Consider the following 57,671-nt stretch of genomic DNA (forward strand, 5'->3'; position numbering starts at 1 on the left):
GTCGAGTGTTGGGGATTTGTGAATACTTCAAAGACAGAACCATTCTCGATTACTTCACCATTTTCCATCACAGCCACTCGGTCACATATTTCTTGAATAACATGCATCTCATGTGTAATTAATAAAATCGTAATGCCTAAATCCTTATTTACTTTTTTTAATAGACGTAGTATTTCACCTGTTGTATCTGGGTCAAGGGCCGAAGTTGCTTCATCACAAATCAATATATCTGGAGAAGTAGCAAGAGCACGTGCAATCCCAACCCGCTGCTTCTGTCCTCCTGACAACTGTTCAGGATAGTCGTCTGCTTTATCGGATAAACCGACAAATTGCAAGAGCTCTGCCACCCTTTCTTTTATTTCCTTTTTCGATACACCAGCTAGCTTTAATGGGTAGGCTATATTGCCAGCTACCGTTCTAGATGTAAAGAGATTAAAGTTTTGAAAAATCATGCCGATTCTTCGGCGAAGCTTGCGAATCTCTTTTGGTGATAGGGAGGCTACATCTACTCCTTGCACTTGGATATTTCCGTTTGTTGGTGTTTCTAATAAATTCACAAGTCGTAATAAAGTACTTTTTCCAGCACCACTAAAACCAATAATCCCAAAAATTTCTCCTTGTGCAATCGAGATAGAAACATCCTTTACTGCGTTTACTTCGCGACTGCCAAGCTTAAAGGTCTTGGCTACCTTTTGAAATTCAATCATTTGCCCTTCAACTCCTATACTAGGTTAAAAACATACGTATCTTGTCAAGAAGAAACAGGCTTTTAGTGAATGCAAAAAGGCCCTGCTTCTTCTTTCCAGAAAGAAAAAGCAGGGCCTTTATAAGACAAAGAAACTACTTTTTCTCATCTTTCAAATGCACAATTAGCATTTGCAGGAATTGGCACGGTGTTTAATATAAATCCGCTGCCGAGACTTCTTCGGGCCTGTCCCTCCGTCTCTCTGGATAAGAAAAATGTTTTATGTAATTTTGTAAGATTTGATAACAACTATAAAACTAGATAAATAAATTGTCAACTATGTTTTTGTATTTTTTTATTTGCATATATGCTTCGTTATAAAAATAAATTATTCTTATAAAACATTCACTTGATATAAATCCCTATTAATCTTTCCGATTAGTTTTTTCCATATTGCTCGTTACTTCCCCAAGGTATAATAGAGTTTAATTGCTTTTACATGCGGAATAATAAATTATTCTTATTACACTAAAGCTCCTTTACCATCGACTTCAATCCACTCAGAATATTCTCTTAACCTATTTCTATAATCATCGACATATATATATCAATATAATAAAAATCTTAAATGCAATTAAATTTATCGGAATAATTTTTATAAAAAAGAAAGTGTAATTTCTCTCGATTTATTCTTATATTGGATTACTTTTGCCTTTTTGATTAAACAAAATAAGACTTCCCGTTTTCTCTGGAAAGTCTTATTTATTTGTTTTAGCGCCGCTATTTAGGCTGCTGTCTTTTCTTCCATTTGTACTGTTTTGGCACGAGACCCGGGAATTATGTTAAATAATATATTTAAGATAATCGCAGTTAGCCCACCTGCCACAATACCGCTTTGGAAGAGGATGCGGATGCTTTCTGGAAATTTCATAAAGATTTCTGGAACAACAGTTACACCAAGTCCCATTCCAATCGAGCAAGCAAGAATGAGCAAGTTTCCTTGCTGATTAAAATCGACCTGTCCTAGCATTTTAATACCATAGGACACAACCATCCCAAACATTGCAAGTGAAGCTCCTCCAAGGACAGCTGTTGGAATCAATGTTGTAATAGCTGCAATCTTAGGAATAAAGCCTAAAATAACTAAAATGGTTCCTGCTGCATAAATGACATTCTTTGTTTTTACACCTGTTAATTGAACTAAACCTACATTTTGGGAATAAGCCGTGTATGGGAAGGAGTTGAAAATCCCGCCAATTACAGAAGCAATTCCTTCCGCTCGATATCCTTGTGCTAAATCTTTTTCCGAAACCTTTTTATTAGTAATATCTCCTAATGCTAAATAAACACCTGTTGATTCAATTAAACTCACAATAGCAACAAGAGTCATCGTGATAATGGAAGTGAGATCAAAGGTTGGAGTCCCAAAATAAAACGGAGTAATACCATGAATCCATTTTGCCTCCCCCACTTCTGAAAAATGAACCATTCCCATAAAAGCTGCAATAACAGTTCCAATGATAATTCCTAGTAAAATAGAAATGGTTTTGATAAATCCAGTTGTAAATCTATTAAGTAAAATGATGATAGCTAATACACCAAAAGCAAGTACCAGGTTCTTTATGTTTCCAAAATCTGCGCTTCCTTCTCCTCCTGCCATATCATTAAATGCTACAGGAATTAAAGTAAGACCAATAATTGTAACGACAGAACCAGTTACGACCGGAGGAAAAAATTTCACAAGCTTGCTAAAGATGGAAGAGATAAGAACAACAATAATACCAGAAACAATAATTGCACCATAAATGGCCGTTATTCCATGCTTACTTCCAATCGCAATCATTGGACCAACTGCAGTAAATGTACAGCCAAGCATAACAGGAAGACCAATTCCAAAAAATTTATTTTTCCAAACCTGGAGCAATGTTGCAACACCACATGTTAATAAATCAATCGATATAAGATAGGTTAACTGTTCAGGTGTTAATTTTAATGCTCCACCAACTATTAAAGGTACTAGCACAGCACCAGCGTACATTGCTAGTACATGCTGCAGACCTACAGACCATGTTTTTACTGACATTTTTTCCATTTTAATATCCTCCTGCATAAATGCCATCATGTATTCGCTGTTCAGCAAATGTTACTTTTCCACCCTTTAAAGAGGCAATTCTTGCTAGAGATTCTACTCGATAGCCTTTTGCGATTAAATCATCTGCTCCTTGCTGGAATGACTTTTCGATTAATATGCCAATTCCACTAACAGTTGCACCAGCCTGCTCGACAATATTCGCTAAGCCTAAAGCAGCCTGTCCATTTGCTAAAAAGTCATCAATTACAAGAACATGGTCATCTGAATGCATATACTTTTTAGAAACTGTAATTTCATTTGACTCTTGTTTTGTAAATGAATAAACTGTTGCTGTATATAAATCGCTTGTTAAAGTAAGGGATTTTCTTTTTCTTGCAAAAATAACCGGAACATCTAATGCTAGACCTGCCATTATAGCTGGTGCGATACCCGATGACTCTATTGTTAAGATTCTAGTAATCCCAGCATCTTTAAACAATCTAGCAAACTCCAAGCCAATTTCCTTCATCAGCTGAGGGTCCATTTGGTGATTAATGAATGAATCTACTTTCAAAACATGATCACTTAACACAATACCTTCTTTTTCAATTTTCTTCTTCAATAACTCCATTAACTAGACTCTCTCCTTTTTTGGAGGATAGCTAATAGCAATAAATGCTCTAACTAATCCTTAAATAATACAAAAAAGCACAGCCGCTTACTCATAGAGTAAGCGGCTGTGCTTTTAAAAGCAAAAATAGACTGCCCTATTTATGCATAGATCAGTATATCTCCATTTTATACGCTTACCCGTAGTCAGATGATTAACGGTCATCTGGTAGAAACTTGCAGGCCATATTCCTGCTATTATACGAGTGTATTTATCGATTGATTATTTGACAACATAATGGATTATAACGGATTTTTTCGAAAATGAAAACTAAATTTTTTTAATGGATAAAGTTTCCAGCTTAGTGATTGAATAATTAATTGCTAAAAGCCGCTTAAAAAAGACTAATTCTATAGCTTATTAGAATAGTCATTTAACTTTTTTGCCATCTCTAAAATTTCTTCCATAAAGACGGATGTATGTTCAATGGAATCTGCTTGTTTTTCCCCGATAGCTGCAATTTTTCCAATCGATTCATTGATGGACTGAGTTGTCTGTTTTATTTGTTCCATTGTTTGTGAAATTGTCTGTGTAAAGCTGACAGTTTCTTTAGAGAATTTTCGAATTTCATTCGCTACTACTTCAAAGCCTCTTCCTTTCTCGCCTGCTCTCGCTGCTTCAATGGCAGCATTCAATCCTAATAGATTCGTTTGATCTGCAACTTTTTTTATGATAGATACTACTTCATTCGTTTTCCTAATATTTTCTTCGGCAACACTTGATTGTTCTAAAAGAATCTTTGAGAAATCTACTAAAGAATGAGACCCATCTGCAATATGATCAATATGCTTTTGCGATTGTGTTAACGATTTTGTTATTTGATCGACAATATTCCGTATCTCTGTTTGTCTTTTTAATTGAACAGCTATTCCACCAATTACTTCTCCCTTTTTATTTAATATTGGGGAAGCAGTGCCAATAAATTCAAAACCATAAAAATCTGCCGGCACTTCCTGCTTTAAGGTTTTCTTAAGCTGAATTGCCTCTCTCAGCGGTTCATCAGACTGTAAGGGCTGATTTGTTTTGATATGTAAATTAATTATCTCTCCAGGAAAATAAGCGATAAATTTTTCTTTATCACAAATGGCTATCGAAAGATCTGCTGGTATTGCTGCTTTAATAATTGGTACAATGGGAATAATATCTTCTAAAGATTCTACTTGTTTAATCACTGATGCTGCACTCCAATCTGTCAAAATCACTTTACTATAATAGCATACCTCTTCCATATATTAGCGATTTTTTAATTTTCGCTTCCACATCCCTCCTTTGTTAGGAATTAAGATGTTATAATGACCGTAGTTCTCTTCTTATTATTCACAAATAGAAGCGAATAAAAACCTATTCATATGTGGTGATTTCCATGTTTAAAATACTTTTAATCGAAGATGATCAAACGTTATTTCAGGCAATAAAGGAACGTTTAGAGCAATGGTCCTACGAAGCGATTGGGATTCATGATTTTAATAATGTAATGCAAGAATTTACGGAAAAGAAACCTGATTTAGTCATTATCGATATCCAACTTCCTAAATATGATGGGTTTCATTGGTGCCGATTGATTAGAAGCCACTCCAATGTCCCAATTATTTTCCTATCTTCTCGAGATCATCCAACTGACATGGTGATGTCGATGCAGCTGGGAGCCGATGACTTTGTCCAAAAGCCATTTCACTTTGACGTCTTAATTGCAAAGATTCAGGCTACCTTACGAAGAGTTTATAATTACAACATCGAGCAGTCCTCTCTGAAAACTTGGTGTGGTGCCACCATTGATTTTGAGAAAAATACAGTTACCTCCGTCAATGGGGAAATCGAGTTAACGAAAAATGAAATGTTCATTTTAAAAATATTATTAGACAAAAAAAATAAAATCGTATCGAGAGATGATCTTATCAATGAACTATGGAACGATAAACGCTTCGTTAGTGACAATACACTAACCGTAAACGTAAATCGTTTGCGAAAAAAACTTGATGAACTTTCTCTCGGAAGCAATATAGAAACTAAAGTTGGACAAGGCTACATGGCTATTGAAGAGGACACGTTATGATCAGAAAATTTCTAGTAGAAAAAAGAAGCTGGATTCTCTTTATTCTTTTTTTACAGCTGTTTCAATTATTTATGTCCATTATTGATGAGACAATTTCCTTTTATTCAATGATATATATTTGCTTTATTAGCATCCTCTTGTTTGTGATTTTCTGCTTTATCCGCTATCAGAAAGAGACTACGTTTTATAAAAGCCTTTCTGCTCGAGAAGATGATTTAGATCTTACAACCTTAGCGTCAGCAAAAACACCTTTTGAAAAAATAATTGCGGATAGCTTTACAACCCAAACTAGCATGTTAAAGATAGAAAGATATCAAAATCTTCAGCAGCTTGAACTAGAAAAGGATGAATTGCTTTCTTGGATTCATGAAGTAAAAACACCATTAACAGCATTACGTTTACTAATAGATGCTATTGAAAATCAGGAAATGAAGACATCCTTGACATTCGAATGGTTAAGAATTCACCATCTCTTAGATCAACAACTGTACCAAAAACGTTTTTCATTTATTCAAAATGATCTCTACATAGAGAATGTTGATATCGAAATGATTCTTTTCGAAGAAATAAAAACATTACAGTCATGGTGCATGCAAAAAGGAATCGGTTTTGATATTGAACTACAGAAAAAGATGATATTAACCGATGGAAAATGGCTTTCGTTTATTATTAGGCAGCTATTGAGTAATGCCGTTAAATATAGTAATGAATCAGATATTATCATAAGAAGCTATGAGAATGACGGATATAACTGTTTAGAAATAACCGATAATGGAATAGGAATAAGCCCGCAAGACTTGCCAAGAATCTTTGCAAAAGGCTTTACTTCCACCTCCAAGCACCAAAATAATTATGCTACTGGAATGGGATTATATTTATCTAAAAAAATCGCAGATGTACTCAAAATCAATATTGCTGTCCATTCTAAATTAAATAGAGGTACCACCTTCACCCTTACTTTTCCGAAGAACAATGAATTTAATCAAATTCATAACTAAACATAGTGACTGCGAGGCATCGTGACAAAAATGTCACATGCTTCTTTTAATTGTTCGTCAAATCGAGGGAATGGATAAAATACTTTTTGTATACTTAATCTATCATGTAAAGGAGTGTGGAGTATGGATATCTTAGTTGCTTCAAAGGTCCATAAAAGTTATGGCAATAAAGCAAATCGTCAAGAAGTGCTGAAGGGCGTAAATTTGAACGTCCAAAAAGGCGAATTTGTCAGTATTATGGGTGCCTCTGGCTCAGGGAAAACAACCTTGTTGAACGTTCTTTCTTCTATCGATCAAGCCAGCGGAGGAACTATTCGAATCGTAGAGAAGGAAATTACCCGTCTCAAAGAAAAGCAGTTAGCAGAGTTCCGAAAAAATCACTTAGGATTTATCTTTCAAGATTATAATTTACTCGATACTTTAACCGTTAAAGAAAATATTCTTTTACCATTATCGATTACAAAAACGCCCAAAAAAGAGGCTCATCAACGTTTTGATACTTTAGCGAAAGAATTAGGTATTTACGAAATAAAAGATAAGTATCCAAATGAAATTTCAGGTGGTCAAAAGCAAAGAACTTCTGCAGCCAGAGCTTTCATCCATGAACCAAGTATTATATTCGCAGATGAACCAACCGGGGCTCTTGATTCTAAGTCTGCCTCAGATTTATTAAATAAATTGAGTCATTTAAACCAAACAAGAAGTGCAACCATCCTTATGGTAACCCATGACCCAGTCGCTGCAAGCTATTGTAATCGAGTTGTTTTTATTAAAGATGGCCAAATTTATACACAGCTTTATAAAGGAGACCAGGATAGACAGCGCTTTTTCCAAGATATTATCAAAACACAGGGAATTTTGGGTGGTGTGCAAAATGACCGTAAGTAATCTTGTTATTCGAAATCTCAAAAAAAATATAAAATACTATTATCTTTATATTTTTGCCTTAGTATTCAGCGTGTCCCTCTATTTTTCCTTTGTAACCTTACAATATGACCCATCGATGGACGTGGTAGAAAATTCAGTCAAAGGTGGCGCTGCGATTAAAGCGGCCTCTATTCTTTTAATAGCAATTGTTGCGATTTTTCTACTCTATGCCAATACGATTTTTATTAAGCGGCGCGGAAAAGAAATTGGACTTTTCCAATTAATTGGAATGACTAAAAGCAGAATTTTCCGTTTATTAACACTGGAAAATTTCATTTTATATTTTCTATCTATTGTTATCGGTATTTTTATTGGCGTTTCTTTTTCTAAAATAACCATCATGATTCTATTCAAAGTAACCGGAGTCCAAGGCATTGCGAAACTTCACTTTTCGCCAGAAGCTCTCGTCCAAACAGTCATTGTCTTTTGCGCCATATATGTTCTCATTATGTTAATGAACTATATTTTCATTAAAGGCCAAACGATTCTTTCCTTATTCCGGGTTACATCTTCAACAGAAGCACGAGTAAAGAAAATGTCTGTATGGGAAATGATTATCGGTGCTACAGGAATTATTTTTATCATAAGCGGCTACTACATCTCGTCCCAGCTTTTTAATGGCAACTTTCAATCCATGAATGAATTGTTTTTCGCTATGATTTCTATTCTCGCTCTAGTTATAATCGGAACATATCTATTTTATAAAGGATCTGTCAGCTTTTTGTTTAACCTTATTCGTAAAAGTAAGAATGGCTACATTAATATTAATCAAGTACTTTCCCTGTCTAGTATTATGTTTCGGATGAAATCAAATGCTATTTTATTAACAATTATAACAACCGTTTCTGCGCTGGCACTAGGCTTTCTTTGTTTAAGCTATATATCTTACTATTCTGCTGAAAAAAATGCAGAACAAAATGTTCCAGCCGATTTCACCTTTGACAATGTCCAAGATGCAGAAGCTTTTACAAGCCGACTGAAAGAGCAAAAAATTGCTTATAAGGAAAACAGAATTCCTGTTATTCAGACTATCTTTGATATTAAGGGAGTCTTGGCTAATATTCCCGAGGGATTCGCACAAGATACCAGCGAGATGCAATTGCCGGTTATTAGTGAAGACTATGTAGATGATGTTCATCTATCTAAAGAAGAAGTACTTTTTGATGGATATAGTTCTACCTTAGAAAAATTTATCCAATTAAAATCTACAGGCTCGATTACCATGGAGTTAAAAGGCCAATCCATCCCATTAAGTTATTTAGGAATGAAGGAAATGAACATTCTTCCTTTTAACTTTTCTAGCGGCGGACTAATGACCGTAATTGTCGACTCTTCTGTCTTTGATTTAGTAGAAAAGAATAGGGATAAAAGTCTTCAATCTCCTTCTACTCTTTATATTGCGATTAATATTAATAAGGATCAAGATATTATAGACGCTGATAAAATTTATCAAAAACTAACTTTTGAAAGTCAGAAAACTTTATCACGTTATGAGACAAGCCAGTCTCAAAAGGAATTTATGGGATTAGCGATGTTTATTGTCGGTTTTCTTGGGCTAACTTTCCTTATCACATCAGGGTGTATCCTTTACTTTAAACAGATGGACGAAGGAGAAGAAGAAAAGTATAACTATACCATCCTCCGTAAGCTAGGCTATACACAGAATGATTTAGTAAACGGGATTAAATCAAAACAACTATTTAACTTTGGAATTCCATTACTTATCGGCCTGCTTCATAGTTATTTTGCTGTCAAATCTGGCTGGTTCTTCTTTGGATCGGAATTATGGGCACCAATGTTCATTGTAATGGGGCTATATGCAGTACTGTATTCCATCTTTGGAATTCTCTCCGTTATTTATTATAAAAAGATCATTAGCGAGGCGTTGTAAAGGCATCACCGCTTATCATTCAAATAAAAAAGGGAATCAGATAGTCTGATTCCCTTTTTATTAGTTTGCTTCTTGGTTCCAGCCAAAAAGTTCATTATCTCGTTGTTCGGATTCTAAAATAGCATGGTGAAAGGCTTTAAAATCAATAGGCTGATCTTTTTTCTCCGTAATCGCCTTAATATATTCACCAAGTTTCACCTTATTCTCCGGTGAAACTTGCCCAAATGGAATTTCTGCCGATCTGCCATAGTAAACATCAGCTGTTTTAGCCGCTAATTTTACTTTCTTACTATTAATTAAATAACGGGAATTAGGAACCGTATAAACAGTCTCCCAATCACTTTCTGTTTCCAACTGAATTTTTGATAGATGTTCTCCTGCAACTGAAATAAGGATTACATCAGGCTGTAAGTATTCAATAAGCTCATGCCATAATTTCACGCCTTCTGCTTGAAGATCTTTCTTTGCTTCTTTGCTTAAACTATCCCAAGTAGGATTAGTAGCAAGCGGTGAGCAAATATCTGTATGCAATGCCGTATTTTCTTTGTTACCATAAAAGCTTGCATTCATTCCATTCAATAACGGTTCAAAAGAAGGCTCATACCATGCTTTATATGGGTCTTTTTCAAAATACTGGTCAAGTGCAGTAATATACTGTTGATTGAATTGATAGTGATGGTCTCGTTTCATCGATTGAAACCTTTGGAAAGGGTCAGGGTCAGGGAAATCACGTCTAGACGGATTTAGACCTACAGTAATGATGCGGATAGGGGATTCAAAATATTTCTTACTATTACCAAAATACATAATTGGCATCGAGGGCTTTACGATATACGTCCTCTCTTTCTTACTTTCATACATTTCCCAATACTTTTTAATTAATTCGGTTTGTACTGCCTGTTGAATAACAATAAAAATCATCCTTTCAATTTAGTAAAAAATAATAGCAAGTCCACCAAAAAGGGACTTCCTTCCTCTCTATTATATATTATCCTTAGGCTATTGGTAAAGAATACGTCATCTTTTATAAAAAATCTTTTTATGGTAAAAAAACATAATCTTTCTCTATAAATTCCGGCTGATGCCCTGTTTATACACTAGGATAGTTAACTATTCTTTTAATCAAAGCACACAAAAAGAAAAGGAGCTGATCATTAAAGATACTTTTTCTAAACAAGTATATTTGTTTCCAGTTCATTCCTGTTAAAAGTATCAGTATAATCAGACCCTCGAAAAAAAGCTACGCTCTTTATTTTAAATCTGCGAACTCTCTTGCAATTCTTTCTATGGCTTCTTTTATAATCGGTCTTGGGGAAGGAATACAAATTCGTTGATGATTAATTCCTTCTTCTCCGAACATACTGCCATCTTCTAGTAAAACATTGGCTTTATGATAAATACGCTCATGCACTTCTTCTGGCGTTATTCCATATCCGCTGAAATCCATCCACATAATATAGGTTCCTTCTGGGATTGTTACTTTCACTTTTGGCATATTTTCATCAATGTAAGCCTTTACCCATTCCATGGTTCCGTCAATATATTCCTTTAATTCCTCAAGCCATTCTTCTCCTTCCTTATAAACCGCAATAAGCGCAGATATTGTAAAAGGAGATGCCAATTGGTGCCCCATTTCTTTATTAAATGCATTGCGCAGCTTCACATTTGGAATGATTAAATTCGTGCAGTGAAGTCCTGCCACGTTAAATGTTTTATTAATTGCCGTACATGTAATCAAATGATCCTGATTATCTGCTACCATCGCAATTGGAGTGAATTTCTGTGTACGTCTAATTAAATCCCCATGAATTTCATCTGCAATAATTAACACATTATGTTTTACACAAATCTCATTTAAACGAGTTAGTTCTTCTACTGTAAAAATGCGACCAGTTGGATTATGGGGATTACAAAGAATAAACAGCTTCGTTGATTCTTCCTTTGCCTTCTCTTCAAAATCAGCAAAATCGATGGTATAATACCCTGCTTCGTCTTGAAGTAATGCATTATTCCGAACCACTCTGCCATTTCCTTCAATTGCCGAAGTAAATGGCGGATAAACTGGACGTTGAATGATTACACCATCTCCAACCTCTGTAAAAGCACGCACAGCCATATTAATTGCATGAACTGTTCCCGGACTGTAGACAATAGATTCTCTGTCTATCTCCCAATTATGTCTTTTTTTAAACCAAAGCTGAATTGCTTCATAGTACTCATCTGGAAAAATAGAATAGCCGTATATGCGATTATCTACCGTTTTATGTAATGCATCTACTAATGCTTGTGGTACGGGCAAATCCATATCTGCTGTAAATAAGGGGATTGTCTCTTCATCATACCGCTCTGTAAGTCCCATCTCCTTAATAATTTTTCCACCATCCCATTTAATCGAATAGGTATTTCGCCGATTTACTACTTCATCAAAGTTATTAATCACTACATCCACCATCCTTTTGCTAGTTTGAAGTCATTATAACATGGAGTGTTTGGAAAAAACTCGACTGGAATCTTTACCATCTAAAGTTTATTACCTTTTACGCCAAACTTATTTCCTTTATTCAAATAAACCTCCGCTATTTTAGTGGAGGTTTACATCTGCTTCTATTATGCTTTGGAAACTGTACCAAGTAATGTATCTTGTGTAGCGGCTGGAAAGATTATGGTTGCCTTTGTTCCTTTGTTTAACTCGCTTTGGAAGCTCAAATTGCCATTATGACTTTCAATGATTTTGAAACAGGTCATTAAACCAAGACCTGTCCCTTTTTCCTTCGTTGTAAAAAATGGTTCACCAAGTGTTCCTAATCTCTCGTCCGGAATGCCTACTCCCTGATCCATAATTTCTATCGATATATTGCCATCCTGGAGAGACGTACCCTTAATAGAAATATATCCACCCTTTGGCATAGCTTCTATAGCATTTTGTAGTAAGTTTATAAATACTTGTTTTAGGCGTTTTTCCTCACATAAAATCATTGGAATGTCCCATTCGTATACTTCTTTGATCTGAATATTATGTAAGCTTAATTGAGTATGTATTAATGTAACAACGTCTTTAATAATATTACGAATATCTTTAACTAAAAAAACATCCGCCGTAGGTTTAGCGAGAAAAAGCAACTCGCCGACAATCCCATTAATTCTTTCTATCTCTGTCAATACGATTTCAAAATATTTATTTTGGGGATTTTCTGCCTTCGCTAGCTGAATAAAGCCTTTAATCGAGGTTAATGGATTTCTAATTTCATGGGCAATTCCTGCAGACATCTCTCCCAAAATCGCTAATTTTTCTGACTTCTGGAGCAAATGCATCGTTTGCTCTTTACTAGCTGTTATATCTTTTCCAATCGATAATATCACATCTTCACCATTTAACTTTATCGCTAAACAGGAGGCCTCATAGAAAAAATCATTTCCAGCAACACGTTTCATTTTATATTCAATAGGAGAGAGCGGTTTCTTTTTCTCTAAGGCAATATTCAGCCGCATTTTCCACCGTTCCATATAGTCTGCTGCGACAAACTCTCCAAATGATCGATTAATTAACTCTTGGCCGCTAGATGCTCCCATCATTCTAACAGCAGCATGATTGACATAGACTAACTTGTTTTCTCTTAAGGAGTGAATAAATATGGATTCAGGTAATGAATCCATTAGAAGTCGATAGCTTTCTTCACTATCCTTAGCCTTCTTCTCATAGTATTTGGACAGATCATACCTCCAGCCAACAATCCACGCTAAGATCGTAAACAGAAAAAAGTCAATATTGAAAAATGGTTCGTGCTTTATAACAAATTGATAAGTAGTAAATAATATAGAGATTGTTACTAACGTAATTTGTCCCCATGTTTTTATTTGCCTATTACGATTCCAAAGCAGCATAGACATTGCCCCTTCAAAGTATAATTTCTATATACGTTCGTCTTAATGAACATCACATCTTTTCTCCTATCTTATCATTTTTTAACTAGAAGCGCATTTGCTAATATTAGAATAATTAATTGCTGTTTTATTATTTTCCATCCTCCAGTATAATCTAATGAAAGGAAACATTAAAAGGGAGGGACACAATGGTAGATTTTTTTAAAATTATCGCGGAAATTGTTAATATTCTTCATGATATTATTATGGATGCTGCTGCTATTCTTGGTTGGCAAGCCACAGACAAAGATTTGCATTTATGGATTATCGGCCTTATCGGAATTATTTCATTCTTTATTGTTCAATTTATTTTTAAACGGTTAGCCGCTTGGAGTATCAAGAGTATTTCTTTTATTTATACATTTACACTTATTCTTGTATTAGTATTTGCCATTGAAATTCAGCAAGGAATTACAGGACGGGGAAATATGGAGTTCGCAGATGCTGTGGCCGGGATTAACGGGTTTCTTCTTTTCTTTGGGATCTATCTAGTTATTACTCTATTGTTTAAAGGGATTAAAAAAATCCTTCGCAAAAAAAGTAATCATGTGGACACCAATAATCATTCAAACGAAGATAGCAATCTTCCATCTCGCCAATCACGCTATCATAAATAATAGTCTTCATAACTCATTAGTTACATTTTTGAAGATAAAGGAATGATACCTATGAATCGCTTGAACGCTTTTAGTAAGAAACATTCTAAAATTAATTATTCTGTTTTACTTGCTATTATTTTTGGCGGGTTCCTCATTTTCGGATTATCAGAGAACGTTAAAGGACCTGCTATCCCTATCATTCAAGCAGATTTTCTTTTAAGTGAGTCACAAATAGGATTTTTGCTTGCTATCAATTCACTTGGCTATTTAATTGCTTGTACCTTTACTGCCGCTTTAGCCAATAAAATTGGCATCAAATGGACTGGAGTTGTTGCTTTCGCCGCAATGGCTCTTTCAGGTATTTGTCTTTATTTCTCCGAAAAATATTTCACCCTTTCTTCCTCCTATTTCCTTTTATATATTGGAAATGGGATGCTTGAAATCGGACTGGGGATAATGGCAGCACGAATTTTCACAAAGAATACGGGATTAATGATGAATCTCGCTCATTTTTTCTATGGACTAAGCTCAATGGTTGCACCTATTATTGCCTCTTGGATGATGAAATGGACAATCGCAGGCGAAGAATTAAGCTGGCGAGGAATGTATTTTATTGTGCTGCTTTTAGCCATTCTCCCTATCATCCCTTCTATCTTCGGCAAATTTCCAGAAGAGGAAACTAGTGATGACGAATCAGTGTCATATCGATTTTTACTTCGCGATCCAGTTGCATGGCTTATTGTCATGATACTTTCCTTTGGGGTGGTATCTGAATTGGCTGTCGGAGGCTGGTTAGTAAACTTTTTAATTAAAGCGTATTCATGGAATGTGGAAACAGCTTCTGGTATGTTATCTATGTTTTTTCTCTTCTTTATGCTTTCACGGCTAGTTCTTGGCCCACTAACAGATAAAATCGGCTATACACTCTCCATCATGATCTTTGCTGCCTTTTCCGGCATTTGCAGTTTTGCTGCCATTATCATCGGCGAAAAAGGTGCGATTCTTTTCGCTATCGCCGGAATAGGAATTGCCCCCATTTACCCGACTGTAATGGCATTGCTTGCCAAAAGGTATCCGAAAGGAACGGGTACAGCCATAACCTTTACTGTTACTCTAATGGGAATTGCCAGTGTGTTCGGGAACCTGCTAATTGGAGTCATAATTGATGGGATAAATCGTTTGTTTTATACAAGCAATGGTGTCATTGGACAACAGGCAGGCTATGGATTTATCGCATTATTATCGTTGCTTTGCTCCATTTGCTGTATCATTTTATATTATTATTTACGTAAAAGGCAGGAAGTTATTTAATTGCTACTGCCTCCTATTTAATCTTTAGATAGATAGATTTTATCGATATGGTTGTCAAGATAAGCAGCAAGAAGAGGATGCAGCATCCAATATAAAAGAGTACATCAGGATAATACTTCCATTGATAAAAGTAATAAATAGATACTCCTATTAACACTATAAGAAATAATTCAAAAAGAAATGCAGTAATCATAAAAGCAAAATAAGGATATATAATTCCTTTATGATTGACATTGGTCAAAGTTATGCCATCCCAAAAGCGATCAGCTAGTCTAGCAAAACGCATATAGTCCTCTCCTTCAAAAAAGATATATATTAATCTATGAATTTCCTTTGAAAGTCATGCCACACTTTTTGAAGAGAGGGTTTTAAAAGGCGCTTTCCCAAAAGAAACACGCCTTTTTATTTAGTCAAACTGATAATAAAAAAACTGCTGAAACCTATTATCCCTGCTCTTTTCGATAGGTATCTCTGCTTTTATAACCAGATTGAAGGATCATCTTCATTTCTGCTTTTCTTTTTTCTCTCGTTGCTTCTTGTTTTGCACTATAGACATATCTTGCCCACTCCTTTTGATAACCTAGTGTAAGAGATTGGTAAAAGGCTAATAGCTCGGGTGTATTTATTAAATCATCTTCGACAGCTTGAATTTTTTCTATATAATCATTGACACGCTGACTCGCTTTGGAGGAAGCATCCTTTGCTGTCCTTTTTTCCTCTTCTTTTAAACCTATCACGGTAAATACTTCATCCAATCCAACCATTCGTGCAAATTTTATTGTACTCGTTCCCACATATCCATCTGAATCCGTATCTAGCCCCTTAAACAATTCATCCCGATGAATATAAGTGGGATAGACTTTATTTCCTTTCTTTGGATATGCTAAAAAGATGTATCCCTTCTTGTTCAGCGAATCTGTTCGTATAATCTTATCAATCGTTTCTCGCATTGCAGCCATGTCTAGTACAAAGGCGAATATAGCATCATATTTATCTTGATGCTCTGTATCATATGCTTCCAATTCTCCAAAGTAATTCGATTCATTTGGTTGATTTAGAATCGCCATTTTTTTGTATTTTTTTAAATTTAATTTATCGACAATTGTTTTTACCATTTATGTTCACCTCTTTAATCATTGCTTTCATTTTTTCGCACTGAATAGTCTAAATAACCTCTATAAACCGAATCAATAACAGTAAATAACCCCAACAGGGATCGATGTTCAATCTCATAATGTTTCCCTAGCATAAAGGATTCATAATAAATATTATATGTAGATAAAGTTGCTAAATGGTTATTGTTGAAAGAAGTAATAGATAGGGTAGGAATTGATTTAACAGCCAATTGTCTTAGTTGACCTACTATATTTTTAACATCTCCACTTAAAGATATAACAATAACTAGATCTGTTGGCTTCATTTTGGCTAAAAGAAAATCAAATTCTGTTTCTGCGGGTATGATGTAGATTTTCTTATTATTAGAAATAAATTGCCGAGCCATTTCTTCCAAAGCATTTCTTTGACCCCATCCACTTGCAAAGCCGTATATCGTATCTGCATTTCTAATCTGATTATATATTGCTTCTGTATCAATATTTTTATATAGTTTTCTTGTCATTTCTATTTCTTTCATTTGCATAGTAAAAAAATCTAAATTTGGCTCAAAGGATTTGGGCTCATTCTTCAAAAAATATTTAAACTCACTATAACCACTAAAACCTATTTTTTGAGTCATCCTTAGAATGGAAGACTTGGAAATAGTGCATGCCTCAGACAATTCTAAAATACTCATTTTTTTACATTCTTCTATATGATTAAGAACATAATTTATCACATACAAATCATTTTCTGAGAGTTGATCATAATATTTATTCATTAAGTCTTTAAGCATATACAACTTCCTCCCTTGCCTTTATTATAAGGGATAATAGTATATTCAGAAAAACATTAATAAATAGAAAAGCAGAGTGCCCTTTTTCAAGCACCCTGTTTCTCTCTACTAATTAAGTTCTGGCCAATATTCTTTATTTGCTTCCATTAAATCATCTAAAATTTGTTTTGCTACTCTAGCATTTGGAACCGTTCTTGATAAGGTAATGGCTTGCCAAAGCTTTTGATAAGAATGTTCTTCCCAAGCTTCTACTACCAATTTTTCTACAGCTACTTGCTGCTCCATTAATCCCTTTTGGAATCGAGGAATAGTTCCTTGTACTAACGGTTCAGGCCCATTAACTCCGACAATACATGGAACTTCTACCATTGCAGTTGGATCAAAGTTTTGAATCGCTCCGTTATTTTCAACAATTAAAAGCATTCTTTCCTGTGTATCATATGCTATCGCACGAGCTAAGTCTACGATATAAGAAGCATGTTCGTCTATTTCTAACTCTGAACCTTCTGTAGAACCTAACTCTGCTATTCTATTACATTGAGAAAATATAAATTTCTCTCTTCCATCCATAACCTGATTTGCTCTTGTATAGTTAGGATCTGTATGCTCTACTTCATCTTGAGGATAGAAGTAATATTTTAAGTACGTATTAGGTAAGGTGTCAGGATCAACTGCATACACATCTTTCGCCTTTCTAAAAGTAGATTGCCAGCTTTCATCTGCATGTTGTCCTTCATTTTTTGCTAAATCATAGCCATAATCCTTTACATGCTCTTTCAATTTGGGCATTAAATCATTTCCTTCTTTATCACGAATATCTGTCCACCAGCCAAAATGATTTAGACCATAATAGCGGATAGTCATATCTTTCCGTGAAGGGAGACCTAGTATCTTTGCCATCAGATTTTCAATTCCAATCGGCATATCACAAATATTAAGGATCTTTGAATTTGGTCGTAATTTTCTAGTTGCTTCTGCAACAATCGCAGCTGGATTTGAATAATTCAACATCCATGCATTAGGCGAATATTTTTCCATATAATCTAATATTTCTAATACGCCTCCGATGGATCTCATTCCGTAGGCAATTCCACCAGGACCACATGTTTCTTGACCAACTACCCCATATTTTAAAGGTATCTTTTCATCCTTTTCTCTCATTGCGTACTTTCCTACACGAATATGTGCCATCACAAAATCAATATCCACAAAGGCTTCCTCTGGTTCCGTTGTAGCTAAAAAAGTAATTTCAGGATCTTTTTCTTTAATAATTATTTCACACGCATCAGCTATTTGCTGTTGGCGTTCTTTATCATTATCATAAAAATTAATTTGTCTAATCGGAAATTTATCTAGGTTTTCTAAAAGCATTAATATAATTCCCGGCGTAAAAGTACTTCCTCCACCTGCTACTGTGATTGAAAATTTTTTCATAAATAATCTCTCCTATTCTTCATTTTTTAACTTTTCAAACTCTTCTCTCACTTGAGGAACTGATAAGCCTACAATAATTTGTATGCCTTTATTATTTCTAACAACTCCATGAGCACCACCCTCTCTAAAGGCAATATCAGGCATCACTAGATTGGGATCCTTTACACTAATTCTTAGTCTTGTTGCACAATTATTTATTGTTTCAATATTCTCTGTACCACCTAAAGCATGAAGAAATATCGCAGCTTTTTCTCTATAACTGTTTTCCACAACTGTTACTGCAACCTCATCTTTTTTATCTCTGCCTTTTTGTTTTTCTTGATAATCTTTCTTTCTATATAGTTTAACCTCTTTATCATCCGTCTCTCTTCCAGGTGTAGCAAAGTTAAACTTCAAGATAAGAAAACGGAAAACCAAAAAGTAAATACCGGAAAAAATTAACCCAATTACGATTTGGGCTACATAAACATCCCAATGATTACCGAATAATGGAATCCAGTTTTTAGACATTATTTCAATCAGACCGCCACCCATATCTCCCACTACTCCGAATGTATATAGCGTTGCTGACAATGTAGCTGCGAGTACAGCGTGAACAGCAAATAATACAGGTGCAACAAATAAGAAAGTAAATTCTAGTGGCTCCGTAATCCCTGCCAATACCGCTGTTAAGGTAGCTGGAATTAGAAGGGCAGCTACTTTCTTCCTTTTTTCTTTTTTTGCTGTGAAATAAATTGCTAATGCAATCCCTGGTGCTGCAAACATCTTGGAGTTTCCATATAATCCAAAGCCACCAGCTGGGAACAAAGTTTTTAGTGATTCCGCACTTTGTGCAAAGTCCCCAAGATTACCCATCCAATATTTAACGATTCCATCTTCTACAACTGCTGGGCCAAACATAAATGGCGTATAAATAAAGTGATGCAATCCTGTTGGGATTAATGCTCTTTCAAAAAGATGGTAAAACCAAACACCGAATGTTCCTGAACTAGCTAAAAATCCTTGAAGGGAACCGATTCCAGATTGAATAATCGGCCATATCCATGCAACAACAACTGCGATAGGAATCATTATAAAGTAACCTAGAATGACGACGTACGTAGATCCCTGGAATATCCCAAGCCATTCCGGTAATTTCTTTTCAAAATACTTATTATGAAGCCAGACCGTTATACTAGAAATTAGTATTGCTCCGATAATTCCAGTATCCAATGTTTTTATGCCAGCAATTAGTTTCATTCCACTAGTACTGCCAGCTTCCTGACTAAAATCAACACCGAATGTTGGTCCAAAGAATTCTAATATACCTGATAGAAAATAATTAAAAGTAAGATATACAACAACTGCTTCCATCACGGCTCTTGCATTAGCAGTTTTAGCCAATCCAAGTGCAATACCGATAACAAAAAGCAATTCCATCTGATTAAATACTGTCCATGCACCATCTTCCAAAATAGTTAAAATACTATTCCAAGTTGTACCTTCATCTGCTATACTTCCGACAATTTGGGGATTATTTAACATAATAGTAATAGCAAGAACAATACCCGAAAATGCAAATAAAAGTACTGGCGTAAACATTGCTCCACCAAATCTCTGAAGCTTTTGCATCATATAAATCACCCCTCTTTAATTATTTTTTTGTATTTGCTAACTTCAATCTCTATTTAATCACCAGATGAAAGCCGTTTCAATAACTCGCGAGCATTTAGGTAAACGCTGTCATTTGTAGATAAACGTCCCAAATATCGGGAAAATTCCCGACAATTAGAGATAGTGGAAAATCAAAGTTTACTTGACCTTCCTTTCCAAAATGTAAATACATAGGGCATGGTACTCGTTTTAGCAGGTATATTTTTCGCCAGAAAAAAGATAATAAACAGGATATTAGGCAAAATTTGTTCGATGGCAAGAACCATTCCAATTGAAGAGAAGAAACATTATATGAATGATAGATAATAAATCTTTTCTCTAAGCGGCTTTCTTGCTAATACCTGCAGAAAATCTTAAAATAGACAAAGTATTATTTACTGAACAATGATTGGAAGGAGTTGCTTTTAATGGCACAATCTTTAAAAGGAAAAGTAGCTTTCATTACGGGAGCTGGAAGAGGGATAGGAAAAGCAGTTGCAGTTGCACTCGCAAATGAAGGTGTAAATATTGGTTTACTTGCTCGTACAGAAGGCGCATTACAAGAAGTAGCCAAAGAAGTGGAAGCACTTGGCGTAAAAGCTGCTTATGCAACAGTTGATGTATCCTCTTTAGAAGAAGTAGAACAAGCAATTTCTACTTTAACAAACGAACTAGGGAAAGCAGATATTTTAATCAATAATGCTGGAATTGGTAAATTCCAATCTCTTTTAGATATGGACCCAGAAGAATGGAAACAAATCATCGACGTAAATTTAATGGGACCATATTATGTAACAAAGGCAGTTTTACCACAATTAATCGAAAAAAATGGCGGAGATATTATCAATATTTCTTCTACAAATGGCTTAAATGGCGCTGCTACTTCTAGTGCATACAGTGCTTCTAAATTCGGTCTAATCGGAATGACAGAATCATTAGCACAAGAAGTACGCAGAAATAATATTCGTGTTACTTCCTTAACACCAAGTACAGTTGCAACAGATCTTGCTGTTAAAACAGATTTAATCAAAGGTGATGCAGAGAAATACATGCAGCCAGAAGATATCGCAGAACTGATTGTTTCTCAATTAAAACTGCATCCAAGAATCTATGTAAAAACAGCTACAGTACTAGGAACAAACCCGTTCTAATACCAATAGATATAACTGGAAAAGGGAATAGTGTTGCTATTAAATATAGCAGCACTATTCCCTTTCTTCCTTATCGTTTATTCATATCATTTGGGTGTGGACCTTTTCTTCTATTGCGGTTTAGCTCATTAATTTGTTTCATTTCTTCCTCTGTTAATTCAAAATCAAACACATGGAAATTTTCTTCAATGCGAGATGGTGTCACTGATTTCGGAATAACAATCGTATTATTTTGCAAATGCCAACGCAATACTACTTGTGCTGGTGACTTTTCTTTTGTTTCTGCAATTTGTGTGATGACTTCATCCTGAAGAACTTCTCCCCCTTGATCAAGCGGGCTCCAAGCTTCTACAAAAATATCATGCTTTGCGCAAAATTCCTTTAATTCATTTTGCGCTAAATATGGATGACATTCTACCTGATTCAAAACAGGTTTAACCTCACATTCATTTAAAATGCGCTCTAAATGTTCAATTTCAAAGTTACAAACACCAATTGCCTTGACTCTGCCATCTTTATATAATTTTTCTAGTGCTCTATATGTATCCACATACTCATCAAATTGTGGGGTTGGCCAATGAATCAAATAAAGATCGACGTAATCAAGCCCTAATCTTTCTAAACTTTCATCGAATGCTCTTAGTGTATTCTCATAGCCCTGATCACTGTTCCACACTTTTGTTGTAATAAACAACTCTTCGCGTGGAATAGAAGATTCTTTAATTGCTTTTCCTACACCTGCTTCGTTTTGATATACCATCGCTGTATCAATGGAAGTATAGCCTACTTTAAAAGCAGTGCTGACAGCAACAGCCGCTTCTTCATCTGGAACCTGCCATACGCCAAACCCCAGTTGAGGCATTTTTAAGCCATTATTTAATGTAACAACATTCATCTTTCCACACTCCTTTTTCGAATTCTCTTTTAGTTTAGCGCGAATAGAAATAAATTACAAAAAGTACGATTTCCTTATCCTTTAAAGATTCACAAATTCTCCACATACTTATGAACTTATTTTGAACATTATTATTTTGATAGCTAGTAGTTGAGCATGTTCCTTATGATAGACATTGTGAAATAATGAACAATACATATATAGAGAGGGGAAAATTTTTATGAAAAGATCTTCTAGTATAGCATTTGTTCTTCTAGCTATATTTATGCTGATAATAGCAGGTTGTAGCAACAATACGAATACAGAAGAAAAAGCAAAGTTTAAAGCGGGAACATACGAAGGCATTTCCACTGGTCATGGAGGAGAAATTAAAGCTACAGTAACAGTTTCAAAAGATAAGATTGAGAAAATTGAAATCAGTGCAGACGGAGAAACAGGCAGTATTAGTGATGGGGCAACTACTCAATTAACCAAGGATATTATCTCCTCACAAAGTTTAGCAGTGGATGTTGTATCAGGAGCAAGTGAATCTAGTAACGGAATTATTGAAGCTGTTACAAAGGCGTTAGAAAAGTCGGGAGCCGATATGAAAGCCTTAAAAGATGCTGCAAATAAAGTCATTGTAGAAGAGCAAAAGCAGGAAGACTTAGATGTTGATGTCGCTATAGTAGGTGCAGGTGGTGCAGGACTTGCAGCAGCCGTGAAGGCTAGCGAAGCTGGTAAGTCTGTTGTCATTTTAGAGCAAATGCCTATCATTGGTGGAAACACAAATAAAGCAACAGGTGGAATGAATGTGGCAGGCACCAAATACCAAGAAGCGGATGGAATTAAAGACGACAAACAAACATGGTTTGACGATACGATGAAAGGCGGCAAAAACTTAAATGATCCAAAACTGCTACAAACTCTAGTAGATAATGCTCCTGATGCACTGAAATGGCTAAATGATATGGGAGCAGGTTTAACAAAGGTAACATTATCTGGTGGGCAAACGAACCCAAGAATTCATCAGCCAGCAGATGGATCACCAGTTGGTCCTGTTATTGTAGAGGTTCTATCCAATAAATTGAAAAAATTAAATACTCCCATTTTATTAAATACTACAGCTGATAGTTTAATAAAAAAAGATGGAGCGATTGTAGGAGTAAAAGCTACCGATAAAAATAAGAATTCCTTCACGGTTAATGCAAAATCTGTTATTTTAGCAACAGGTGGTTTTGGAGCAAATGCTGAAATGGTTATTAAATACAATAAAGATCTGGAAGGTTTCTCAACAACAAATCATGCAGGAGCAACAGGATCAGGAATTGCTATGGCAGAAAAGGCTGGGGCTGATCTCGTAGATATGGATCAGATACAAATTCATCCAACAACCGATCCAGAAACAGGCTATTTATTTACAGAAGGATTACGCGGAGACGGAGCCATTTTAGTAAATAAAGAAGGAAAAAGATTTACCAATGAATTATTGACACGTGATGTTGTTTCGAAAAACATTTTGGCACAGACAGATAAAATTGCATATCTCGTCGTAAACCAAGAAATGGCTGATGAAAATGCCTCATTAGCAGGATATATTAAAGATGGCTATGCTATAAAAGGAGAAACAATAGAAGCTTTAGGAAAGGCAGCAGGAATAGATAGCAGTACCATTGCTTCTACTTTAAAAAATTACACAAAATACGTTAAAAATAAAAAAGACGAAGAATTTGACAGGGTCCATCTCACTCAAACATTAGAAGAAGGTCCATACTATATAATTCCCGTAACTCCAGGTATACATCATACTATGGGTGGATTAAAAATTGATACAAAAACTCATGTTTTAGATAAACAAGGAAATATCATTAAAGGACTGTATGCTGCAGGTGAAGTTACTGGTGGTGTTCATGGCGGAAATAGAATTGGTGGAAATGCTGTTGCTGACATCATCGTATTTGGCCGTATAGCAGGTGAAACCTCTGCAATCGAAATAAAATAACCCAAAAGTGCCTTCTTTCTTTTTAGAATCAAGGCACTTTTTTCTCTCTCAATCAGTAAAATTTCGCAATTTTTTCTATCGGCATTCTGCTAGTATTAAAAGCTGGTGCAGCAGCTTTTCCTATTGCAATAAGGGTAATCGGAAATTGGTTTTCTGGTAACTCAAAACGTTTCGCAAATGCATCTTTATCAAAACCGCCCATTATAACGGTATCATACCCTCGTTCTTTTGCTAGCAGTAAAATCTGCATGGAAATTAAGCCTGCATCATAGCTAGCAATTTGTGCTAATATTTGTTTTGGTTGATTGGGATATAAACTTAGCGTGTTATTAATCGTTCTATCTGCAATGGATTGATCCATATAGCCAAGGGAAACATTTTTCTCATAGATTTCTTCCACATTTCTATAAGCATCTGTATCTCCTAAAACAGCAATAATCGCTGAAGAATCTTCTATTTGCGCTTGGTTATTGCCAATTTCTCTTAACTCTTTTTTTAGTTCCTGATCTTGGATTACAATAAATCTCCAAGACTGCAAATTACTAGAAGACGGTGCACTTGTTGCTAATGCTAAAATTTCTTCTAGTTCCTTTTTTTCTATTTTATGAGCTGAATCATACACTCTTACCGATTTACGGCTTTTCATTATTTCTTCTAAATGAGACATATTCTTCCTCCGACTAATTAGTTAATTATTTTCAAGAACTAACTTACCATTAGTAAGTAATAATTGTCAAAGATGATGATTTGTTCTTTTCAAATGGGATATAGGCCTCATTAATAAATGTTTTATTAACAAAATAATTTACTAACGCATACAGATAAAATTAGACGCTATACTGGTCCACAAAAACACCCATTTTATCCTTAGTATCCGAAATTTTTTAAAAAAATTTAATTATTTAGTTAATTGCTTCGATACTAGTAATGACAAGGTATACAGCTTATTACAAAAATCCCCTTTTGTGTTTTTTGACAGTGATATAGGCCAATATTATTTGACAGGACCAACATTTTTCGAGATAATCGAAACCATAAAATTTTTGGGAGGGGTTGCGTGAATATTATTGAAAAGTTAATCGCAAGTGGAAATACAGTACTGTGGGGGTATGTTTTGATAGCCGTCTTGCTCGGCCTCGGAATATATTTCACCATAGGATCGAAATTTGCACAAATCAGGCATGTAAAGGAAATGTTCCGCTTACTAAAGGTAAAAGAGAAGCCACCTGAACACACAGAGAAAAAACAAATTTCTTCTCTACAAGCATTTTTCGTAGGGGCAGGTACTCGAATTGGTACAGGCAATCTTGCAGGAGTAGCCATTGCCTTAGCAATTGGAGGACCTGGAGCAGTATTTTGGATGTGGATGGTAGCTATTCTTGGCAGCGCTAGCTCTTTTGTAGAGAATACGCTAGCGCAAATTTATAAGGCAAAAGACAACGGACGGTTCAAAGGTGGTCCTGCCTACTATATGAAAAAACAACTGAACAAAAAGTGGATGAGTGCACTTTTTGCTGTCATGATGATTCTTTCATATGGTACTACCTTCAATGCCGTACAGAGTAATACCATTGCAGTTGCATTAGAAAACTCATTTGGCATTAGTCCTGTCATTGCCGGAATTGCTTTAGTCATTCTCACAAGTTTAGTTGTATTTGGCGGTATTAAACGTATTGCTGATATTTCATCTCTTATCGTTCCCTTTATGGCCTTAGGCTATATTCTCCTTGCAGTCTTTGTAGTAATCACCAATATTACAGAGATTCCTCATGTTTTAGTATTAATTTTTAAAAGTGCATTCGGTATTGAACAGGTAGTGGGTGGCGGAATTGCTGCTGCTATTATGAATGGCGTGAAAAGAGGTCTATTCTCTAACGGAGCTGGAATTGGTGGAGATCCAATCGCTGCTGCAACAGCATCTGTATCCCACCCAGCAAAACAAGGGTTTATCCAAGCCCTCGGAGTGTTTTTTGACACTTTACTCGTTTGTTCTGCAACAGCGTTTATTATTCTTACCTCAGATGCGTATGGGTCAGGTTTAACAGGCATTGAATTATCACAAGCAGCAATGGCAGAGCATTTTGGTGCTTGGGGTGGAGTATTTCTCGGCATTGCCATATTTCTATTCGCCTTTACTTCCATCATCGGCTGCTACTACTACGGGGAAGCTAACCTGTCGTTTATTAGTAAAAGCAAGGGGTTCTTAATCTTCTATCGCGTAATAGCTCTAGGAATGGTGATGTTTGGTGCTGTAGCTAGTTTGCAAATTGTTTGGGATTTAGCTGACTTCACGATGGCAATCATGGCTCTTATTAATCTAGTTGCCATAGCAATTCTTGGGCCAATTGCCTTTAAAGCACTTGATCATTATATGAAACAACGAAAACTAGGAAAAGAACCAGTATTCTTTCGAGATGATATTAAGGGGCTTAGAGGAGTAGAAGCATGGCCTTTGCGAAAGAAAAAATCGATAAAACAAGTCATTTAAATATTAAAGATAAATAGACTAGGCTGTCAAAATTGGCAGCCTAGTTTTGATTCTCGGTTTTAAAGATTTATAGTTTGAATTCATTGCAAAAAGAAAGTTACTATCATAAGAATATATCTTTTCTCTTCCACATATTTTGTATTAATAACCCATATGTAAGGAGAGTAAGAGATGTCATCAAATAATAAATGGAAGGAAATACAGAAACTTTTGAATCAATGCCATTCTGATTTAAAGGAGATCCAAAAAGATCTTATAAAATTAGAGAATGCCTTAAAAATAAGGAAGAAGGCTCTACATTAACACCATTTAGGTATCCTCACATGATAGATTAATAGAAAAGTAAAAAGCAGATCCTTAAGTGTCGAGACGAACAATTGGGGCCTGCTTAAATCATTTAGATTTCCACTAAAAACGTCTTAACTTCATAAGGCTTTATGGCAAATGTTATTATTTCATTTTCTTGTTTCTCTCCATTTTTCCCTTCCAGAAGATTACATTCCTGCCATCCTTTTATAGGAGCATCTGAGGTTAATTCTACTGTTCCTCTTTTCCCCATAAATTCATGTAACCGAACAATGACTTTATCCTCATCCTCTGCCTTTTTCACTGCATCGATAAAGCAATGATCAGACGCTATTTGGAATAAAGAAAAATCTTGTGATTGTAGCTTTCCTACCAAACTTTTTAATGGCTGATTTAAATCCCATGCCTCTTGGACTGTTCTCCCTTCTCTCCAATCACCTTGATGTGGCAGAAGAGAATAAATAAATGTATGTGCTCCTTGATCTTGTAAATAATCTGGGTAAGTACCAGCCTTAATAAGGGACAGACGCATCACGGAATCTTTGATGTCATAGCCATATTTACAATCATTTAAAAGACTTATTCCATAACCTTGCTCCGATAAATCTGCCCATTGGTGTCCAACCGTTTCAAACTTCGCATAATCCCAGCTTGTATTCCAATGAGTTGGTCGTTGTACATTTCCAAACTGAATATCATAGGTTGCTTGCGTTGAACGAATTTCAACAGGAAATGCCACTTTTAATAGCTGATGCTGTTCATGCCAATCAACAGATGTCTTAAAGTCTATTCTAGGATTTTCAGCATAGAGAATTACCTCTTGTTCTACCTTCGAATGGTGATATGTCCACACAAATTTTATTACTGCTCTTAAGGAGTTGTTTTCAATTATTTCTATCTTCTCTAATGTAGAAATCTCTTGATGCTTTTCTTGATAAAAAATATCAATGTCCCAAGCTTCCCATCTTAATGGCTTATCTTCAAATACTTGCAGGACATTTCCTGCCTGATTTTCTTTTAACACATTTCTTTGTGCCTTTTTATCAAATATACGAGTTAATTGTCCCTTTTCATTCCAAAGAATTTGATAAAAAGGTGTCTCTATCCCATTATTATTTATCACAAAAGCAGTCTGCTTATTCGCACCTTGATTTTCAGACGATTTAAATAAAAGATTAGCTAATCCATGTGATGGAACGTTTTCCACTAATATAAGCCACTTTCCATTTACTTTTTCAACTTGCAGCACTTTCCCATTTTCTGATGACCATTCTCCCTCTTCTAGTCCAAGTTTAACTGGTACCTCCACCAATCCGGAACGTATCCATGAAGAGTCATTTATCACGGTAAACTGATCAGAGACATCTGATTCGATTATTCTCGTTAATACTTGCTTTTGTGCTTTATTAGCCAGTCCTTCTGCTTCTTCATATTCTAATAGACTATCTTCATATACTTCACGAATCGAAGAACCTGGAATGATATCATGGAACTGATTGCGTAATAAAATCGTCCAGCCTTTATGCAGCTCTTCCTGCGGATAAATGGTCCAATCAGAAGCTAATACACCAACTAGGACACTAAGCAGTTCTGTCTCCCGGTATAATAATTCTTGTTTGCGATTGCTTCTTTTATTATATGCTTGGCTGGTATAGGTTCCTCGATGAAATTCTAAATAGAGCTCTCCATCCCATGTATGAACATATTCATCTGTGGTCTTCACTTTTTCATGAAGGGCATCAAAATAATCGCCTGCTTTAGTTGATTTAACAGCAGGCAGACCAGGAATTCGGTCAAACCGTCTTCTCATTTCCAGCATATCCCGATTTACTCCCCCTCCACCATCTCCATAGCCATAAGACATTAGTAAATCCTGCGTTATATTTTTATCCTTATAATTATCCCAAGCTCCCTGCACCACATCTGCCTGCATTTCTCCATTATAATCATAAGCCCAGCCTCTGCTGTTCGGATATGGTGTGGTCACAAAGTGGGTCAAAATTTCTGTTCCATCAATGCCTCGCCATTGAAAGGTATCATGCGGCATTCGATTGTACTGATTCCAGCTAATCTTCGTCGTCATAAAAGTTTCTATTCCTGCTTGTTTAAGAATTTGCGGCAATGCCCAGCTATAGCCAAAGACATCTGGCAGCCATAGATACTTACTCGTTACCCCAAATTCCTCTTTCAAAAATCTCGTTCCATGCAGTAATTGACGAACAAAGGATTCCCCAGAAGGCAAATTACAATCAGGCTCCAGCCACATCCCGCCTTCTGGTTCCCATCTTCCTTCCGCTACTCTATCTTTCAGCTGGGCATAAATTTCCGGATAATCCTCTTTTAAATAGGCGTATAGCTGAGGCTGGGACTGCATAAATAAGTATTCTGGATATTTCTCCATTAAACGCAATACGGTGGAAAAGGAACGTGCCGCTTTTTCTCGAGTATGCTTCAAGCGCCATAACCAAGCAACATCAATATGGGTGTGGCCAATTGCATGAATCGTTACAGCTGCATGCTTGTCCATCTTTTCTAATGTTGCATTTAAATAGTTATTTGCCTTGTTAATAGATTCATAAAATAAATCCGATTCTGGTTCTGTCCAGTCTATTTCATAAAATGCTCGATTTAATGCTGTTAGGATCGTCTGATACTCTGGTCTGTTTTCATCTAAAATATGTATGGTTTGGATCATTGCTTTGGCTGTATAGTATAAATCATCTGTCGCTTCGTCTAGCCAGGCAATCTCTGCCTTCTTTATCTTATGCTCCTGAATAAACGGTTTACCGCCACCTTCTAAGCCAGACCACAAACGAAAAATCAAGCTGACATTTGTGCCGCAATGTTCCTCTTTGAGAAAAACTTCCCGATGATTCGCATCTACTCCTTGATAGATTTTCTTATTTACATACAAAAGCGACTCAAAACCTGAATTCGTTCCACCATCTGTTATGCCAAAATCAAAATACCCCAATACTTGTTTCCCTTTCCAGCTCACAGGGATTGCTACTTCTGTCTTTAACCAGGCATAATGATCCCTTCCTGCCCAATGATCTCCGACATGGATGGTAGCCCATTCCCCATTTTCTGGTGGTCTTGCCCCAATCTCTCCTTCTTCATCTAATTGCATCGAAAAGGAGTCTAAGGAAATTGATTCTCGATAGCGATATTTTTCCAGTTCCTTGATTCGTGCATCCAACTTCTTTTCTGTCCAGAACATAAAGCCCCTCCATATTAAGATAATTTTCAAAATTTTGATTATCTTTATTATCTAACAATAGGCGCTTTAGTCAATGCCAAAAAATAGTTTGGGGCGGAGATGGGGTTATCAAGCTGTTTGAATTCGTCACACTCCCTGTCCTAAATCATTTACATGCGTGCTTATTCTTTATACAACAAACAAAACCCTATTTAGAAAAGAAGGGGTTTGTTTGTTGTTCTATTTCTCTTATTCCTCACACCGTTATCTTCCTGCTGCTCTTCTAATTGGTTCAAGCTCTATCATTCTAACCTCTGGTCGGCCAATGGAGAAATAATTAATGCCTGCCTTACTTGCTTCCTCTAGTGAAAAGCAATTTCTACCATCAAATAAAAATGGTACGTTCATTTTTTCTTTAAAAATTGTTAAATCGATTGCTTTAATTTCAGCCCATTCTGTGTAAATAAAGCAAATATCTGCTCCTTCTAGTGCTTTCTCTGGTGTTTGTTCATAGACTACCTCTGTAGGAAAGAGCTTTTTAAAGTTTTCTCCTCCTACTGGATCATAAACATGTACTTTTGCTCCTTCGTTTAATAATAAGCGGACATTGGGAATAGAAGGAGCTTCGCGCAAATCATCTGTGTCAGGCTTAAAGGTAAGTCCTAATACTGCTACTTTCAGTCCATTGAAAGAGGAAAATTCATTCCGCGCCTTCGAAATCAGCTTAAATTTTTGCTTCTCATTGACCTCAATCGCAGCCTTTACTGTTCGTAAAACATAGCCTTCTTCTTCTGCAAGCCAATGCAGGGCTTTCGTATCTTTTGGAAAACAAGAACCACCATACCCAATGCCTGGATTTAAAAATTTTTTCCCAATTCGCTCATCGTAACTCATTCCGCTTGTTACATCCTCAATATTCGCACCAACTGATTCACATAAGTTAGCAATGTCATTGATAAAAGAGATCTTTAAAGCTAGAAAATCATTCGATGCATATTTTACCATTTCTGCACTGCGACGATTCATCGTTAAAATTGGCTGCTGAAAAGGTTCATAAATAGAAGTTAAAATCTTCTTAGCCTTTTCGCTTTCTACCCCAATGACAATTCGTGAAGCATGCAGTGTATCTTTAATGGCACTTCCTTGGGCAAGAAATTCTGGATTAGAGGCAACCTCTATCGAAACTTTATGTTTTAAGTGATTTTTTATGTATGTTTCAACACGGTCATTCGTCCCGATGGGAACGGTAGATTTAATGACAATTAAACAATCACGCCTTACACTTTCGGCAATTTGCTTTGCTACTTGAAAAACATAGTTTAAGTTAGCAGACCCATCTTCATTTTCGGGCGTCCCAACCCCTATGAAAATAACATCTGATTGCGCATAGGCTTTGTTATAGTCAGTTGTAAAAGTTAATTTTCCGGCCTGTGAATTTTTTTCTATAAGTGTATCTAGCTCGGGTTCATAAATAGGCGAAATTCCTAGATTCAGAAGAACAATTTTCTCTTGCTCTTGATCTACACAAGTTACCTTGTGACCAACCTCTGCTAAACAAACTCCTGTCACTAAACCAACATATCCTGTACCTGCCACTGTGATATTCATTTTGAAAAACTCCTTATGTAATAGATTACAAATTCGGAAGATTTAAATAGTAATATAGTTAGTATAATGGTTGATTATTTCATCTCTATTTAATCTTTTTATATTTTTGGTAAAGGAATGTAAATTTTCCAACTAATTTATAAGGGGAAAATAGGTAATTTATGCTAAACTATAGCTAAAATAGCAATGGAGGAAGGATCAGTGGTCATTATCTTACTATTTATATCTTTATTGTTTTCTGCCGTCCTCTCTATTTATACACTCACAAAAACACAGAAGAAATGGGTGGCACTATTCATTGCATTCTGTGGGAATAGCGTTGTGTTAGCAGGTTTAACATGGTTTATATATATTTCTAATGAAGAAGTGAGATTATTTGGTTTTGGTCATTCGCCTCTATCCTTGCTGCCACTTTTCATTCCTGTTAGTACATGGATTAACTACTTCATTCTTGAGCTAATTAAAAAGTTTTCCAAGTGGTCTGACTCCTCTTGGATGGATTCAAATAAATAGCTGACTTTTATTAAAATTGTAATCGAAGTATTTTAAGAAGAAAGAAAGCCAGCTTTTTAAAAGCTGGCTTTCCTTCTTCTTCTGTTTTATCACTTTGCTTTTTATTCCGTTTGTTTCCTTTACTATTATCCTCACTAATACTAGACTGATGTCCCTTAAGGAAGTTTTGATTTTCACTTACAATAACAAAGAATACGTTTAGTGAACCATATCAGTTATTTGAATCGAGATGTTAAGAAATGACAAACGCCATCTTCATCACAGCTTAACTCTGTTACTTCTGCTGCTAATTCTTTAATATGGTCTGGAGCATTTTGCATAGCAACCGGCATGGAAACAAATTGAAGCATTTGTATATCGTTATCACTATCTCCAATTCCCATAGTCTCCTCTACGGAAAGATTAAATCTTTCTAACATCTCTTTAATCCCAGTTGCTTTATTTACGTTGGCAACCATTACTTCCACATTATGGGCGGACGAAGTAGATGCTGTAAAATCGATTTCTTTTCTTAAATCTTCTAACACCTGTTTCCATTGATTAATATGTTCTTTTGTTCGAGCAAAAAAATAGAACTTGGAAAACTCTTTTCCTTCAACCGTGTTCTTCCAAGCAATCTTTCTACTGATTGCTTCTTTTCGAGAAAGCCACTCATTAATACCTACGCTTTCTGGTTTCGGGTCTCTGATCTCTTGTATAACATACTCTTTATCCTGACTTAATGTCATTCGAGAGTCCCCATATGGAAATAACTCATAATATACTTTATTCTCTCTTGCCTTTTTAATAATGGTATCCACTAATTCTAAAGGTAGAGTATGCTGAAAAATAGGTTCCTTTCCTATGTAACCAGCCATGCCGTTAGAAGAAACATATCCATCCACTTCAAATCCTTCTGGCACGACAGATTCAATTTCATCAAAAGATCTCCCTGTAGCTATGAATACGAATAGACCATCCTTGCGTAGATCATCAATAATCTCCTTTGTCTTCACGCTTACCTGATTCTGATGATTTAAAATAGTACCATCCATATCTAGAAAAATAGCCTTTGGCTTTTGTAACAAAATAATTCCCCCTTTAACATTCTTCATTGGCAAGTATACACCTCGTTACGTTTTCCCTCAAATGCATTGTTTACAATTAGTTTGTTGAGGAGGGGTTAGCTGTTAACTCTTTTTTGGTAGCTCTTCGGTGATATTTGGTTTTCATCTTGTTGATGAAAACCTTTTTGTTCGCTTCTCCCTTCCATTTTGGCTTTCATCTTGTTTATGAACGCCACTTTTTTCACTTCTCCTTTCCGTTTTGGCTTTCATCTTGCTTATGAACGCCATTTTTTTCACTTCTCCTTTCCGTTTTGGCTTTCATCTTGTTTATGAACGCCACTTTTTTCACTTCTCCTTTCCATTTTGGCTTTCATCTTGTTTATGAACGCCACTTTTTTCACTTCTCCTTTCCGTTTTGGCTTTCATCTTGCTTATGAACGCCATTTTTTTCACTTCTCCCCTCCGTTTTGGCTTTCATCTTGTTTATGAACGCCACTTTTTTCACTTCTCCTTTCCATTTTGGCTTTCATCTTGCTTATGAACGCCACTTTTTTCGCTTCTCCTTTCCGTTTTGGCTTTCATCTTGTTTATGAACGCCACTTTTTTCACTTCTCCTTTCCGTTTTGGCTTTCATCTTGTTTATGAACGCCCCTTTCTTTCGCTTCTCCTTTCCGTTTCATTTTTAATCATAGTTTTCCATAGCGCATTTCTTGCTACTCTCTCGATTTTTCCACTTTCCTATCTTCTTCTGGACATGCAAAAAACTAGCATGTGCCTTATAAATACATGCTAGTAATAAACATTATTGCTGCTCGTCTTTCTTGAGGATTCTAAATTTCAACAATAACCTAGTAAACCAATATGCTACAAATACAATAAATAAATCCAAAAGGAATAAATGAATAACGTGAATTCCTCTATGAAACGTTACCAAGCCCATTGATTTTTCAATATTAGCGCATATAAAAGTATATACAGCACTCAATAGCACGGTTAGAATATAAAAGTTTTTCTTGCGATTCGTTGCATATTGATACACTAGCATAAACCCTACTGGCAGAAAGGAACCTGTAATATTTAATGCATTAGGAAGCATCGGTGTAAGAAAGTAAGTATGTGTTAAGTAATTAGTTCTACTAAGTGCTAGGTCTATGTAAGCCCAAAGTAGATGGACAGTATAGCCAAAGAATAATATTTCAAATAATCTCCTTCTGTCTACCATAAAATATAATATGATTAATGGTACTAATAAAGATAGAAGAATGATCCAAAACTGCCATGTAGCAAAATCTGAATATTTATCCCAATAGGAAGAATATAAAGAATGCAATTGTCCATTTATTTCATTAATTTTATCCCAATATTCCTTGTAGTTCATTTTATTCATCTCCTTCTAAAAAAATTTCCATTATTGAAGGTAGAGGCATGTTTAAGGATCTCCAATAATCGAAGTTAGAGACCTATTTTTTGTCCACACATCATCATGAGTTATTTCTCTACTTTAAATAGTTTGTACAATTTATTGGTAATTACTCATAAAAAAATGGAAAAAGCTCTTTCAATTTTCCACACCTTGAAATGATTCTAAGAAGAGTGGATGCAGAACTACCTATTATTTCATAGAAAAAAGGCCAAGTGCATTTTCCACTTGACCTTGTTATATATGTGCTCTATAATTCTGCTTTCAGCTTTTTTATATAGGAAGGAATTAGATTTTCTCGGCTGCAATTGTTGCAATAGAATTGTTTTACCATGTCATCACATAAGTACGTTTTTAGCACAAACGCTGGAATACGTTGAGGCAATCCACAATGCTGGCAGAAAAATACGTATCCAACCTCTTTCTTCATGGACCTCACTCCATTCATTCATTTTCCACACTTACTTGATTCTGATGATGCTGTACTTCTATACAATTTGCCCTTTTATTCCTGTTTTCTTCTATTATACTATTAAAATATAGGTAAAGCATGAGTACTAAAACTTAATTTTCTTTCTAATTTCACCTAACGTAATCTTCCATTACACTGATTTTATTTATTAATATTTCCAGCACTTGTTTTGTTTCCGTTTAAAAATGCTTCCCATTCTTCTTTTAATAATCCCATCCGTATGGAGTCATAATATACGCCGTTATAGTAGCGGCACTTTCTCATGCGTCCTTCCATTGTCATGCCCAGCTTTTCTCCTACCTTTATCATTCGCTCATTCCCTGACCATGTTGTATATCCCACTCGAACTAATGGCAAGGTCTTAAATAAATGGTCGATCCATAGCTTCAATACCCGCGTTCCATATCCACCACTCCAGTAGTTTGGATTATAGATAACAATTCCCATCTCTAACCATTTGGACGGTTCATGTTCCCAGTAGTAGCCAACTGTTCCTATTAATTCTTCCCCGACAATAATTGCCCAGTAATCATCTCTTTCTAAGAAGCGCTCTTTTTGAGTTTTTAAGAATCCTTCATAACTTAATGCTTTATGTGCATAATACGGAGCATCCCATTTTTTCCATTCAGGATTTTCTTCTTTAAATGCCAGTGTCCAAAGCTGATAAAGATCCTCCTCTTTAATCGGTCTTACTGTCAATTCTTTATCTTGGTACAATCGCTTCACCTCTCCTGTCTTTGGGAATCCCTAAAACCTTCCCTTCGTTTTCCTCTTTTTAAAAAATATAGTACCAATAAAACCAATGACTAATCCTAATATAACGCCAGTTCCGTCGATAATGATGGCGTCTTGCCAATGGCCTGTTCTTCCAGGGACAAAGCTTTGGTGCCACTCATCTGTTAATGCATAAGCAATAGAAAGAGCTCCACTTAGTAGATAAACCCATGGTCGTTTGATTTTCGTTTGCATCAGGGTGAGAAATAGCAGCAAAGTTAAGAGACAATAACCAATTACATGCCCTGCTTTCCGAAATAAAAATTCGATAAAACCATATGGGTCAGAATCCGAAGATATAATTTGACCATCGTACTCAAATGTAATAGAGGGAAATGGAATATTTGTCAGGTCTATCTTATCTCGTAGAAATGGCTTAATATCCTGTTCTTCATACGGCATATGGGAGAACATAAAAATGATAACCATGGAGACAATGCAGATAAAAAATAATAAATAAAATCTTTTTTTTCGTGAAAACTTTAAGGGCAATTTCTTTTCATTCCTTTTTGTTTATTCCAATTTCAGCACTCATTCTTTTACCTTATAATGTAAAATTTGGCGAAATGGTGAGTTTTAACCATTATACAATTATTTATCATAAGAAGCGTAGTTTTTTATCTTTATCTTCTACAAATTATCATTAAAAAATATAATAAACAAAATATTCCTATAGTTCAATTTTTTATTGTATAATCAAACTAATCGTTTCGAAAAACGAAATAAATAGGTGGCAGAGGAGAATGTTTATGAATAAAGAAATAGAAAAAACACTTTATCGTTCCGAAGTTCCTTTCGAACAAACCTGGAATTTGCGCGATTTATTCGAAAGCGAAGCAGATTGGAAAAGGGAAGTAGAAGCGATCGAAGAAGATATTCCTACTGTAACACAATTTAAAGGGAAGCTTCACCAAAACGCTAAAATCTTGCTAGATTGTCTAAAAGCTCGAGATGCATTGGATGAAAGATTAGTGAGCGTTCTCACTTATGCAAACCTTAAGCAATCTGCAGACGGATCTAATCCTTCCAATCAAGAGAACGATGCAATTGTTTCTTCCCTCTATGCAAAAGTAAGCTCAAGCCTTTCTTTTATTAATTCAGAGATTCTTACGCTTGCAAACGATAAAATAAATACATACCTGAACGAGGAAGAAGAACTACAGCTTTTTTCCAAAACACTAACGGACTTAATGGATTTGAAGCCACATATGTTAACACCTGAAGCAGAGGAAGTATTAGCAGCATTTGGTGAAATCCAGCGTTCTCCTTATATGATTTATCAAAGAAGTAAAACATCAGATATGGAGTTTTCCTCCTTTATAACAAGTGACGGGACAGAATATCCTTTGACATTTAATTCTTTCGAAAAGTACGAAGAATCGGCAGATAAAGAAGTAAGAAGAAAAGCATATGAAGCCTTTTCGGCTGGCCTTAACCGTTATAAAAATACATATGCGGCTACCTATGGAACAGAAGTTAAAAAACAAATAATAGAATCTCGTTTACGAAACTATGAATCTGTAACAGACATGCTTTTACAAGAACAACAAGTCACAAAAGAAATGTACCATAACCAATTGGATACCATTCTTACAGAATTGGCTCCACATATGCGCAGATTCGCCAAATTAAAAGAGCGTGTATTAGGTTTAGAAAAAATCCATTATTGTGATTTAAAGGCTCCGCTCGACACATCCTATGATCCTAAAATTACGTACGAGGAAGCTTCCAAGCTTATCTTAGAAGCGCTTAATATTATGGGACCAGAATATATGGAAATAATGGAAAAAGGCTTAAAAGACCGCTGGGTAGACTTAGCAGATAACTATGGAAAACGATCAGGCGCCTTCTGCTCCAGCCCGTATGGAGTACATCCATACATTTTAATGACATGGCATAACTCAATGCGTAATACGTTTACCTTAGCACATGAACTTGGACATGCTGGACATTTTGCTCTTGCTGGCAAAAATCAAATTATTTCAAATACCCGTCCATCTCGATACTTTATTGAAGCTCCATCCACCATGAACGAAATGCTTTTGAGCAAGTATATTATGAAACAATCTTCTAACAATCAAATTAGAAGATGGGTAATTCTCCAATCACTAGGAACGTATTATCATAATTTTGTTACCCATATTTTAGAAGGGGCACTCCAAAGAAAAATTTATGAATTAGCAGAACAAGGAACTCCGATTACAGCTAAAGTATTATGTGAACAAAATATCGATGTCTTAAAATCATTCTGGGGAGACAGTGTGGAAATAGATGAAGCAGCAGGCCTAACATGGATGCGCCAACCCCATTATTATATGGGTCTTTACCCATATACGTACTCCGCTGGGCTTACAGCTTCAACTGCCGTATCAGCAATGATTGAGGAAGAAGGACAGCCTGCTGTTGAGCGATGGCTAAAAGTTTTAAAAGCCGGCGGCACTTTAAAACCATTCGATTTAATGAAACTAGCAAATGTGGATATGTCCACCCCTGAGCCAATCCGAAAAGCGGTTGCCTATGTTGGAAGCTTAATAGATGAATTAGAAGCAAGCTATTAATAGAAAAATACAAAACTGTTTCTCGTAAACTATTTAACTTCATTAAAAATAAAGTTTACTATACACTGAAAGGAAGAGGAAAATATCCCCTTCCTTTTTCTATTACAGTTTTTCCCCGTTTGACTTAATCACTTCTTGATACCAATAAAAGGAGGCTTTTTTCGAACGGCTCATGGTTCCTTTCCCTTGATTATCTCGATCTACATAAATCATTCCATAGCGTTTTTTCATTTCTCCTGTTGTAAAGGAAACAATATCAATAATTCCCCATGGTGTATATCCAATTAAATCTACTCCATCATACATTACCGCTTTCTCCAATGCTTCAATATGCGCCTTTAAGTAGGCAATTCTTTCCTTGTCATGAATAGAGCCATCAGCTTCGACAGTATCAATAGCGCCAAATCCATTTTCTACAATAAATAATGGTATTTGATAGCGATCATATAGACGATTTAACACATAGCGCAGACCTGTCGGATCAATGGACCAGCCCCAGTCACTTGCTTTGATGTACGGATTTTCAACCGCATTTGGCAAGGCGCCATTAACAATATCCCCTGTATTATTATTTTTCACATCACTCTTTACGGTAGTGGACATATAATAGCTAAATCCTAAATAATCAACTGTCCCATTGCGTAAAATCTCAGCATCCTTTGGCTCCATTGTAATTGAATAGCCTTCTCGTTCAAATTCCTTTAAAGCATAACTAGGGTAATATCCACGAACTTGCACATCTGGGAAGAAATATCTTTGTCTCATTTCTTCTTCCGCTAGCATCACATCTTCTGGATTAGAAGAAAATGGATAGATAGGAATATGGGAAACCATTGCTCCAATTTGGAAATCAGGATTTATTTTTTTACCAATAGACACAGCTAATGCACTTGCAACTAGCTCATGATGAGCAGTTTGATACATTACTTCTTTCGCATTTTCTCCTTCTTTGACGGTTACTCCAGAATTTGTCCACAAAAAGAGTGGATTAGAAACATCCATTTGATTGTTGATTTCATTAAAAGTCATCCAGTATTTTACTTTATCTTTATATCGATGGAAGCATGCTTCGGCAAAGCGGACAAAACAATTAACTACTTTTCTATTTCTGAAACCGCCATATTCTCTTGCTAGATGTAACGGCATTTCAAAATGGGATAAGGTAATAACTGGCTGTATTCCGTATTTAAGTAATTCATCAAATACTTGGTCATAGAAGCGCAGTCCTTCTTCATTCGGTTCTAATTCATCCCCTTTTGGAAAAATTCTGCTCCAGCCAATGGAAGTTCGTAAACACTTTAGCCCCATTTCAGCAAACAAGGCAATATCCTCTTTGTAACGATGGTAAAAATCAATTGCTTCATGATTTGGATAAAATTGCTCTTCTTCAATCAAGTCTGTTATTTTCCTAGGTACTCCATGAGCACCTGCTGTCATAACATCTACTACACTCGGACCTTTACCGCCTTGATTCCAGCCACCTTCAAATTGATGTGCAGCTAATGCTCCACCCCATAAAAAATCTTTCGGCATTTTGCTCATTCTTGTTCCTCCTTTTTAATGCTATTAAATTATCTTTTCTTTTTATTTTTTTGGATTACACTTATATTATAATTGTATCGGTATAATTTAATAAATACAATACAATATTTTTATACCCAATTAATCTAAATGAATTTTTTTCCTATATATGCTATAATCCAGCTATAACGTTTAAGATAATCGAGGTATATATATGTTAAAATACCAGCAAATCGCAGAAGAAATAGAAAAATATATTGAAGAGCATGGCTTAAAGCAAGGCAGTAAGCTGCCAGTTATTGAGACATTAATGAAGCAATTCGAGGTTAGTAAAAGTACGATTACGAAAACGCTGGAGCTTCTTGAAAAAAGGGGAATCATTTTTCAAGTAAGAGGCAGTGGAATTTTTGTAAGAAGACAGAATCGAAAAGGCTATATCAGCTTGCTTTCCAATCAAGGATTTAAAAAAGATTTAGAGGATTATTCTCTAACCTCCAAAATAATCAAATTAGAGATAAGAAAACCGACTGAGGAAATTGCCCTAAATTTAAATATAGAGCTTCATGAAGATGTTTATTATGTCAAAAGAATTCGCTATATTAACGGCCAAACTCTTTGTTTAGAGGAATCTTGGTATAATAAGGCCTTCATTACGTATTTAAATAAAGAAATCGTAGCAGAATCTATTTTTCATTACATAACAGAAGGCTTAGGGCTAAAAGTAGGCTTTTCAGATGTGTATTTACATGTTGGGAAGTTAACGGCAGAAGAAGCTGCTTATTTGGGATTAGAAAAAGATGATCCTAAATTATTGGTAGAAAGCATCTTTCATCTAACTAATGGTCAGCCTTTTGACTTTTCGAAGGTTACCTATAATTACGAGCAATCCCAATTCTTTATCCAGGCGAATAGTCATTTCTTTTAACGGAGGTAACACATAGCTAATCAGGAAAAGTTTCCTAAATCTGAAAAAATATATAATTATTGAAACATTCCTATATTTCCTTTCGTATAACAGGTAGTACATAATTGAAAGGTTGGAATAGTTAATGTTAATGGAATTGAAGGATGCTTTTCTTTTCTTAATGGACATCTTTAAAGGAAAACTCCCATTACATGATTTATATTTATTAGTATTCATTATAGTTGTGACATCAATTGCTGAAACCATTCAGGAAAAGAGAAAACAGTCAAGCAGGAGTAAAAACACCATTTTTATATATTTGAAATGGATACCTATCTCATTTTTGGCTAGTTCTATTTATCTAACAAGTTTTTATTTTATCACCAATCTATTTACAAAATTCTTATTTACAGCAGAATTGTTCCATCAAGAACAAAACGTTCGCTCGATTGCGATAATGTCTTTGGCTATGACAAGTATCGTTTCGCTAATTATTGCTATTTGGAAGTTATATGCTTTTTTCACTGTAAAAAAAGCCCTATTAACTTTGATAAGTAATTCACTGTTAATAGCCATGGGTGTATACTTTATTAATATGTTTTGGTATGAAGCTATCATAATGCCGATATGGTGTTATGGAATAATAGGGTTGGTTAATACAATCTTTATAAGCTTTTTACTTTTAAAAGAGAGAGAAAACTTGCAAAGCAATTCATCTCCTATTAACGCAGTAGATCAATAGATGAAGCAACTTGGTGCTCGCCCACTGGAAAGTTTATTGCAGTCTTGCGGATAATTACCACTTATACCAAATAAAAAACGAACAATTATACAATATACATGTATAATTGTTCGCCCTATTTAGAACCCACGGGTCCTTGCCTCTTAATTTCTCGATCTTTTTTAAATTGGATCTAGAAAATCTCACATAGTTTCTCTTTTTTTTTACATTCTTTCTTAGATTTTAAATCGGTGCACTAATTCCTGAAGCTCCTCTGCCATTTTGGATAATGCCATGCTTGAGCTTGTTATTTCTTGGAATGAGGCAGTTTGTTCTTCTGTTGCTGCTGCAACACTTTCAGTTCTTTCCAATGTCTCACGAGAAGTTTGGGCTATTTCTTCCACTGAATCTTGCACCTCTTGTACTTCTGCCGTGATTTCTTGCGTTGTTTCTGCCATCTTTTTAATATGGTCTGCGATGGATTCAACTCGATTTAGGATTTCCTTGATATGTTCATTTGTAGTATCAGATAATTTCGTACCACCATCTACATTTTCTTTTACAAAAGACATATTTTTTTCTGTCGTACTAGAATGATCATGAATAGAGCTTATCAGATCGTGTATTTGATTTACAGAAGTACCTGTCATTTCGGACAGCTTTCTAACTTCTTCTGCTACAATGGCAAATCCTTTTCCATGTTCACCTGCTCTTGCTGCTTCAATGGATGCATTCAATGCTAGCAGATTAGTTTGATTAGATATATCTTGAATACTTGCAAGTACCTCATTAATTTCATTTGTACTTAAAACAAGTGATTTCAATCCGTCTCCTGCTAAATCAACAGATGCATGAATGGCCTCCATCTGCATTTGCATTTCAGTCAATGCCAATTCTCCTTCTTTTGCTTTTTCTTTAATTAGCAGGGATTCATTTGCAACTTCGTTGGCAGTATGGGCCATATGCTTAATATTTTTCAAGGAATTATTAACTTCTATTAAACTATTTTGGGTAAGTGAATCTTGCTTATTTCCATTCTCTGCAATGGTTTGAACAGCATCCGCCACTTGCTCTACCGCTACAGTCGATTGTTCCATACTGGAAGCTAATTCATCGGAAGCTTGTGCAACATTTTTAGACGTCTGCCCTACACTTTTTATCATTATTTGAAGAGAATCAACGAAGGCGTTAAACGAATGTGCTAATTGGCCAAATTCGTTTTTCCCATTCACATTTACTCGCTGTGTTAAGTCCCCTTCTCCAGAAGCAATACTTTGAAGTTGATTATTAATTTTATTTAATGGTCGTAAAATAGACTTTAATAACAGAAAACCTAATACAATGCTCAATAGTGCTGCCATGGTGATAATTACGATTAATACCGTTTTTGTTATTTTATTATTTTTTTGATTTTGTTCTTCTATCTGAATAACATCTTGATTAATATGTTCCACTAATTCATTGACTGCTGGATCTAAAACTTCTTTCCTTAATGTCCGTAAATCCCCAAAATGGAGTTTTTTTGCAGCAGATGGATCTTCGGCATAAGCACCAGGCACTTTGTCACTTGTGGCTAAGTATGTTTGTAGACTGGATTGAAACGTTTGGATATCTTCTTTATACTCATAATAATTAGATAAAGTCTCCATTGTTTTCAAAGTATCATGAATGTCTGATTCTTTCTCATTGATTCCGTCACTATATTCTTTATTTCCAGTAAGAAGAAAGGCACGCTCGTCATTAGAAATTCCGGCAATACGATATTGCAAATGAGTAACAAGACGCTGAATTTCTTTTGCCTCTGTCAGTTCTTTACTATTTGCAATTAGCGACTGCAGACTCATATTGCTAAATCCGCCAATCCCCAACAAAGAAATAATTAAAATGAAGAAAATGATTGCCAATTGATATTTTATTTTCATTCTATCCCCCTGAATGTTTCTAGCTTTTTTCTTTTGTCCATTTCCTTTCTATATATCGGAGGTTTTTATTTTTTATATAGTTTGTATGCGATACCAAATTTTCTTTTCTCAAGAAAATTTATATTTATATCTGCAGATAAAAAAAGACAGCTTCAGAAAGCTGCCTTTTTTAATTTTCCACTCTAATTTTCCCATTATTTGTTTTCAGCTTTACTTTATTTTCCCCGTTTCCAATCACGGTACTTCCTTTGTATTTATCTAAAATATTGATGCTGCCATCATCAACTTGAACATCGAATGTGACATTTGTTGGTTCCTTATCTGTTACAATTTCGATACTTCCATCATCTGTTTCCAGTTGTATCGCCTGATCCAATGTGGCGGTTTTCATTGAAATTCTCCCATTATTCGTTTCTCCTTTCACGCTTCCGCTTACATGATCCAGCGATATTCTGCCATCGTCAGAGTTTACTTCTACACTTTTGGATTGAATATTTTGCAGATGAATGCGACCATTATTACTTTCTGCCTGTACTTGCTCAACCATTAGGTCCGCTAAATCAATCTTTCCATTATCATTATTTATGCGAAGAGATTTATATTCCTTCACAGGTACAAGAATTTTTAATGTAAGTGATTCATCTATAAAATTCATCTGAAAAAAGCTAATTTGTTTTTCATTCCAATTTACAACAAGTTTTTTCCCAACTACCTTGGCAGTAAAACTTCCCTTCGTTTCAGAGGAACCTTTTCCTTGCAACACAACCTTTGTTTCCTTTTCTGCTGTGGGAATAATTTCAATCCCTGCATTATTGGAATCTACTTCAATTCCAGTTATATTATTTTCTTTAAATATTTTCTCTTCATGAATATCTAGACTGTTATCGCGGAATGTTAGGAATGCCCCTATGCCGCCAATTAGAACAAGAACAAGTCCAATGACCATTAATTTTTTTAGACTAATCATGCTTTTGGCCTCCCTTCACTAATTTTGCATTAAATTTCAAATAATTGATGAAGCCTTTTGAAGAAATTCTTGTAATGTAATACATGGCAATTACAAGAAAAATTCCTAATCCCACTAGCAAAATAGTCATAAATAATTTAAAAAACGCAAAACTACCTGGATGAAAAACACTGTCAACAAGAACAAGTAGTGGGGAGAGTATAAAAGACACACCAACTATCCACCCAGATAGAATAAGGGCTGCTATGGTAACAAACGGTCCAAGTACAATAACCAAATTAAAGAATCCTAAACCAATAACTGCCCATACTGCTCGTAGAATATTTCCCGTTGTTCTGTTTTTCTCCACCTTTTCAAGGTGATAGGAAGCTATTAATTCTTTGGTAATTTGCTGAGGAGATCCTAAAGACTTGGCTATTTCTTCCTCCGTTTTTCCATCTTCTTTGCCTATAAAAAAATGTTCTTCATAATCATGGATGATATCTTTTCGTTCCTCTTGCGGAAGCTTTTTTAATCCAGCTTGGAGCTGTTTTAAAAATTGCTCTTTAGTCATTATTTACACCTTCTTTTATTAATTGATTGACACCATTAGAAAATTCATTCCATTCCGTAATAAGTTCATTAAGATAGGTTCTTCCTTTATCGGTTAACTTGTAGTATTTACGCGAAGGACCTTCTGTTGACTCTTGTAAATAAGTTGTAAAATATTCTTCTTTTGTTAATCTTCTTAAGAGGGGATAAACAGAGCCCTCTGAAATTTCAATTTGATTGGATATCTTCTGAACGAGTTCATAGCCATAGCGGTCCTTTTTATCTAAAAGAACAAGTACACATAACTCTAAGACACCCTTTTTAAACTGTACATTCATCTTTTTCACCTACCTTTATTCATCATCCAGTACCTTATAATAAACAGTACTATAATAAAAATAATACCTATTTCCATTAATATACCATTTAGTATTGTTCATTGCAAGGTACTGATTAAAAAATATATTTAGATTTCTCTTAAAGTCGATTAAAAATACACAGAAATCTATATCTGCACCATTTTAATGAGGACAAAAAAATAATCGCTTATAAAAAAGAGAGGATTATCTCCCCTCTTCCTACTGCTTATAACCATTCTCTACGCCATGCCGTCACATTTTCTTCTCTGTAAATTTCAGCTTTTCCAATGGATTGAAATAAATTCATTTTATATTTTACTATTTCTTTAGCTGCCTCAATGCAGGCTGGATATATTGCGTTAGGATCCCAAAGCTCTGTTTCAGCTAAAATCTCACGGCATTTTTTATAAAATGCGTACTTATAATCTGATGAGATATTCACTTTTTGAATACCAATCTGAACAGCCTCTGCAATTTCTTCATCTGGATTAGCTGAGCCGCCATGCAATACAAGAGGAATGTCGACCGTTTCTTTAATTTCTTTTAAAATATCCATTCTCAACTTTGGCTCCATATCTTTAGGATAAATACCGTGACAAGTACCGATTGCAATCGCCAGTGTATCTACCCCTGTTTTCTCTACAAATTCTTGGGCGTCTTCAGGTCTCGTATAAATTACCTCCGATACCCCGCCCTCTACTGAGGTACCTGTATTTCCAATTGTTCCTAATTCTCCTTCCACTGATACTCCCAGTGAATGGCTCACTTCTACTATTTGTTTCGTTAACTGAATATTTTCTTCTAAAGAAAGCAAGGAGCCATCAATCATGACGGAACTAAAGCCTACATGAATCGCCCGCATAATATCAGCCATATTTCCGCCATGATCTAAATGCAGAACAAATGGGACATGGCTATTTTTAATTCTTGTTAATACATAAGAGAAAAAATCATCTTTGACAAAATCTAATTCAGTTGGATGTACTGCAATTATCGCAGGAGAATTATTGCTTTCTGCCTCTTCAACTACTACTCTCAAAAAATTACTATCTGCTACATTGAATGCTCCAACGGCAAATTGATGTTTTTGTGCTACTTCTAATAACTGCTTCATATTTAATAACATAATATATTCCTCTTTTCTTTAAATTTATAATGACTTTCCTTCAGAGCCTGCCAGTTCAATATAATATTTAACTAAGTCTTTTCCAGCCTTAATCGTTTGATGAATAACATCAAAATAATCTATTTCGTTTCCAACCATGTTTTTTTTTATACTATTTATCTGTGCTTTAAAAAAATCAGAGCCTACATTAATCTTATTAATACCTAATGAAATAGACTTTCTAATGTTTTCTTCTCCACATCCAGATCCTCCATGGAGTACAAGCGGGATACCAGTTTCTCCTTTAATTTTTTCTAAAATATCAAATCGAAAAGCTGGAATATAACCATCTGGATAATCCCCGTGACTAGAGCCATAAGAAATAGCTAGCGCGTCTATCCCTGTTTCTTTTGCATATCTAATGGATAAATCAGGATTCGTATACATTTCATCATCTGTCATCTGGTTCCTAGAAACAGAACCAATATTACCAATTTCCCCTTCGACGCTCGCATCATAGCTTTGCGCAAATTCTACCATTTCTTTCGTTATTCTTATATTCTCGTCAATTGGATAACGAGAAGCATCCATCATTACACTAGAAAATCCATCTCTTAAGCATCTCTTCACGAATCCAACATCCTGCCCATGGTCTAAATTAATGGCAACTTCTACACTTGCTGCATTTGCCATTTCTATAATTGGCCTTGTTAATAACTTACTTCCAAAATGCTGCATTAAATGATCTTGTAATAAATCTACAATGATAGGTGCTCTCAATTCTTGTGCTGCTTCAATCACTGCCTTAGCTGTTTCTAGGTTAAAGCAATTGATTGCCATTACCGCATATTTCCCTTGGTTGGCACGTGCAAGCATTCCCTTCATCGAAACATACATTCTAAGTCCCCTCCTTTATTGACTTACTCTAGCAAAATAAGCGTTCTTTCCTTCAGGTTAAAATGTAATCTTCACATCTGATAAATCTACTTCTTCCTCTTCACTCGATGTTTCTTCTATTTCTGCAGCTGGTTCCTTCTTCCATAAGAACAGCATAACTCCGGTAATGAGTGACCCGATAAGTAATGCCACACAAAAGAGAATTGGATGTGTCATCGCAGGTACAATAAACATTCCTCCTGATGGAACCGGAGATCCTACCCCCCACATCATAGAGAACCCTCCTCCGACGGCTGCTCCAATAGTGCATGAAGCAACAACTCTTACAATATCTACTGCTGCAATCGGGATAACGCCTTCTGTAATCATGCATATTCCCATCGGTAGAGCTATTTTGATGTTATCTTCTTCCGATTTTGTATATCGTTTCTTCTGAAATAATTTAGAAAGTCCCCAAGAAATGGCTACACCAAATGGGGGAACCATTGATGCCAATATTTTCACAGCTTCTGGCTCGTATATGCCCTCTAATAGCAAACCATCCGCAAACAAGGAAGCTACTTTATTAACAGGTCCGCCAAAATCAAATGCTGCCATTCCCCCTAATATTGCTCCAAAAACAAATCTCATCGATCCCTGCATACTTGTTAGAAAAGAAGTTAGCCCTTCTGTTGCCCATACAATCGGAAGGCCAAGTACAAAAAACATAAGTAATCCGATAAATAAACTAGATATTAAAGGAATAATCATCATTGGCATTAAGCCTTCTGCCCACTTTGGTACTTTTAAATTTTTTCTTAAAAATAAAACAAAGTAACCAACAATAAAACCACCTAGCATCCCACCCAAAAAACCTGCTCCAATGGCATTTGCTATCAATCCCATTAATAGCCCTGGAGCAATACCTGGACGATCTGCTATCGAATATGCTATTGCTCCTGAAATAACAGGAGCTAATAACCCCATTCCAAGTACTCCTAATGAAACAAGTGCTGAGGGAATATCAAAGGAAGCTTTATAATCTTCAATGACCGAACCACCTGTAAGATTCCCAATTGCAATTAAAAGTCCTGATGCCACAACAAGTGGCAACATATAACTAATGGCTGTTAAAGCATGCTTTTTTACTTGCATTTTCTTCAACATCTAGTAGACCCCCTCACTGTTTATTTAGCTCAGCGTCAATCTTTTGGTAAAGCTGTTTCGGTGCCTTTATAGCAATATGTGTAGGTATCTCAACAATTTTCTTCCCAGCAAAACGTTCTTTTCCACTAACCTTGATATCTGCAGCAATTATGACCAAATCAGCTTCCTCTATTTCCTTAGTTGTTAACTCATCCTCAATCCCAATAGTTCCTTGTGTCTCGATTCGAACTTTATGTCCCAGCTCTTGACCCGCTTTAATCAATTTTTCTTTCGCAATATACGTATGAGCAATACCAGATGTACAAGCTGAAATTCCCACAATATTCATCATGATTCCCTCCAAATTGATAAGTTTTTAACAACATTCCCTTTAATCGTTTTTCGTTAATAGCTTTAAAAATTCTTTCTTTGTCTGCAGTGTTTGTAACTTACTAATTGTTTCTTCATCTGCTAATAAGACAGCCACCTTTTGTAATAATTTAATATGGATAGTGGTTTTATCCGTGTCTTTAACTGCAAATAAGATAATAATATTGATAGGATTTCCATCAAGCGATTCCCATTCTACAAATGATTTGGTTCTTCCAATTGCAATGGATGTCTTTCGTACATGCTTTGATTTACCATGGGGGATAGCTACCCCCTTCTCCAATCCAGTAACACCTTCTTCTTCTCGATACATCACATCCTTTATAAATCCTTCTTTATTCGATATACAACCGTTTTCATATAAGAGGTCGGTTAACTCATTCAGTACTTCTTCCTTTGTAGTTCCTTGTAAATTTAACTCGATAAGATCTTCTGTTACAACCTTATGAAAATCTAATTCTTCTATTTTCATGTCCACTTTAAACTCTCCTACCTTTCTATTTTTCACCGATAATACTCTGCCGATTGTAGTAGTCCTTAATAAATTGATCTATCTTAAACTTATCCTCTTGATTTAAAATAGGACTCACAAGAATAGTAGGCTTATCAATGATACTATGTGTTTTCACAGTAGAAATAACTAATTCTACATCTTCATAATCTGTCTGTTTTATTCGTTGCTGGGCAATTATTTTCTTTATATGGATATCAGGAAAAGTTCTTCTTATTTTTTCACTTAATAAATGCGAAGTGCCAATACCACTTGTACATTCAATCAATATAGGAATCTGATTAGCAAAATGATCATCATACGAAATTTGAAAATACAAAGTAATATAGCCAATTTCTTCATCGGTTATATACTTTTCATAATGTCCTTCTTCTACTAATTGTTGAATGCTTGTCTTCACTAAGCCAAATATATGGGAAAAATTAGTTGCTATCGATTTTATGATTGGATTAACTATATAGATTCGATGGCTTAATCGATATAACATTGCATGCATATGCAATGTTAGCCTTTCTAATAATTCATCATCTGTATCGAAGCGATATCCGCTATTTTCTGTCACTCTTGCTATTAACCTCTTTGTTAAAAGAACAACCTGATCATTTTGATATGGCTCAGTACCTTGGTTTAATAAAAATCGTGAATTAAGTTTATACGCTTTCAAAATATAATAAAGTGAATAAATATCATATTGTTTTAACGAAAGAGAAAATTGATTTTCGATTTCCTCAATCATATCTTTACAAATACAATAAATAGCGGAATTTCCATCTATTTCTTCGTACACTACTTCTTCTTCATCTAATGAAAGCTTATTATTATGTTTTTCTATTATCGAAAGAAGAGAGCAGAATAAGGTTAAATAATAGGGCTGATCTAAGCTTAGATCATGCTTCACTTGGATATCATGCAGCAGCCTCTTAATTTTTATTAAATGATTATTTTTCACTTTTACTTTTTTGATAGAATCAGGAATATCATATTGACTAAAAGGGTCTCCCATTTGAGTTAAGTAATTCTCAATAATTACGGCCATCAAACGATAAATAGATAGTTTATCTCCCTTAATAAAGGTTCCTTCCTTTGTCCTTAATAGTCTTAAATGATAGGACCTTAATTCCTTTTCAATATGTTTAAAATCATTGAGAATAGAGCTCTGACTTACGATGTACTTTTCCGATATTTTTTGAATGGAGGTCTTACCGGGTGCAATGGCTAAAAGATATAATAGTAAATTCAAACGTCGTTCGTCAGGATAATCAAATATAATCGTTTCCGTTTCTAAAGGTTCTTTATGGTTCTGGAAGTAATAACCGAAGTTTTCTTTTTTTATTATCCTAAACGGCATTGAATTCGAATCAACTATTTGTTGGATATCTCTATATATTGTCTTCTTAGAAACTTTAAGTGATTGTGCTAACTCTGCAGCTGTCACATACCGTTTCTCCCTTCGTAAGATAGTAAGAATCATCTGATGACGCTCATTTATGACTTGACTCACAAAATCCTTCACCTCTTTTCTTCTTTCTATGGTAATATCTTATCCGACTGAAAGCGGATACACAATTACAAAATAATGCTGATTGTTATGTCCCTATTAAAGTGGGCACTCCTTATTTCTGATTTTCCGGCTGTGTTAAGAACTTGGGATTTTACAATAAAAGCTTTTTCCTTTCTTTTTGAAATAGCCGTCATAAAGACAAAAAAAAGCACAATAGCTGTCCTATTGCACTTTTCTTCTTTGTCTATTATTCTCTTTATAATAAGTAAGTTACCACTAACAATATCGTTCCAACGATAAAGCAATAATAAGCAAAATACTTTAAATTTCCTTTTTCCATTATCCCCATTAGCCATTTCATAGAAAAATAGGTAAAAACAAGGGACGTCATAAAAGCAATGAAATAAGGCCATGCCAAAGTTTTCATATCTGGGCTGTTAATCATATCCGTTACTCCAAGAATAGCTCCTCCAACACTTACTGGAATATAAAGCATAAAGGAAAAACGCAGTGCCGTACTTTGTTTCATCCCCAATGCAATGGACGCTATAACAGTGGAACCTGAGCGGCTGATACCTGGTATAAGTGCAATCACTTGAGCACACCCAACAATTAGAGCATCTCGCCAAGATAAATCCCCATCTCTTTTTACACCACGCATATTTCGAATGATCCATAAAGCTATACCTGTAATTAGTAGTGTAATGGAAACAGTATAAAAAGAGGTGAAATAATCAGCAATATAATCGCCAAACAGTACGCCGATCACACCAGCTGGAATGGTTCCAATAATAACATACAGGGAGAAACGAAAATCAGCTCGATACCTTTCCTTTCGCGTTTTTAGATACAAAAAGCTATGTGTTATTAATTGCTTGATATCCTTTCGGTAAATGAAGACAATCGCAATTAATGAAGCTGTATTTGTAATAATCTCGAACGATAAGCCTCTCTGTTCAATTCCTAGGAGTCTTTGGCCAATAATTAAATGGCCACTTGAGGAAATTGGAATCGGCTCGGTAATACCTTGGATGGCTCCTAAAATAAAGTACTTTACCATTAATAAAAAATCATGCAAATCCACTACTTAACCTCCAACTTATCTACTTTTTTCCTAGTATACGGGAAAGTGAGATGGAAATATAGGGGATCAATTTGTTCTATCTCTTATTCTACTAAAATGTAATCGTTTTAAAACCTTTTATATTCGGAAAACAGATATTTTTTTAGATAAAATCTACTTTACATCTGACTTCGTAAAAAAAGCATAAGGCTCTCCCCTTATGCTCTTACTTTAATATTTTAAAATCATAAGAATAAATAGAAGTTCCTTTTACGGATGATAAGATGTCATCTAATCCTGCAATTTTTTTCTCTTCTACCTTCTCACCATTTTCCAAAGAGTAGCTCTCCAGATAATACTTCTCTTTTTGCGAATCGTCATATCTTAATGCAAATAAATAATTCCCTGCAAAATATACTTCTTCATTATGACGAGCTCCGTTCTGCGGAAAATCCTCCAGCAGGAATTTATTCTGTTCTTTTCCATCTTTACTTACCGCAACAACTTCTCCTAATCCGTTAACATAGAAAAAAACATCCCTCCATAAATAAGCTGCATTTTTAGAATTCATGGAATCAGCTGCAGGATCATTGGCAACATATCCTGAATTTAACTCCACTTTTGTTTGTTCCAACGTTACCTTATTAAGGAGAAATAAAACAGTATTTTGGCTCTTATCTTTAGTTATCTCTGAGAGTAAAACATAATAATGAAGTTCGTCACTTAAGATAGGAGCCAATGCTGAATACTCATATCCTTTTTCCATTTCCAAACCCTTAATGTCATTGATTTCTAATTGGTTATTTTCCAAAGACGCTTTCCTTAAGACATATTCCTTTTCTTCTTCATCATTGGTCAAAATGAGAATTTCATCCTTAGTGTAACCCGAAGCCATTATAGAATAAGGGAGATTTCCTCCTTTAAACCCTTTATGATTTCCCCAATAAATATGGGATATATCCCTTTCTTTATCATTACCAGAACGATAAATAGAGAAAAAGACATCCTGTTTCTCCAAATAGCCTGTTCGTTCTCCGTTTTGTTGGTATTTCAGATCGATTACAGCATTCTTTTCTCCAATCAACCTTATAGTATTTTTATCCTCTAGCAACAGCTGATGGTTATTTAGCGCCATGCTTCCAAATTCTAAACCACCCATTTGAAAACCACTCGCTTTTCCTTTATCATCAATAAAAACAGCGTAACTAATTCCTTCATTATTCCTATCTTGATTAGTTGTTGTGGAGAAATAGACAACTGCCTCTTTATCATGTAGAAAATCTGGCTGATTAAGCTCTTCCATCGTAAGGTTATTTTCTGAATGGCCAATTTTAGTAGTGACAGTAATCATTAGAACGATAATTAGAAATAGAGCTATACCAAATTTCGTTTTCATACTATCCTCCTAAAGTAAAAAGGCGGTATGCTAATAGTGCAAACTCGCCTTATAATCACTGATTTCCCACTATGAAATTAACGAATCTCTGAAACTATCTGTGGCATATAACCACTGAACGAAAATATAAGGAGGCAGCAATAATTTTCTCTCTTGGTGTTCGGATAACAACTCAGCAATCGCAATGGTAGATTCCACGCCTCCATGCAATGATAAAAAATAATTCAGCTTTTTCATCACCTTAATTAACTTATCCAATGTCTCTTTATCTTTTCTTAACAGTTTATATGATATCCCTAAATCTGATTTTATTCCAAGCTGCTTTTGATGAACTTCTATTTCTTGATATTGATTATCGGCAAGCTGATCAAGTTGCACAAAGATTTCATTTTCGGCATCCAACTTATAAACACCATTATGAGGTATTCCTGTCACAACATCTGGATTTAATTTAATAATTAGAGGAGAGATATCATTAATAAACTCTGGTTCAAACTTATCAAACACCTCAAACAATACTTGAGCAAGCGTATTTTTATGAAAAAGTGAATTTATTGTGTTCAATTTTTCTTTTTGATGTTTTTCAATCGAACAAGCAACGATATGAGAAGTTGATGGCTGTAAATAATCACGATTCATTTGATCTTGATAAGTTACAAATATCCGTTGCATCAACTGATTATTCATCTCCACCATTTACAATTCACTCCGTGGTTACCTTAATAATACTCAACGGACCAGGTTGTGCCTCAGCCTCTGCAAATGCTTTATCTAAATTAGTCCCTAAAGTTAAGATTACAAGAGCGAGAATAGCGAAAACTACTTTTTTCAATATAAACAACTCCTTTTCATAAAGTTTTATTACTATTACTTTAACGCAAAGGAATTGTTTAGTGAAAGCAGTAAAATTCTATTAAATTTTCTAGTATTTAAATAGTTTTTTTCTTTAACTATTTAACAAACTAGCTATCATGATGGTATTTCTTTATTAGTTTTCGTAATCAATTGCTTTCATTAATAGATCAGCTGCCTTTTTATAGGCCTTTTTTTCATAAAAATGACTTCCAAGTTCTTTCGTAATTCTTCGAATTAATGCACCTTGATTTAATTGCATAGCTGTATCAAGAAGTTTCTGCATTCCCTTTTCATAAGAACTTTCATTTCCCTGCAACTTTTTCACCGAAAACTTTATGATATTAAGTAGAATATAATCATACTTTAACCGGTGTTTTTCTGAAATGAAAATTGCCTTTTCTAAATATTTATCTACTAGAACCCAATCCTTTAACTCTATATAAATCTCTACTAATCTTTTTAAAGGATAAACATTTTGTTGTTCTGAAGAATGATTTTCAAATATCTCTATGCTTTTTAAATAATAGGTAACAGCCCCCTGATAATCTCTCTTCCTTTCAAAGATTCTCCCCATGTTATGTTGAATCATAGCAATATAATTTACAAACTTCTCACTCTCTTTATCCTCCACTATAATCGCTTCCGCCTTTTTCAAGCAATCCATCGAAGTATCTAATTCATTATTCAATTGATATTGTACTCCAAGAGTAATTAATACAGTAATAATGTATTTTTTCTCTCCATATTTTTTAAAAATTTCATAAGCCTTTTGTGAATAATAAAGACTTACTTCCTGATTATCATATGTTCTTTGTTTAACCAAGCTGAGATTATAATATAGTTTCGCTGCATCTAAATTATCTCGATCAATTAGTAAGCTTTCTGCTTTTGAATAATAGTGATTTGCACGCTCAAAATCTTGGAAGTAATAAAAGTAGTTACCACATGCTAAAAAATAGTAAAAATATTCTCCCTCTAATCCATCACTTATTTCTCCAGAAATAAACCTTTTAGATAAATTAAAAATACTCCTAGCCTGCTCTATTTCTCCTTTGGCCGTATAATATCTCAACAGAACACCATAAAGGTGCAGATTAATTTTAGTAGAATTTAATTCATATGTCTGAACAAGCAGATAAGAAAGATCTTCATCCGATATTTTTTCGCTTTGCTTATAGTTTTCTACAATCTGTAATATCTTTTCATCTCTATTCGGACTACTCAATTCTGTTAAATCATAACCCAGTCTTTTGGACACTTTTCTTAAAAATTCTGCAGATGGATTGATTTGCCCATTTTCAATCCGGCTTAAATAAGTGATAGAACAAATCCCTTCCGTTAATTCCTTTTGCGTCAGCTGTTTATGGATACGTAGTTGCCTTATTCTTTCACCAACCATTATTTCTCCCTTCTCTCTTGTTATTTCCATTTCTCCGTATTGATATTACAATTATAGCGCTAATGTACCATTTATTAGAAAATATATGAGAAAATTCACCAATTTTTTTCAAATAACAGGAGTACTTCGACATATTTTTCATCACTAGAAAAAAACAATAAAAAACTTGGCCTTAGATAAATAGGCCAAGCTCTCTTTATTTACTTATCGTTTTTTAATATTGCTCATAATAAATCCACTCTTCGGCAATGTTGGCATCTCACTTAAGTCATAATGTAAATCTTGATTTGGTACATCATAGTCCATTTTCGTTGAGAGAGTTCGCAAAACAACCTTCATTAATTCAACTGTAACTCCTTCTCCGGGACATCGATGTCCTTTTGCTGGATCTCCTCCGCCATGGGGAATAAAATCATACAATCCTCCTTGCCAATTTTCAAATCGGCTTGGATTAAATTGATTTGGGTTTTCCCATAAACGTGCATCATGATTAGTTCCATAAATATCTAATAAAACTAAAGTTCCTTCTTTAAATTCTTGGTTCTTCCACATAAAATTAGTTCGGACACGAGCTCCAAGAAAAGGGCCAAACGGATAATATCGCCTTACTTCATGGACAAACATATCGAGATGTCGGTCATCAGCTGTGCGAAGCTTTTCTCTTTCTTCTTTATATTCATGGAAAGCTAAAGCAGAAAATGTAATGAAAGTGGCAATCGCAACGATTGGTCTTAACACATTTATTAACTCAATTGCCGCCATTTCCGGATCAAGCCTTGCTCCATCGATTTTCTTATAAAAAGCCATTTCATGTAAGGCAGTTCCTTGTTCTGTTTCCAGTTTACCCTCACGAACTACTTCGATCACTTGTTTAATCCACCGCTCAGCTCGATTACGAGCTATTCTGCCTTTCCAGTGCTCGGGGCCCAAGGTGCCAAATGCGTACACCATCGCAATAAAATCATCAGCACGCTCTGATATTTCTTCTTCCGCGAGAGGTACTCCTGCCCATTGACAGGCAACTTTACATAAAATATTCTTTATTTCATCAAATAAAACAATTTGATCTCGCTGTTCCCACTGTTTTATTGCTTCTTCCAAATAGACTGTTGTAAGATTCGCCAGCTTTTGTTGATGTTCAGGAGTCAATAAGGACATAAATAGAAGTTTTCTGTGAAGATGTTTTTCATCATCCATCGTTTGAACAGCATTCTTTCCAAATAATGATTGCTGAATCCGATTAGGGGCTGCACCATTGCGCTGAAATTTCTCAGAGTCGTAGAAAATCTTTACAGCCTCTTCACCTTTTATACATATCACATTTTGCCCTAATAAACGCACTGTGAATATATCAGAATTAAATTTATCCATTCTGTTATTAATAAAAAGATATCCTTCCTTTAATAAGGAAATGGTTTTATCTAATCCTTTTTCTGAAGGTACGTTTGAATTGGTCGGCATCTCTGACTCTCCTTTCTAAACTGCATCATCATTCACAGAGGAAAAACAATTATTCTGCTTCTTATTACTTTGATTTTTTACTTTTAGCCAAAAGGATAAATCCAATACTGACGGCAGCTGCAGCTGTAAGAATAGGATGCTTGCTTATTTTTACGTACATACTTTGAGAACGAATCCATCCCTGATTAGTTCCTCTTTCATGTAAACCATATCCTGGCTGATATAAATTACTGTCTTCACGGCTGTTAGATGGTTGATCTTTATATTGAGTGGGTGGAATCCATTTCTCCATTAACCTGTCTGTAAATCTTGGTAATAATGTACCTAGTAGATTTAATAGTTTTGCTTGAGAACCAACATACATATCTCTCTTCGGATTTTCTGCCGCATATAATATTGCCTCTGCTACAGCATCAGGAGGATAAATCATTCCTTTATGAGTGGGCTGCTTATCCAAATAACTTCTAGCATGTTCAGCATATGGCGTATCTATTCTTCCAGGATGAATCAAAGTAATAGATACAGGAATTTGTTCCTTTTCCGCTTCCA

The 57,671-nt window shown here is 35.2% G+C and carries 52 protein-coding genes and 2 riboswitches (2 of these 54 cut by a window edge); of the genes, 13 read left to right on the forward strand and 39 right to left on the reverse strand.

The genetic code is table 11. The features are described from left to right. The 4 genes from NiCM35_RS09415 to NiCM35_RS09430 form a co-directional block, all read right to left on the reverse strand. Nucleotides 1-707: the 5' portion of a methionine ABC transporter ATP-binding protein gene (locus tag NiCM35_RS09415; protein ID WP_095258424.1), read on the reverse strand. The gene continues 310 nt to the left of window position 1, outside the view; 707 of the gene's 1,017 nt are visible here — the first part of the coding sequence; its start codon is at nt 705-707; its stop codon lies off the left edge, out of view. A gap of 140 nt (nt 708-847) precedes the next feature. Beyond that, nucleotides 848-958: riboswitch (SAM riboswitch) on the reverse strand. A gap of 511 nt (nt 959-1,469) precedes the next feature. Beyond that, a complete protein-coding gene (locus NiCM35_RS09420; RefSeq protein ID WP_123260535.1) occupies nt 1,470-2,777 on the reverse strand; it encodes a nucleobase:cation symporter-2 family protein in 1,308 nt (435 codons plus the stop codon). Between the two features lies 1 nt (nt 2,778). Then, nucleotides 2,779-3,387 carry a xanthine phosphoribosyltransferase gene (locus NiCM35_RS09425; RefSeq protein WP_095329891.1) on the reverse strand — a complete coding sequence of 203 codons (609 nt, stop codon included), beginning with the start codon at nt 3,385-3,387 and terminating at the stop codon, nt 2,779-2,781. Nucleotides 3,388-3,549: 162 nt separating this feature from the next. Next, a riboswitch (purine riboswitch) is annotated at nt 3,550-3,651 on the reverse strand. A gap of 125 nt (nt 3,652-3,776) precedes the next feature. Then, nucleotides 3,777-4,598: a methyl-accepting chemotaxis protein gene (locus tag NiCM35_RS09430; protein ID WP_095329893.1), complete on the reverse strand. Its 822-nt coding sequence runs from the start codon at nt 4,596-4,598 to the stop codon at nt 3,777-3,779. Nucleotides 4,599-4,789: 191 nt separating this feature from the next. Between NiCM35_RS09430 and NiCM35_RS09435 the strand changes: the two genes are divergently transcribed. The 4 genes from NiCM35_RS09435 to NiCM35_RS09450 all read left to right on the forward strand — a co-directional run bounded on the left by NiCM35_RS09435 (nt 4,790) and on the right by NiCM35_RS09450 (nt 9,295). After that, a complete protein-coding gene (locus NiCM35_RS09435) occupies nt 4,790-5,479 on the forward strand; it encodes a response regulator transcription factor (RefSeq protein ID WP_095329890.1) in 690 nt (229 codons plus the stop codon). Continuing rightward, complete coding sequence (locus NiCM35_RS09440; RefSeq protein ID WP_172859431.1) at nt 5,476-6,477, forward strand: sensor histidine kinase; 1,002 nt, start codon at nt 5,476-5,478, stop codon at nt 6,475-6,477. Before NiCM35_RS09435 ends, NiCM35_RS09440 begins: the two co-directional genes overlap by 4 nt. 123 nt (nt 6,478-6,600) lie before the next feature. Then, the gene (locus NiCM35_RS09445; RefSeq protein ID WP_095329888.1) at nt 6,601-7,365 is read left to right on the forward strand and encodes an ABC transporter ATP-binding protein; all 765 of its coding nucleotides are present in this window, start codon (nt 6,601-6,603) and stop codon (nt 7,363-7,365) included. Then, entirely contained in the window at nt 7,352-9,295 is a 1,944-nt protein-coding gene (locus tag NiCM35_RS09450; protein WP_095329887.1) for an ABC transporter permease, read from the forward strand. Before NiCM35_RS09445 ends, NiCM35_RS09450 begins: the two co-directional genes overlap by 14 nt. A 60-nt stretch (nt 9,296-9,355) precedes the next feature. Here NiCM35_RS09450 and NiCM35_RS09455 read toward each other — a convergent pair whose 3' ends face one another. The 3 genes from NiCM35_RS09455 to NiCM35_RS09465 form a co-directional block, all read right to left on the reverse strand. After that, nucleotides 9,356-10,216 (reverse strand): hypothetical protein, encoded by an 861-nt coding sequence (locus tag NiCM35_RS09455; protein ID WP_095329886.1) that lies wholly within the window; start codon nt 10,214-10,216, stop codon nt 9,356-9,358. A 328-nt stretch (nt 10,217-10,544) separates the two neighbouring features. After that, the gene (locus NiCM35_RS09460) at nt 10,545-11,735 is read right to left on the reverse strand and encodes a MalY/PatB family protein (protein WP_341123219.1); all 1,191 of its coding nucleotides are present in this window, start codon (nt 11,733-11,735) and stop codon (nt 10,545-10,547) included. Nucleotides 11,736-11,902: 167 nt separating this feature from the next. Continuing rightward, nucleotides 11,903-13,177 (reverse strand): ATP-binding protein, encoded by a 1,275-nt coding sequence (locus NiCM35_RS09465; protein WP_433779305.1) that lies wholly within the window; start codon nt 13,175-13,177, stop codon nt 11,903-11,905. A 188-nt stretch (nt 13,178-13,365) separates the two neighbouring features. On the opposite strand from NiCM35_RS09465, the gene NiCM35_RS09470 reads away from it, so the two are divergent. Together NiCM35_RS09470 and NiCM35_RS09475 are read left to right on the forward strand one after the other, a co-directional pair. After that, the gene (locus NiCM35_RS09470; RefSeq protein WP_123260531.1) at nt 13,366-13,833 is read left to right on the forward strand and encodes a hypothetical protein; all 468 of its coding nucleotides are present in this window, start codon (nt 13,366-13,368) and stop codon (nt 13,831-13,833) included. A 51-nt stretch (nt 13,834-13,884) separates the two neighbouring features. Next, on the forward strand, nt 13,885-15,126 hold the full coding sequence (locus tag NiCM35_RS09475) for an MFS transporter (protein ID WP_433779307.1): 1,242 nt from the start codon (nt 13,885-13,887) through the stop codon (nt 15,124-15,126). Nucleotides 15,127-15,139: 13 nt separating this feature from the next. On the opposite strand, the gene NiCM35_RS09480 is transcribed toward NiCM35_RS09475, so the two are convergent. The 5 genes from NiCM35_RS09480 to NiCM35_RS09500 all read right to left on the reverse strand — a co-directional run bounded on the left by NiCM35_RS09480 (nt 15,140) and on the right by NiCM35_RS09500 (nt 20,065). After that, nucleotides 15,140-15,412: a hypothetical protein gene (locus NiCM35_RS09480; protein WP_095329881.1), complete on the reverse strand. Its 273-nt coding sequence runs from the start codon at nt 15,410-15,412 to the stop codon at nt 15,140-15,142. Between the two features lie 157 nt (nt 15,413-15,569). Then, nucleotides 15,570-16,241, reverse strand: coding sequence for a YdeI/OmpD-associated family protein (locus tag NiCM35_RS09485; RefSeq protein ID WP_433779309.1), 672 nt, complete (start codon nt 16,239-16,241; stop codon nt 15,570-15,572). 14 nt (nt 16,242-16,255) lie between these two features. Beyond that, complete coding sequence (locus NiCM35_RS09490) at nt 16,256-17,017, reverse strand: MurR/RpiR family transcriptional regulator (RefSeq protein ID WP_095329879.1); 762 nt, start codon at nt 17,015-17,017, stop codon at nt 16,256-16,258. Between the two features lie 108 nt (nt 17,018-17,125). Continuing rightward, nucleotides 17,126-18,451, reverse strand: coding sequence for a 6-phospho-alpha-glucosidase (locus tag NiCM35_RS09495; RefSeq protein WP_095329878.1), 1,326 nt, complete (start codon nt 18,449-18,451; stop codon nt 17,126-17,128). 12 nt (nt 18,452-18,463) lie between these two features. Then, nucleotides 18,464-20,065 (reverse strand): alpha-glucoside-specific PTS transporter subunit IIBC, encoded by a 1,602-nt coding sequence (locus tag NiCM35_RS09500; RefSeq protein WP_172859643.1) that lies wholly within the window; start codon nt 20,063-20,065, stop codon nt 18,464-18,466. Between the two features lie 446 nt (nt 20,066-20,511). Here NiCM35_RS09500 and NiCM35_RS09505 point away from each other — a divergent pair, with 446 nt between their 5' ends. Next, a complete protein-coding gene (locus NiCM35_RS09505; protein ID WP_171509989.1) occupies nt 20,512-21,234 on the forward strand; it encodes a 3-ketoacyl-ACP reductase in 723 nt (240 codons plus the stop codon). Between the two features lie 70 nt (nt 21,235-21,304). Here the strand turns inward: NiCM35_RS09505 and NiCM35_RS09510 are convergent, their stop codons facing one another. Next, the gene (locus NiCM35_RS09510; RefSeq protein ID WP_171509990.1) at nt 21,305-22,129 is read right to left on the reverse strand and encodes an aldo/keto reductase; all 825 of its coding nucleotides are present in this window, start codon (nt 22,127-22,129) and stop codon (nt 21,305-21,307) included. Between the two features lie 220 nt (nt 22,130-22,349). Here NiCM35_RS09510 and NiCM35_RS09515 point away from each other — a divergent pair, with 220 nt between their 5' ends. Next, entirely contained in the window at nt 22,350-24,110 is a 1,761-nt protein-coding gene (locus NiCM35_RS09515; RefSeq protein WP_303984014.1) for a flavocytochrome c, read from the forward strand. Nucleotides 24,111-24,162: 52 nt separating this feature from the next. Here the strand turns inward: NiCM35_RS09515 and NiCM35_RS09520 are convergent, their stop codons facing one another. Continuing rightward, nucleotides 24,163-24,777 carry a nitroreductase family protein gene (locus NiCM35_RS09520; protein WP_249877821.1) on the reverse strand — a complete coding sequence of 205 codons (615 nt, stop codon included), beginning with the start codon at nt 24,775-24,777 and terminating at the stop codon, nt 24,163-24,165. Nucleotides 24,778-25,167: 390 nt separating this feature from the next. Between NiCM35_RS09520 and NiCM35_RS09525 the strand changes: the two genes are divergently transcribed. After that, a complete protein-coding gene (locus NiCM35_RS09525) occupies nt 25,168-26,598 on the forward strand; it encodes an alanine/glycine:cation symporter family protein (protein ID WP_095329872.1) in 1,431 nt (476 codons plus the stop codon). A gap of 397 nt (nt 26,599-26,995) precedes the next feature. On the opposite strand, the gene NiCM35_RS09530 is transcribed toward NiCM35_RS09525, so the two are convergent. Together NiCM35_RS09530 and NiCM35_RS09535 are read right to left on the reverse strand one after the other, a co-directional pair. Next, entirely contained in the window at nt 26,996-30,124 is a 3,129-nt protein-coding gene (locus NiCM35_RS09530; RefSeq protein WP_433779312.1) for an alpha-mannosidase, read from the reverse strand. A gap of 243 nt (nt 30,125-30,367) precedes the next feature. Continuing rightward, nucleotides 30,368-31,711, reverse strand: coding sequence for a UDP-glucose dehydrogenase family protein (locus NiCM35_RS09535; RefSeq protein ID WP_433779313.1), 1,344 nt, complete (start codon nt 31,709-31,711; stop codon nt 30,368-30,370). Between the two features lie 201 nt (nt 31,712-31,912). On the opposite strand from NiCM35_RS09535, the gene NiCM35_RS09540 reads away from it, so the two are divergent. Then, complete coding sequence (locus NiCM35_RS09540; protein WP_433779314.1) at nt 31,913-32,224, forward strand: hypothetical protein; 312 nt, start codon at nt 31,913-31,915, stop codon at nt 32,222-32,224. 215 nt (nt 32,225-32,439) lie between these two features. Here the strand turns inward: NiCM35_RS09540 and NiCM35_RS09545 are convergent, their stop codons facing one another. The 5 genes from NiCM35_RS09545 to NiCM35_RS09565 form a co-directional block, all read right to left on the reverse strand. Next, nucleotides 32,440-33,291, reverse strand: a complete 852-nt coding sequence (locus NiCM35_RS09545; RefSeq protein WP_123259158.1) for an HAD family hydrolase — start codon at nt 33,289-33,291, stop codon at nt 32,440-32,442. Nucleotides 33,292-34,072: 781 nt separating this feature from the next. Continuing rightward, nucleotides 34,073-34,648, reverse strand: coding sequence for a hypothetical protein (locus NiCM35_RS09550; protein WP_095329861.1), 576 nt, complete (start codon nt 34,646-34,648; stop codon nt 34,073-34,075). Between the two features lie 292 nt (nt 34,649-34,940). Next, nucleotides 34,941-35,120 carry a hypothetical protein gene (locus tag NiCM35_RS09555; protein ID WP_095329860.1) on the reverse strand — a complete coding sequence of 60 codons (180 nt, stop codon included), beginning with the start codon at nt 35,118-35,120 and terminating at the stop codon, nt 34,941-34,943. A 183-nt stretch (nt 35,121-35,303) separates the two neighbouring features. Further along, entirely contained in the window at nt 35,304-35,879 is a 576-nt protein-coding gene (locus tag NiCM35_RS09560; protein ID WP_095329859.1) for a GNAT family N-acetyltransferase, read from the reverse strand. Nucleotides 35,880-35,909: 30 nt separating this feature from the next. Continuing rightward, nucleotides 35,910-36,428, reverse strand: coding sequence for a VanZ family protein (locus NiCM35_RS09565; RefSeq protein ID WP_095329858.1), 519 nt, complete (start codon nt 36,426-36,428; stop codon nt 35,910-35,912). A 257-nt stretch (nt 36,429-36,685) separates the two neighbouring features. On the opposite strand from NiCM35_RS09565, the gene pepF reads away from it, so the two are divergent. Beyond that, nucleotides 36,686-38,494: an oligoendopeptidase F gene (gene pepF, locus NiCM35_RS09570; protein WP_144544639.1), complete on the forward strand. Its 1,809-nt coding sequence runs from the start codon at nt 36,686-36,688 to the stop codon at nt 38,492-38,494. A gap of 102 nt (nt 38,495-38,596) precedes the next feature. On the opposite strand, the gene bglA is transcribed toward pepF, so the two are convergent. Continuing rightward, a complete protein-coding gene (gene bglA / locus NiCM35_RS09575; protein WP_144544637.1) occupies nt 38,597-40,036 on the reverse strand; it encodes a 6-phospho-beta-glucosidase BglA in 1,440 nt (479 codons plus the stop codon). A gap of 193 nt (nt 40,037-40,229) precedes the next feature. Between bglA and NiCM35_RS09580 the strand changes: the two genes are divergently transcribed. Both NiCM35_RS09580 and NiCM35_RS09585 read left to right on the forward strand, forming a co-directional pair. Continuing rightward, nucleotides 40,230-40,940, forward strand: coding sequence for a GntR family transcriptional regulator (locus NiCM35_RS09580; protein ID WP_123258294.1), 711 nt, complete (start codon nt 40,230-40,232; stop codon nt 40,938-40,940). A gap of 124 nt (nt 40,941-41,064) precedes the next feature. Continuing rightward, complete coding sequence (locus NiCM35_RS09585; protein ID WP_144544634.1) at nt 41,065-41,661, forward strand: hypothetical protein; 597 nt, start codon at nt 41,065-41,067, stop codon at nt 41,659-41,661. Between the two features lie 215 nt (nt 41,662-41,876). Here the strand turns inward: NiCM35_RS09585 and NiCM35_RS09590 are convergent, their stop codons facing one another. The 17 genes from NiCM35_RS09590 to NiCM35_RS09670 all read right to left on the reverse strand — a co-directional run. After that, nucleotides 41,877-43,562 carry a methyl-accepting chemotaxis protein gene (locus NiCM35_RS09590; RefSeq protein ID WP_341123229.1) on the reverse strand — a complete coding sequence of 562 codons (1,686 nt, stop codon included), beginning with the start codon at nt 43,560-43,562 and terminating at the stop codon, nt 41,877-41,879. A 169-nt stretch (nt 43,563-43,731) separates the two neighbouring features. Next, nucleotides 43,732-44,529, reverse strand: a complete 798-nt coding sequence (locus NiCM35_RS09595; protein ID WP_341123230.1) for a DUF4097 family beta strand repeat-containing protein — start codon at nt 44,527-44,529, stop codon at nt 43,732-43,734. Further along, entirely contained in the window at nt 44,522-45,082 is a 561-nt protein-coding gene (locus NiCM35_RS09600) for an HAAS signaling domain-containing protein (protein ID WP_095329851.1), read from the reverse strand. The genes NiCM35_RS09595 and NiCM35_RS09600 overlap by 8 nt, the downstream gene beginning before the upstream one ends. Next, on the reverse strand, nt 45,075-45,398 hold the full coding sequence (locus tag NiCM35_RS09605) for a PadR family transcriptional regulator (RefSeq protein WP_095329850.1): 324 nt from the start codon (nt 45,396-45,398) through the stop codon (nt 45,075-45,077). The genes NiCM35_RS09600 and NiCM35_RS09605 overlap by 8 nt, the downstream gene beginning before the upstream one ends. Before the next feature lie 247 nt (nt 45,399-45,645). Beyond that, nucleotides 45,646-46,545 carry a ketose-bisphosphate aldolase gene (locus tag NiCM35_RS09610; RefSeq protein WP_123258298.1) on the reverse strand — a complete coding sequence of 300 codons (900 nt, stop codon included), beginning with the start codon at nt 46,543-46,545 and terminating at the stop codon, nt 45,646-45,648. A gap of 24 nt (nt 46,546-46,569) precedes the next feature. Continuing rightward, a complete protein-coding gene (locus tag NiCM35_RS09615) occupies nt 46,570-47,421 on the reverse strand; it encodes a class II fructose-bisphosphate aldolase (RefSeq protein WP_123258299.1) in 852 nt (283 codons plus the stop codon). Between the two features lie 57 nt (nt 47,422-47,478). Then, complete coding sequence (locus NiCM35_RS09620; protein WP_341123755.1) at nt 47,479-48,564, reverse strand: PTS fructose transporter subunit IIC; 1,086 nt, start codon at nt 48,562-48,564, stop codon at nt 47,479-47,481. Between the two features lie 16 nt (nt 48,565-48,580). After that, a complete protein-coding gene (locus NiCM35_RS09625) occupies nt 48,581-48,895 on the reverse strand; it encodes a PTS fructose transporter subunit IIB (RefSeq protein ID WP_047943848.1) in 315 nt (104 codons plus the stop codon). 42 nt (nt 48,896-48,937) lie between these two features. Then, the gene (locus NiCM35_RS09630; protein ID WP_303983622.1) at nt 48,938-49,408 is read right to left on the reverse strand and encodes a PTS sugar transporter subunit IIA; all 471 of its coding nucleotides are present in this window, start codon (nt 49,406-49,408) and stop codon (nt 48,938-48,940) included. Between the two features lie 25 nt (nt 49,409-49,433). Next, nucleotides 49,434-50,948: a BglG family transcription antiterminator gene (locus tag NiCM35_RS09635; RefSeq protein ID WP_249877806.1), complete on the reverse strand. Its 1,515-nt coding sequence runs from the start codon at nt 50,946-50,948 to the stop codon at nt 49,434-49,436. A 256-nt stretch (nt 50,949-51,204) separates the two neighbouring features. Next, nucleotides 51,205-52,008: an undecaprenyl-diphosphate phosphatase gene (locus NiCM35_RS09640; RefSeq protein ID WP_217279731.1), complete on the reverse strand. Its 804-nt coding sequence runs from the start codon at nt 52,006-52,008 to the stop codon at nt 51,205-51,207. A gap of 229 nt (nt 52,009-52,237) precedes the next feature. Next, entirely contained in the window at nt 52,238-53,407 is a 1,170-nt protein-coding gene (locus NiCM35_RS09645) for a YycP family beta-propeller protein (RefSeq protein WP_341123233.1), read from the reverse strand. 69 nt (nt 53,408-53,476) lie between these two features. Continuing rightward, complete coding sequence (locus NiCM35_RS09650) at nt 53,477-54,103, reverse strand: hypothetical protein (RefSeq protein WP_163186497.1); 627 nt, start codon at nt 54,101-54,103, stop codon at nt 53,477-53,479. Nucleotides 54,104-54,110: 7 nt separating this feature from the next. Further along, nucleotides 54,111-54,239 carry a hypothetical protein gene (locus NiCM35_RS09655; protein ID WP_268876242.1) on the reverse strand — a complete coding sequence of 43 codons (129 nt, stop codon included), beginning with the start codon at nt 54,237-54,239 and terminating at the stop codon, nt 54,111-54,113. A 156-nt stretch (nt 54,240-54,395) separates the two neighbouring features. After that, entirely contained in the window at nt 54,396-55,691 is a 1,296-nt protein-coding gene (locus NiCM35_RS09660) for a helix-turn-helix domain-containing protein (RefSeq protein ID WP_163186499.1), read from the reverse strand. Nucleotides 55,692-55,865: 174 nt separating this feature from the next. Beyond that, nucleotides 55,866-57,122: a CYP152 family fatty-acid peroxygenase CypC gene (gene cypC / locus NiCM35_RS09665; protein ID WP_433779321.1), complete on the reverse strand. Its 1,257-nt coding sequence runs from the start codon at nt 57,120-57,122 to the stop codon at nt 55,866-55,868. 64 nt (nt 57,123-57,186) lie between these two features. Then, nucleotides 57,187-57,671, reverse strand: partial view of an SDR family oxidoreductase gene (locus NiCM35_RS09670; protein ID WP_172859460.1) — the final stretch only. It continues 625 nt past the right edge of the window; 485 of the gene's 1,110 nt are visible here — the last part of the coding sequence; its start codon lies off the right edge, out of view — the gene reads right to left on this strand; its stop codon occupies nt 57,187-57,189.

The organism is Niallia sp. M35 (genome assembly GCF_050971705.1).
In the GTDB taxonomy this organism is placed as follows: Bacteria; Bacillota; Bacilli; order Bacillales; family Cytobacillaceae; genus Niallia; species Niallia circulans_A.

Bases quoted from the DNA above. Each gene is read 5' to 3' on its own strand.
- NiCM35_RS09420 (WP_123260535.1), bottom strand. From the start codon at position 2,777: ATGGAAAAAATGTCAGTAAAAACATGGTCTGTAGGTCTGCAGCATGTA.
- NiCM35_RS09425 (WP_095329891.1), bottom strand. From the start codon at position 3,387: ATGGAGTTATTGAAGAAGAAAATTGAAAAAGAAGGTATTGTGTTAAGT.
- NiCM35_RS09435 (WP_095329890.1), top strand. From the start codon at position 4,790: ATGTTTAAAATACTTTTAATCGAAGATGATCAAACGTTATTTCAGGCA.
- NiCM35_RS09440 (WP_172859431.1), top strand. From the start codon at position 5,476: ATGATCAGAAAATTTCTAGTAGAAAAAAGAAGCTGGATTCTCTTTATT.
- NiCM35_RS09445 (WP_095329888.1), top strand. From the start codon at position 6,601: ATGGATATCTTAGTTGCTTCAAAGGTCCATAAAAGTTATGGCAATAAA.
- NiCM35_RS09450 (WP_095329887.1), top strand. From the start codon at position 7,352: ATGACCGTAAGTAATCTTGTTATTCGAAATCTCAAAAAAAATATAAAA.
- NiCM35_RS09455 (WP_095329886.1), bottom strand. From the start codon at position 10,216: ATGATTTTTATTGTTATTCAACAGGCAGTACAAACCGAATTAATTAAA.
- NiCM35_RS09465 (WP_433779305.1), bottom strand. From the start codon at position 13,177: ATGCTGCTTTGGAATCGTAATAGGCAAATAAAAACATGGGGACAAATT.
- NiCM35_RS09470 (WP_123260531.1), top strand. From the start codon at position 13,366: ATGGTAGATTTTTTTAAAATTATCGCGGAAATTGTTAATATTCTTCAT.
- NiCM35_RS09475 (WP_433779307.1), top strand. From the start codon at position 13,885: ATGAATCGCTTGAACGCTTTTAGTAAGAAACATTCTAAAATTAATTAT.
- NiCM35_RS09480 (WP_095329881.1), bottom strand. From the start codon at position 15,412: ATGCGTTTTGCTAGACTAGCTGATCGCTTTTGGGATGGCATAACTTTG.
- NiCM35_RS09485 (WP_433779309.1), bottom strand. From the start codon at position 16,241: ATGGTAAAAACAATTGTCGATAAATTAAATTTAAAAAAATACAAAAAA.
- NiCM35_RS09490 (WP_095329879.1), bottom strand. From the start codon at position 17,017: ATGCTTAAAGACTTAATGAATAAATATTATGATCAACTCTCAGAAAAT.
- NiCM35_RS09495 (WP_095329878.1), bottom strand. From the start codon at position 18,451: ATGAAAAAATTTTCAATCACAGTAGCAGGTGGAGGAAGTACTTTTACG.
- NiCM35_RS09500 (WP_172859643.1), bottom strand. From the start codon at position 20,065: ATGATGCAAAAGCTTCAGAGATTTGGTGGAGCAATGTTTACGCCAGTA.
- NiCM35_RS09505 (WP_171509989.1), top strand. From the start codon at position 20,512: ATGGCACAATCTTTAAAAGGAAAAGTAGCTTTCATTACGGGAGCTGGA.
- NiCM35_RS09510 (WP_171509990.1), bottom strand. From the start codon at position 22,129: ATGAATGTTGTTACATTAAATAATGGCTTAAAAATGCCTCAACTGGGG.
- NiCM35_RS09515 (WP_303984014.1), top strand. From the start codon at position 22,350: ATGAAAAGATCTTCTAGTATAGCATTTGTTCTTCTAGCTATATTTATG.
- NiCM35_RS09520 (WP_249877821.1), bottom strand. From the start codon at position 24,777: ATGTCTCATTTAGAAGAAATAATGAAAAGCCGTAAATCGGTAAGAGTG.
- NiCM35_RS09530 (WP_433779312.1), bottom strand. From the start codon at position 30,124: ATGTTCTGGACAGAAAAGAAGTTGGATGCACGAATCAAGGAACTGGAA.
- NiCM35_RS09535 (WP_433779313.1), bottom strand. From the start codon at position 31,711: ATGAATATCACAGTGGCAGGTACAGGATATGTTGGTTTAGTGACAGGA.
- NiCM35_RS09550 (WP_095329861.1), bottom strand. From the start codon at position 34,648: ATGAACTACAAGGAATATTGGGATAAAATTAATGAAATAAATGGACAA.
- NiCM35_RS09555 (WP_095329860.1), bottom strand. From the start codon at position 35,120: ATGAAGAAAGAGGTTGGATACGTATTTTTCTGCCAGCATTGTGGATTG.
- pepF (WP_144544639.1), top strand. From the start codon at position 36,686: ATGAATAAAGAAATAGAAAAAACACTTTATCGTTCCGAAGTTCCTTTC.
- bglA (WP_144544637.1), bottom strand. From the start codon at position 40,036: ATGAGCAAAATGCCGAAAGATTTTTTATGGGGTGGAGCATTAGCTGCA.
- NiCM35_RS09580 (WP_123258294.1), top strand. From the start codon at position 40,230: ATGTTAAAATACCAGCAAATCGCAGAAGAAATAGAAAAATATATTGAA.
- NiCM35_RS09585 (WP_144544634.1), top strand. From the start codon at position 41,065: ATGTTAATGGAATTGAAGGATGCTTTTCTTTTCTTAATGGACATCTTT.
- NiCM35_RS09590 (WP_341123229.1), bottom strand. From the start codon at position 43,562: ATGAAAATAAAATATCAATTGGCAATCATTTTCTTCATTTTAATTATT.
- NiCM35_RS09595 (WP_341123230.1), bottom strand. From the start codon at position 44,529: ATGATTAGTCTAAAAAAATTAATGGTCATTGGACTTGTTCTTGTTCTA.
- NiCM35_RS09600 (WP_095329851.1), bottom strand. From the start codon at position 45,082: ATGACTAAAGAGCAATTTTTAAAACAGCTCCAAGCTGGATTAAAAAAG.
- NiCM35_RS09605 (WP_095329850.1), bottom strand. From the start codon at position 45,398: ATGAATGTACAGTTTAAAAAGGGTGTCTTAGAGTTATGTGTACTTGTT.
- NiCM35_RS09610 (WP_123258298.1), bottom strand. From the start codon at position 46,545: ATGTTATTAAATATGAAGCAGTTATTAGAAGTAGCACAAAAACATCAA.
- NiCM35_RS09615 (WP_123258299.1), bottom strand. From the start codon at position 47,421: ATGTATGTTTCGATGAAGGGAATGCTTGCACGTGCCAACCAAGGGAAA.
- NiCM35_RS09625 (WP_047943848.1), bottom strand. From the start codon at position 48,895: ATGAATATTGTGGGAATTTCAGCTTGTACATCTGGTATTGCTCATACG.
- NiCM35_RS09630 (WP_303983622.1), bottom strand. From the start codon at position 49,408: ATGAAAATAGAAGAATTAGATTTTCATAAGGTTGTAACAGAAGATCTT.
- NiCM35_RS09640 (WP_217279731.1), bottom strand. From the start codon at position 52,008: ATGGTAAAGTACTTTATTTTAGGAGCCATCCAAGGTATTACCGAGCCG.
- NiCM35_RS09645 (WP_341123233.1), bottom strand. From the start codon at position 53,407: ATGAAAACGAAATTTGGTATAGCTCTATTTCTAATTATCGTTCTAATG.
- NiCM35_RS09650 (WP_163186497.1), bottom strand. From the start codon at position 54,103: ATGGTGGAGATGAATAATCAGTTGATGCAACGGATATTTGTAACTTAT.
- NiCM35_RS09660 (WP_163186499.1), bottom strand. From the start codon at position 55,691: ATGGAAATAACAAGAGAGAAGGGAGAAATAATGGTTGGTGAAAGAATA.
- cypC (WP_433779321.1), bottom strand. From the start codon at position 57,122: ATGCCGACCAATTCAAACGTACCTTCAGAAAAAGGATTAGATAAAACC.